This window comes from Zavarzinella formosa DSM 19928, assembly GCF_000255705.1.
Classification (GTDB): domain Bacteria; phylum Planctomycetota; class Planctomycetia; order Gemmatales; family Gemmataceae; genus Zavarzinella; species Zavarzinella formosa.
Genome location: NZ_JH636441.1, coordinates 1,014,049 through 1,071,719, shown reverse-complemented (window position 1 = coordinate 1,071,719; position 57,671 = coordinate 1,014,049). Strand labels below are relative to the sequence as shown.

Annotated in this window: 43 protein-coding genes (2 of these 43 only partly in view); 17 read left to right on the top strand and 26 right to left on the bottom strand. The window is 58.1% G+C overall.

Annotated elements, in window-relative coordinates; all coding sequences use genetic code 11:
• Positions 1-120, top strand: the end of a protein-coding gene (locus tag BGIM_RS0121135; protein WP_020471729.1) for a DNA alkylation repair protein. The gene continues 447 nt to the left of window position 1, outside the view; only the last 120 of its 567 coding nucleotides appear in the window; the start codon falls outside the window, past its left edge; it ends in the stop codon at positions 118-120.
• A gap of 6 nt (positions 121-126) precedes the next feature.
• Here the strand turns inward: BGIM_RS0121135 and BGIM_RS0121130 are convergent, their stop codons facing one another.
• The 6 genes from BGIM_RS0121130 to BGIM_RS51610 form a co-directional block, all read right to left on the bottom strand.
• Positions 127-1,626: a hypothetical protein gene (locus BGIM_RS0121130; RefSeq protein ID WP_020471728.1), complete on the bottom strand. Its 1,500-nt coding sequence runs from the start codon at positions 1,624-1,626 to the stop codon at positions 127-129.
• The gene (locus BGIM_RS0121125; RefSeq protein ID WP_157369291.1) at positions 1,623-2,993 is read right to left on the bottom strand and encodes a hypothetical protein; all 1,371 of its coding nucleotides are present in this window, start codon (positions 2,991-2,993) and stop codon (positions 1,623-1,625) included. Before BGIM_RS0121125 ends, BGIM_RS0121130 begins: the two co-directional genes overlap by 4 nt.
• Positions 2,994-3,185: 192 nt before the next feature.
• Positions 3,186-3,974: a hypothetical protein gene (locus BGIM_RS0121120; RefSeq protein ID WP_157369290.1), complete on the bottom strand. Its 789-nt coding sequence runs from the start codon at positions 3,972-3,974 to the stop codon at positions 3,186-3,188.
• 240 nt (positions 3,975-4,214) lie between these two features.
• On the bottom strand, positions 4,215-5,204 hold the full coding sequence (locus tag BGIM_RS0121115; RefSeq protein WP_020471725.1) for a hypothetical protein: 990 nt from the start codon (positions 5,202-5,204) through the stop codon (positions 4,215-4,217).
• 163 nt (positions 5,205-5,367) lie between these two features.
• Positions 5,368-6,441, bottom strand: coding sequence for a zinc-binding dehydrogenase (locus BGIM_RS0121110; RefSeq protein ID WP_020471724.1), 1,074 nt, complete (start codon positions 6,439-6,441; stop codon positions 5,368-5,370).
• Positions 6,442-6,460: 19 nt separating this feature from the next.
• Positions 6,461-7,741 (bottom strand): DUF5690 family protein, encoded by a 1,281-nt coding sequence (locus BGIM_RS51610; RefSeq protein WP_020471723.1) that lies wholly within the window; start codon positions 7,739-7,741, stop codon positions 6,461-6,463.
• 176 nt (positions 7,742-7,917) lie between these two features.
• Here BGIM_RS51610 and BGIM_RS0121100 point away from each other — a divergent pair, with 176 nt between their 5' ends.
• The 4 genes from BGIM_RS0121100 to BGIM_RS0121085 all read left to right on the top strand — a co-directional run bounded on the left by BGIM_RS0121100 (position 7,918) and on the right by BGIM_RS0121085 (position 10,690).
• Positions 7,918-8,931: a glycosyltransferase gene (locus BGIM_RS0121100; RefSeq protein ID WP_052639914.1), complete on the top strand. Its 1,014-nt coding sequence runs from the start codon at positions 7,918-7,920 to the stop codon at positions 8,929-8,931.
• The gene (locus tag BGIM_RS0121095) at positions 8,928-9,632 is read left to right on the top strand and encodes a class I SAM-dependent methyltransferase (RefSeq protein ID WP_020471721.1); all 705 of its coding nucleotides are present in this window, start codon (positions 8,928-8,930) and stop codon (positions 9,630-9,632) included. Before BGIM_RS0121100 ends, BGIM_RS0121095 begins: the two co-directional genes overlap by 4 nt.
• Positions 9,633-9,794: 162 nt before the next feature.
• Positions 9,795-9,953: a hypothetical protein gene (locus BGIM_RS0121090; RefSeq protein WP_157369289.1), complete on the top strand. Its 159-nt coding sequence runs from the start codon at positions 9,795-9,797 to the stop codon at positions 9,951-9,953.
• Positions 9,954-10,021: 68 nt separating this feature from the next.
• Positions 10,022-10,690: a dioxygenase family protein gene (locus tag BGIM_RS0121085; protein WP_020471719.1), complete on the top strand. Its 669-nt coding sequence runs from the start codon at positions 10,022-10,024 to the stop codon at positions 10,688-10,690.
• Here BGIM_RS0121085 and BGIM_RS51605 read toward each other — a convergent pair.
• Together BGIM_RS51605 and BGIM_RS0121075 are read right to left on the bottom strand one after the other, a co-directional pair.
• On the bottom strand, positions 10,671-11,603 hold the full coding sequence (locus tag BGIM_RS51605) for an ATP-grasp domain-containing protein (protein ID WP_020471718.1): 933 nt from the start codon (positions 11,601-11,603) through the stop codon (positions 10,671-10,673). The two genes, BGIM_RS0121085 and BGIM_RS51605, sit on opposite strands and share 20 nt — an antisense overlap.
• Positions 11,600-13,903: a TolC family protein gene (locus tag BGIM_RS0121075; RefSeq protein WP_020471717.1), complete on the bottom strand. Its 2,304-nt coding sequence runs from the start codon at positions 13,901-13,903 to the stop codon at positions 11,600-11,602. Before BGIM_RS0121075 ends, BGIM_RS51605 begins: the two co-directional genes overlap by 4 nt.
• Positions 13,904-14,307: 404 nt before the next feature.
• Between BGIM_RS0121075 and fhcD the strand changes: the two genes are divergently transcribed.
• Positions 14,308-15,201 (top strand): formylmethanofuran--tetrahydromethanopterin N-formyltransferase, encoded by an 894-nt coding sequence (gene fhcD / locus BGIM_RS0121070; RefSeq protein ID WP_029630237.1) that lies wholly within the window; start codon positions 14,308-14,310, stop codon positions 15,199-15,201.
• Positions 15,202-15,285: 84 nt separating this feature from the next.
• Here the strand turns inward: fhcD and BGIM_RS0121065 are convergent, their stop codons facing one another.
• The 3 genes from BGIM_RS0121065 to BGIM_RS0121055 form a co-directional block, all read right to left on the bottom strand.
• The gene (locus BGIM_RS0121065) at positions 15,286-15,987 is read right to left on the bottom strand and encodes a sugar transferase (RefSeq protein ID WP_020471715.1); all 702 of its coding nucleotides are present in this window, start codon (positions 15,985-15,987) and stop codon (positions 15,286-15,288) included.
• Between the two features lie 136 nt (positions 15,988-16,123).
• The gene (locus BGIM_RS0121060) at positions 16,124-17,362 is read right to left on the bottom strand and encodes a glycosyltransferase family 2 protein (RefSeq protein ID WP_020471714.1); all 1,239 of its coding nucleotides are present in this window, start codon (positions 17,360-17,362) and stop codon (positions 16,124-16,126) included.
• Between the two features lie 375 nt (positions 17,363-17,737).
• A complete protein-coding gene (locus tag BGIM_RS0121055; protein WP_084759962.1) occupies positions 17,738-19,000 on the bottom strand; it encodes an efflux RND transporter periplasmic adaptor subunit in 1,263 nt (420 codons plus the stop codon).
• A gap of 562 nt (positions 19,001-19,562) precedes the next feature.
• Here BGIM_RS0121055 and BGIM_RS0121045 point away from each other — a divergent pair.
• Positions 19,563-22,007, top strand: a complete 2,445-nt coding sequence (locus tag BGIM_RS0121045; protein WP_157369287.1) for a hypothetical protein — start codon at positions 19,563-19,565, stop codon at positions 22,005-22,007.
• A gap of 18 nt (positions 22,008-22,025) precedes the next feature.
• On the opposite strand, the gene BGIM_RS0121040 is transcribed toward BGIM_RS0121045, so the two are convergent.
• The 3 genes from BGIM_RS0121040 to BGIM_RS0121030 all read right to left on the bottom strand — a co-directional run bounded on the left by BGIM_RS0121040 (position 22,026) and on the right by BGIM_RS0121030 (position 28,034).
• Positions 22,026-22,895, bottom strand: coding sequence for an alpha/beta hydrolase-fold protein (locus tag BGIM_RS0121040; protein ID WP_020471710.1), 870 nt, complete (start codon positions 22,893-22,895; stop codon positions 22,026-22,028).
• 550 nt (positions 22,896-23,445) lie between these two features.
• A complete protein-coding gene (locus BGIM_RS67840) occupies positions 23,446-27,522 on the bottom strand; it encodes a DUF1559 family PulG-like putative transporter (RefSeq protein WP_052639913.1) in 4,077 nt (1,358 codons plus the stop codon).
• A 197-nt stretch (positions 27,523-27,719) separates the two neighbouring features.
• Positions 27,720-28,034 (bottom strand): ArsR/SmtB family transcription factor, encoded by a 315-nt coding sequence (locus BGIM_RS0121030; RefSeq protein ID WP_020471708.1) that lies wholly within the window; start codon positions 28,032-28,034, stop codon positions 27,720-27,722.
• 591 nt (positions 28,035-28,625) lie between these two features.
• On the opposite strand from BGIM_RS0121030, the gene BGIM_RS0121020 reads away from it, so the two are divergent.
• From BGIM_RS0121020 to BGIM_RS0121005, 4 genes are all read left to right on the top strand, one after another.
• Positions 28,626-29,078 carry a hypothetical protein gene (locus BGIM_RS0121020; RefSeq protein ID WP_020471707.1) on the top strand — a complete coding sequence of 151 codons (453 nt, stop codon included), beginning with the start codon at positions 28,626-28,628 and terminating at the stop codon, positions 29,076-29,078.
• Positions 29,079-29,153: 75 nt separating this feature from the next.
• The gene (locus BGIM_RS0121015) at positions 29,154-29,456 is read left to right on the top strand and encodes a hypothetical protein (protein WP_020471706.1); all 303 of its coding nucleotides are present in this window, start codon (positions 29,154-29,156) and stop codon (positions 29,454-29,456) included.
• A gap of 217 nt (positions 29,457-29,673) precedes the next feature.
• Entirely contained in the window at positions 29,674-30,507 is an 834-nt protein-coding gene (locus tag BGIM_RS0121010; protein ID WP_020471705.1) for a hypothetical protein, read from the top strand.
• A gap of 131 nt (positions 30,508-30,638) precedes the next feature.
• A complete protein-coding gene (locus BGIM_RS0121005; protein ID WP_020471704.1) occupies positions 30,639-32,027 on the top strand; it encodes an FHA domain-containing protein in 1,389 nt (462 codons plus the stop codon).
• Between the two features lie 6 nt (positions 32,028-32,033).
• Here BGIM_RS0121005 and BGIM_RS0121000 read toward each other — a convergent pair whose 3' ends face one another.
• The 3 genes from BGIM_RS0121000 to BGIM_RS0120990 form a co-directional block, all read right to left on the bottom strand.
• The gene (locus BGIM_RS0121000; protein ID WP_020471703.1) at positions 32,034-34,301 is read right to left on the bottom strand and encodes a ThuA domain-containing protein; all 2,268 of its coding nucleotides are present in this window, start codon (positions 34,299-34,301) and stop codon (positions 32,034-32,036) included.
• 64 nt (positions 34,302-34,365) lie between these two features.
• On the bottom strand, positions 34,366-35,892 hold the full coding sequence (amaB, locus tag BGIM_RS0120995; RefSeq protein ID WP_020471702.1) for an L-piperidine-6-carboxylate dehydrogenase: 1,527 nt from the start codon (positions 35,890-35,892) through the stop codon (positions 34,366-34,368).
• A complete protein-coding gene (locus BGIM_RS0120990) occupies positions 35,873-37,018 on the bottom strand; it encodes a saccharopine dehydrogenase family protein (RefSeq protein WP_020471701.1) in 1,146 nt (381 codons plus the stop codon). Before BGIM_RS0120990 ends, amaB begins: the two co-directional genes overlap by 20 nt.
• 123 nt (positions 37,019-37,141) lie before the next feature.
• Between BGIM_RS0120990 and BGIM_RS0120985 the strand changes: the two genes are divergently transcribed.
• Positions 37,142-38,473, top strand: coding sequence for a hypothetical protein (locus BGIM_RS0120985; protein ID WP_020471700.1), 1,332 nt, complete (start codon positions 37,142-37,144; stop codon positions 38,471-38,473).
• 57 nt (positions 38,474-38,530) lie between these two features.
• Positions 38,531-39,238 carry a DUF4058 family protein gene (locus BGIM_RS0120980; RefSeq protein ID WP_020471699.1) on the top strand — a complete coding sequence of 236 codons (708 nt, stop codon included), beginning with the start codon at positions 38,531-38,533 and terminating at the stop codon, positions 39,236-39,238.
• Between the two features lie 29 nt (positions 39,239-39,267).
• Here the strand turns inward: BGIM_RS0120980 and BGIM_RS0120975 are convergent, their stop codons facing one another.
• Positions 39,268-40,155 (bottom strand): alpha/beta hydrolase, encoded by an 888-nt coding sequence (locus BGIM_RS0120975; RefSeq protein ID WP_040889509.1) that lies wholly within the window; start codon positions 40,153-40,155, stop codon positions 39,268-39,270.
• Between the two features lie 143 nt (positions 40,156-40,298).
• Between BGIM_RS0120975 and purU the strand changes: the two genes are divergently transcribed.
• Positions 40,299-41,153, top strand: a complete 855-nt coding sequence (gene purU, locus BGIM_RS0120970) for a formyltetrahydrofolate deformylase (RefSeq protein ID WP_020471697.1) — start codon at positions 40,299-40,301, stop codon at positions 41,151-41,153.
• Between the two features lie 509 nt (positions 41,154-41,662).
• On the opposite strand, the gene BGIM_RS0120960 is transcribed toward purU, so the two are convergent.
• The 7 genes from BGIM_RS0120960 to BGIM_RS0120930 form a co-directional block, all read right to left on the bottom strand.
• Positions 41,663-42,079, bottom strand: coding sequence for a hypothetical protein (locus BGIM_RS0120960; protein WP_020471695.1), 417 nt, complete (start codon positions 42,077-42,079; stop codon positions 41,663-41,665).
• Between the two features lie 75 nt (positions 42,080-42,154).
• Positions 42,155-43,183, bottom strand: coding sequence for a DUF1559 domain-containing protein (locus BGIM_RS0120955; protein ID WP_020471694.1), 1,029 nt, complete (start codon positions 43,181-43,183; stop codon positions 42,155-42,157).
• 160 nt (positions 43,184-43,343) lie between these two features.
• Positions 43,344-44,735, bottom strand: a complete 1,392-nt coding sequence (locus tag BGIM_RS0120950; RefSeq protein ID WP_020471693.1) for a GntP family permease — start codon at positions 44,733-44,735, stop codon at positions 43,344-43,346.
• Between the two features lie 204 nt (positions 44,736-44,939).
• Entirely contained in the window at positions 44,940-46,376 is a 1,437-nt protein-coding gene (locus tag BGIM_RS51595) for a c-type cytochrome domain-containing protein (protein ID WP_020471692.1), read from the bottom strand.
• 22 nt (positions 46,377-46,398) lie between these two features.
• Positions 46,399-49,044, bottom strand: a complete 2,646-nt coding sequence (locus BGIM_RS0120940) for a DUF1549 and DUF1553 domain-containing protein (protein ID WP_040889507.1) — start codon at positions 49,042-49,044, stop codon at positions 46,399-46,401.
• Between the two features lie 56 nt (positions 49,045-49,100).
• Positions 49,101-51,578: a PPC domain-containing protein gene (locus tag BGIM_RS0120935; protein WP_157369286.1), complete on the bottom strand. Its 2,478-nt coding sequence runs from the start codon at positions 51,576-51,578 to the stop codon at positions 49,101-49,103.
• A gap of 86 nt (positions 51,579-51,664) precedes the next feature.
• Complete coding sequence (locus BGIM_RS0120930; RefSeq protein WP_020471689.1) at positions 51,665-52,984, bottom strand: DUF1501 domain-containing protein; 1,320 nt, start codon at positions 52,982-52,984, stop codon at positions 51,665-51,667.
• Between the two features lie 316 nt (positions 52,985-53,300).
• Here BGIM_RS0120930 and BGIM_RS0120920 point away from each other — a divergent pair, with 316 nt between their 5' ends.
• From BGIM_RS0120920 to BGIM_RS0120910, 3 genes are all read left to right on the top strand, one after another.
• Entirely contained in the window at positions 53,301-54,239 is a 939-nt protein-coding gene (locus tag BGIM_RS0120920; RefSeq protein ID WP_020471687.1) for an SPFH domain-containing protein, read from the top strand.
• A gap of 37 nt (positions 54,240-54,276) precedes the next feature.
• On the top strand, positions 54,277-54,468 hold the full coding sequence (locus BGIM_RS0120915; protein ID WP_020471686.1) for a hypothetical protein: 192 nt from the start codon (positions 54,277-54,279) through the stop codon (positions 54,466-54,468).
• Positions 54,469-54,544: 76 nt separating this feature from the next.
• Positions 54,545-57,577: a PSD1 and planctomycete cytochrome C domain-containing protein gene (locus BGIM_RS0120910; protein WP_020471685.1), complete on the top strand. Its 3,033-nt coding sequence runs from the start codon at positions 54,545-54,547 to the stop codon at positions 57,575-57,577.
• Positions 57,578-57,639: 62 nt separating this feature from the next.
• On the opposite strand, the gene BGIM_RS0120905 is transcribed toward BGIM_RS0120910, so the two are convergent.
• Positions 57,640-57,671, bottom strand: the final stretch of a protein-coding gene (locus BGIM_RS0120905) for a hypothetical protein (RefSeq protein WP_157369285.1). Its footprint extends 487 nt past the window's final position; the window shows 32 of its 519 coding nt (coding positions 488-519); its start codon lies beyond the right edge, outside the window; its stop codon occupies positions 57,640-57,642.

Sequence of the window (57,671 nt, the reverse complement as noted above, 5' to 3'; positions counted from 1 at the left end):
GCCGCCAAAACCCGGCCGGGCTGGGTGCGTGATCTGGTGGATGGCTGGGCCGACGGGTGCGAAGACAAGAACACCTTGCGAATCTGCCGCCGGGCGGTGCGAAGCATCCGCGAGGAGTGAGAGGCATCACTTCGCCGGAACATTCGCCGCGAAACACCAGATCCCTTTGCCCGCCAGCCTCACCGCTCGTTCCAAGTCGAGATTCAACTCATCCCACAAGTGAATCGGCACGGGAATGGCTTTGGGGCCGTAACCGATCATCCAAAGCCGACGCACCGATGCTTCAAGGCCGACGGCCTGCCGGGAGTTGTCGGCCATGAGGATCGGTGGCATGTGCCCGTCGTCGGTCGGCTGGCCGCCGATCCGGTCGAAACGGTCGCGGATTCGCCAGCGGGCGGCTTCATAAATGTTGCCCGTGTCGATCAGATCGTCCCGTTTGCGTTTGGAAGTGCTTCCCTTGGCCAGGAGGCCGCCGAGTGTTGTCAGCGCCACCCATCGGCTGCGATCCTCTTTGCGAGTGGCCTGACTCAAACGCGACCAGATCAGCCAGGCAAATAACGCCGTCATCGCGATCAGGAACCAACGCCAAAGGCTCTCCCGGCCAAACCAGCGATCAAGGGCGCTGTTGGGTCGAATGCGATTCTGAAATTCGGTCAACATCGGGTTGGCCATGCGGAGCATCATGTTGGCCAGCATGTCCGGCGGGATCGGCGGAATCGGCGGGTTCATGTCCGGCGGCAAGTGCACCTGTTTGGCGAACTGATCGATCACATTATTGTCATGCACAAACAGACATCTTGTGCGCGTGCCATCCGGGCCTTTCAGCCATTCAATCATCTGATTGGTGAATTTAATATTCGCATTGGGGAAACTCAGTTCGCCGGTTTCATTGTTCACGGTGAACTTCATCATTCCATTGACGAATACGCTGTGATCGGCGACCACCAACAGACGTCCGGGGTCGCCACCCCGGCGAACACTCACGGCGAAATTGTCCCAACTCCGATCAACGGCGAAATTGCTTTCGATTCTCTTTGCGCTTGTGGGATATCCGGCCAACGGGGTGACAATGTATCCGGGCCGGATGGCGGGGACCAACTGAATCTCGCTGGGATGATCCGTGGCGATGGCATCGGCTCCGTCGGCGGAGATCCCGTCCAACATTTTAAACGGCGAATCTTTGACCAAGATCGGCAAATGTCGTCGTGGTTTCACCAACGGGCGCCCGTCCAGACCGTCAAAACACTCATCGGCCTTTGCGGTCAGCAATTCCCCGCTGATGCGGAGACCGTAAATTTGCTCCCAGCTTCTGGGGTCACGGCTGTCGCACTTCTGATCCGTGGCGATCAACACGGCCCCGCCGGCTTCGATGAACGCGCGAATGCCACCTTGATTGGGAAAAAAATCCGGGGTGATCCAAGAGGCATCCCCGAGACACACGATAATCGTTTTCGATGGTTCCAGCCAGGCTTCTGGAAAGTTGGCAAGAGGCTTGAGTTCATGCTTGTGGAGGAAGAAGCGAAAGTATTCCGACCCGCCGTAATGCAAACGACCGTTTTCTTGGGCCGGCGCGATTGCGGCGAACGCAAACAACATTCCGATAACGGCGGCGAAAATTCGGCTCACGGGTTCACCCCCGCGACCGTCCGCAGATCTCGTTCGGCTGTCGAGAGTTCGCCTTGGGTGAGGTCATCCTGCGGCGGGGCATAACGGGCTTTTTGGTAGAGTTCGCCAAGCTCTTGGACGGGTTCGGCCACTTCGGGTTTGTTGTCGGCGAATGTTTCGGTGACGACGCGATGATTCCAGTTGCGGGATTCGTCCCCAAGTTTTTCCACAGTAAGTGTGTCGAACGCCTCCACTAATTCCTCACGGGTGCGGATGCGCGTGAGGTCTAATTTGTGCTGGGAGGCGGCAATCATTGTCTGCCGGGCTTCCTGCTCCCGCACCCACTTGTTGTAAAGGATATAAGCGAGGAAAGCCGCCCCGATTACGCCGATGATGATGGCCACCACGGACAGACCGCCCCCGGCTCCCTCGGCACTGCCGGGTCCGATACTCCCGACCGAGGGGCCGCCGCCGAAGTTTAACCCGGAACCGCCGCCGCCGAAACTCGGGCCGGAACCGCCGCCGGAAAAATTCCAATCGGGGGGGCTGAACTTCCAGTTGTCGCCGAGGGTGCCTTTGCCCCAGTCGTTGATGTCCTTCCATTCCCCGTTTTTGAACTCCGGCAGGTCGTCAAATACTCCCTTGAGATCCCCCTTGCCCATCGCCTCGATCATCTCTTTGAGGGCTTGCTGGCCGGTCGGGGAATCGCCGAGGTTCTTCTCCATCCACTTAATCCACTCTTGGGTGGAGGGGTCCAGCTTTGGCCTGTTTTGTCCGGCATTCATGTCGGGGATTTTGGAGGCATCACCATTCGCCCCGGCATCGGGAACTTTGCCATCAGGGATACCGCCGACATTCGGATCAGCTTTCTTCGCCTGATCGACGAAATTGCCGAGCTTGTTATCCAAATCGGGAATTCGATCAACGATTCTTGGATCGCCGTTATTCTCCCGGATCGGCCTTTTCAAGTTCCGGGGAAAATCGCCTTCGCCCCTCATTTTTTCAAGCGACTTCAAAAAGTCGGGGTTTTTGAATTGCGGATTGTTCTTCAGCAGATTTTCCAGCTCCCGGGGATCAAGTCCCTGATTGCCGTCCTTCAACTTGGAAAGAAGATCTTCAAGCATCTTCGGATCAACAGGCTTCGATTTGCCCCGGGGCTTCAAGGTTCCGTCAAGCCAGCCGCGAAGATCATCAACGTCTTGCTCGCCAGGTTGCGGGTCGTGCGACTGACGGCCGATTTCCACCCCCTCCGGCGGGGGAAGAAACACTCCGGGCGGCAGGGGTTTTAACTGGTCCAAGATTTTGGGGCGAGGTGGTTGAGCCGAGACCGGACCGGCCGCAAGGATTCCGAGAATCGCCATTGATAGCAATCGAACGACGTGCCGCATGGAACTGCTCCACATGCCAACCGACCTGACAACCATCAGTTTAGCGTCTTCCCGGCAGGAAAACACGAAGGTGTTACCATTCAGACGATTCAGCCGGAAGGTTGGTGTTCAAAAACCCGGTCGGGGAATTGTGGAAAGACCGTGTTGGAAATGAACCGGGCCGTGCGTCACGCCCCGGTTGGCGGATAATCATTATTTCATCGGCTGGCCGGTCGATTGTTGGACGGATGAGCGAAGTTCTTGCATCTGGCGGTTCATCTCGGCCGTCAGGCGTTGCAAGCGTTCTTGTTGTTCGGCAAGCGTCATCGGCGCCGGGGGTTCGAGAGTGAGTCGAACGGCTGGCAACGTTTGCACATCCGAAGCGGCAGGAATGTTGGGGACGGTAGCGGCGGGAATGTTGGGGACGGTGACTTGGTAGTCCACGGGCGTCACCTTCGGGGCGGGCAACGACTCGCGGGCGGCCAGTTCGGCGGATTGTCGGCGTTTCATCTCGTCAATTTTAGTCTGCGTCGCCATCACTCGTTGAATCTCTTGATCGACTGCTTGCAGCATCGCCTGTTGGTTCGACTGAATTTCCTTGATGTATGCCTCGGCGGTGGCCATCGAAACAGGCGATTGGGCGGGTGAAGGCTCACTCGTGCGGAACGCTCCCGCCCCTTCATGGACGGCTTTCGGCAGCGTCGGGGGGGCGGCCGGGTTTTTCGGCGTCGGCAATGTCTCCGAAGGAACCACGGAAGGACTGGGGCTCGCCGGAGGAATGATCGGGTCCAGCTGCGGCATTGGCGTCTGGATCGGGGAGATGGGAATCTGCGTTTCTTGCGCCGGGCTCATCGCCTGTTGTTGGGCGGGAACCATGCCTTGAACGGGATAGGTCATGCCGCGAGATTCGCCGGGATTGAGAATCACGGGCCTCGACGTTTCACAACCCGTGGCTGCCCACATTACCGGCGCCGCCAGCATCAGCAGTGCAATTCGTGACATGGTCAAACCCCGCATTCGAGAGCCAACAGGCACAATCATCCCATCCCTAACATCGGCATATCACTGTGGGGAAATGAAGAGTGTTTTGGTGGAATCGAAGGGGTTTGAGGGATTGCATGAGATGCGCCGCGTTTGCCCGCCGTGGTCGTCTGTAAAAGCAAACGCCTTGGGGCATGACGATCCGGGCAAGATCGTCATGCCCCAAGGCGTTTGCTACCGATCCGATTCGGCGACCGGGTTTCAGTTCCCCTTGCCGGAGAGTTGCCTCACGGTGCGGTTGAGTTCCAAAATCTCCCGGTTCAACTGTTCCATCTGCTGGAGCAGTTGCTCCGGCACGGGGCCGTTTTCGGACATCGGGATCTTGGTGGCATTCGGCGGCATCTGCATCGGGTTGGCCGGGCGGGATGTCGGCAGGGCCGGCACAGGAACCGGCGTCGCCGACTCGCCCCGTTCCGGCAGGCTCTTCAGGCGGGCTTGGCGCAGCGTTCCCTCAAGTTGGGTCATCGCATTCATGTCGGCTTCCTGCATCGAACGCAGGGCGGCCAGCGTGGCGAGTTTCTTTTCCAGCGTCTGTTGGAAATTCCGGGAGTCGGCCGCTTGGGCGTTTAACAGCGATTCCAAGTGGTAAAGAGTCGGATCGTTGCCGGCTTTGGAAGCGGTCGGAGCGGCGGGGATGGCGACGGCGACTTCCGGTTGGACGGCCGGCGTGGCGTTGGTGTAGACGGGAGTCGATTGAACCGGGGCCACCGTGTAGCTTTGGCCGCACTTGGTGCATTTCGGATCGCCGCACGTCGGAGCCGGAGTCTGGCAAACCGGCTTGGCGCGGAGCAGACAGCATTTCGGGCACTTCGGATCGCCGCAGGTCGGGGCCGGAGTCTGGCAGACCGGTTGCGGAGCGCAAACCGGCTGGGGAGCGCAAACCGGTTTGGGTTCGCACACGGGTTTGCATTTCAAACAGCCCGCCCCGTGGGAGCAATGGCTCTTGGTGTTCCAACCGCAATCCGGCGAAACGGTCCCGCTCACGAGAATGTACTGCTTTTCGTGAATACACAGCCGTTGCAACAGGCGGTTCCAGCAACAGTCCTTGGGTCCGCCATCAACGGGGAGGCAGATTTGGGCCGTCTTCGGAGGACACGCTTCTGTCGGACAGGGAACTGATTGTTGAGCCATTCCAATGGCGGGAATAGCCAACATTCCGCAGGCGAGCCAGGCAAGTCGAGTACTGAACATTGAACGCCTTTCCATTTGAGAGTCGTCGCTTACCTCCTAATTCGTCGTCTTGAAGTGGGGTGAGAAGGGATTTGCCAGATAACCGGGCCAACTTCATTTACCGATCCACGCAAAACCGTCAGTTTTAACCCATTTTTTCCATTTCCAACTTTGACGATGTTTCTCAACATGAAGGCCGGACACCCACCCGCAGCACGCCGGGGGAACGGGCATGAGCAAAGGCGGCATCAACATCGGACAGGGGGAACCACTTGCTGACAAGCGAGGCAAAAGGATATTCGGGGTGAGAGTCCAAAAATGAGAGGGCATCCCCCAAGTCAGTTGGAGTGTAGTTGTGGATGCCAAACAGGCGAAGATGCCGACGGATGAACTGTTCCGGATCGATTGGCAATGACGGGCCGGGGAAGACGGCCCCTGCGAGAACATACGTGCCGCCGATGCGGATGGCCGCCAAACCGGCGGGCATGGCGGCGGCGGCCCCGGAGAACTCGAAAGCCATGTCGAACCCGTAGCCGGAAGTGAGAACCTTGGCCGCCTCCGAAACTTCTTCCGGGGAGACGGCACTCTCGGCTCCGAACTGTTTCGCCAACTCCCGGCGGCTTGGAGTCGGATCCGCGCATAGCACTCTTGCCCCGGCGGTGTGGAGCATTGCGCAGGCCGTCAGGCCGAGCATTCCGGCTCCTTGGACCAAGGCTGTTTGCCCCGCCAGAGTTTCCGCGACGCGAAGGGCCGCGACAACGGTGGCCGTCGCACAATTCGCCGGGCTGGCGACTTCATCGGGAAGAGAGTCCGGAATGCGGAAAACGGCCGATCCCGCCCGGAGAACGACGACGGATGTCAAGCCGCCATCCGGTCGGCCGTCGAACTTTGCATGTCCGTATTTCAGGAGTCGTTCGCACTTTTGCGGAAGCCCGCGATTGCAGAAGAAGCAGTGGCCGCAGTTCACCGCCACGGACCATGTCACCCGGTCACCGATGGAAAGCGGCTTCCCGGTGAAATCTGTCCGGGGGGCTTCCGGCCCGAACTCGCAGACCCGGCCGATCACCTCATGGCCAAGCACCGTCGGCACCGCCACCTGTCGATGTCCCGCGCATGTGTGCAGATCGCTGCCGCAGATGGTGCAACCGGTGACATCAACAATCATCTCCCCCGGCCCGGCGACCGGCTTGGGAATCACACAGATGTCAAACGGCTGGCCGACGGCATGAAACAAGGCGACGGTGGCTTCAGGGATCAAGGAACGGCCTCGGGAAACGTCAGGTGGATTCTGCGGCTAATTCTATTTGTTGCTGCCGTCGTCCGAAGAATGTCCAGGCAACGGCGAGGAGAAGCAGCGAGGCGGTGGCCACTCCAAAACTGACCAATCGGAACAGACCCAAAACATCCCCGGTTTTCCCCCATATTTCGCGGGAGATCATCACGCCGACATATCCCAGGTAGCCGATGGCGTCGGCCAACGTGAGCAAAAAGCCAATGTTTCCCCGGTCGCGCGTCATGGCGATCAGTCGCTCAAACACAGTGGTGTGCATCGCCACATAAGGGACATACAAGCCAAGCCCGACCATCACCATGTAGGCGAACCCATCCATTCCCGATTCAACGACAAAAAACGAAGCAATCACAATTCCGCAGCCAAACATGGCGATTCCGAGAGATGTGAAAAAAGCCCGCCGGCTGTCCCGGATGGCGAACGTGATCCCGTTCACCAAGGTGACGCCGAGCAGTACCCACAATTCGGATTTGGTGTACAAACTGGGCACGGAGGCATAGCCAAGCCCCTTCCAAATCTCCGGGGCATAGTCGGCCCGCATGCTGCGGATGATGGTCACCAACAGATAGGTCACCAACAACCCGGTCAGACCGATTCCGTGCCGGCGCACAAAATCCCGACGAGCGTCCCGGTTCATGGGCGCCCGCTCCCCCCGCTGTTTCACATCGATCGCGTTTGGCGGGGGAATTTGGGTGAGCATCCAGATGAACAACATCATTGGCACGCCAAACACCAACCCGGCGGCGAACGGCATCCACATTTCGGGAACGCCGTCTTTCAGCAGATAAGTTCCCACGGATTTGGTGACGCCGTCCGCAAGGATAAAACTGGCGCACAACCCGGCGACGAGGGCTTCCGTCACGGTGCGGCCCTCCAGAAAACCAAGCACCATGCCAAAGACCATTCCGAGCGGCAGGCCGTTGAGAAACAAAAACAGAAAGTTATACGGCGGCGGGACCAATCCAAAACCAAGCAGGGCCAATTCCGCAAACACGACGCAGCCGAGAATCCCCAACGCCCGGCGCGAGGGGGAGAGTTCGGAAACGACTTTCACCCCGATGAATTTGGACAACATGTACCCGATCACCTGTGAAGTGACCAGAACCGTCTTGAAGCCGATATCCAGAAAGGAAAAATCCGTGTAAGCGCCGGCGGTGAACGGTTTGCGGAACCCGTACATGCAAAAATAGGTCCCGAAGGCTGCAACGATGCACCAACCGGACAAGTAAAGCGGTCGGCCGGACAACCATTTCGAAAACGAACTCACGCGGTTTGCTCCCGGCGGGATTGGAGAGGAGCGGTTTCTATCTTGGTATGGGAGAAGGGTTCACACAAGCGTGAAGTTACCGGGAAGACAGCCACAAGGGGCAATTTTTCAGGTCAAGGACGAATTTCTTCCTCATCTTGGCCGCCCGGTCGGACGAATGAGCAAAGGTCATTCAAGTGGAAACCGTTTACGCCGCCCGCTATATCCACCCAATGCAGAATTCGTCCGTCATTATCATCATTCCCGTCTTTAACGATTGGGAAGCGGCGAGACTTCTCCTCGGCCAAATTTCGGAGACCGCTGGCCGGGAACAGTTATCCCTCAGCGTGTTGCTGGTCAACGACGGTTCGATTGAAGGGCCGCCGCCAGGATTCGGCCGGGTGGCCACTCTTCCGAATCTTGCCGAAATCCGGGTGATGAACCTCCGGGGGAACCTCGGCCATCAACGGGCCATCGCCATCGGCGTCACCCATGTGGCGGTCAACTGGCCGTGCCGACACATCGTCGTGATGGATGGCGACGGCGAAGATTCTCCAGATGATGTGCCCCGGCTTTTAAAGCGGGCTATCGCCGAGGGGGATCGGAAGGTGGTTTTCGCGGAACGGGTCCGGCGATCCGAAAACCTCCGCTTTCGCGCCGGCTATCAGATTTATCGATTCCTGCATGGATTGCTCACGGGGCACAAAGTCCGCGTCGGGAACTTCAGTGTCGTGCCGCATGTGCTGCTCAACCGGCTCGTGATTCAGGCCGATTTGTGGAACCACTATGCGGCGACGATTTTCAAATCCCGGACGCCCCATGTGATGGAACCTTGTCCCCGCGCCAAACGGCTGGAGGGGCAATCCCGCATGAACTATATCGCCTTGGTGATCCACGGACTCAGCGCGATGGCCGTGTTCGCGGATCGTGTCGGCGTGCGGTTGTTGATCGCCAACATGATTCTCATCATGCTGGTGCTGGGCGCGATGGCGGCAGTGGTGGGCGTTCGCTTCGGCACCGATCTCGCCGTGCCGGTCTGGGCGACCACGGCCTTCGGACATCTGGCGAATTTGCTGTTCACCAGCATCGGCTTGTCCATCGCTTTTCTGTTCATTATTCTCGGGTCACGCAGCGCCGCCGGTTTTCTGCCGATCCGCGATTATCAGTATTACATCGCCGAAGTTATCACCCTCATGCCGGGAGACTCATGACGGACCAATTCTCTTATGTCGGCACGGAGTTGGAACTCTTCGGGAACGCCCGGAACTGGAAGGCGTACTGGACCTCCTGTTTGCGGCCCTTCGTGACCGGCGATGTGCTGGAGGTGGGGGCGGGCATCGGCCTGACGACCAAGGCGCTGGCGACAGGCAAGGAACGAAGCTGGACCTGTCTGGAACCCGACGCGACGATGGCCGCCGAGATCGCCACCCGCACGGACCTGCCGTTGACGCCCAACATTATTGTGGGAACCACGGACACGTTGCCGCCCGAACCGCAGTATGACGCCATCGCTTATATTGATGTTCTGGAACACATTGAGGATGACCACGGCGAGATGGCACGGGCGGCGAAACTGCTCCGGCCCGGCGGGCATGTGGTGGCCCTCAGCCCCGCCCACCAGTTTTTGTTTTCGCCGTTTGACAAGGCCATCGGACATTATCGACGTTACACCTGCCGGACATTCGCGGACACCGCGCCGCCGGAACTGATCCGACGGCGAGTCGCCTATCTGGACAGCCTTGGCATGATCCTTTCCTTCGGGAACCGGATGGTGATGGGCCAGTCGATGCCGACGCCGAAACAGATCGCCTTCTGGGATGGCCAGGTTGTCCCCAAATCTCGTTGGCTGGACAAGTTGTTCGCCGGCCGGCTTGGCAAATCGGTCATCGGCGTGTGGCAAAAAACCGGATGAGATTTGATGAGGGCGGAATAAAACGTTGAACGTGAAATGAGCGCCCCCTTGAAATCTTATCCGGAATGGGTGACACTGTAACACGACGAATGATGGGCCGGGAAAGCGAGGCGGGTCATGGTCTTCGCGGTGCAATGTCCGGAAGCGAGATGCCGAAAGTTCATGCTCGTGGAAGAACATGATCGTGGCAAGATCGTGCCCTGTCTGATTTGCAAGACCCCGATCCGGGTGGGCGATTCGGCTTCCAATTCTTCGGCTGAACGCCAAGACCGCCCGGAGTTGAGTCCCAAAATTCGGCCCGTCGGCAAATACGCCCAATAGTATCGCCTGTCTTTGACGAGTCCTGTTACCTATTCATTTCCGTCCGTCTCTTCGATGGAGTCCGAATCATGAATGACATGCGTTTTGTGCCGTCCCGGCGGCTGTTTCTCGGGAGCGCCGGGGCCACGGCCCTGAGTCTGTTCACCGTGCCGGGAGCCTTCGCGGAGGCCCTCACCCGCACGCCCAAACAAACTGAAGGCCCCTTTTACCCGGACAAGTTGCCGCTGGACACGGACAACGATCTGCTCATCATCAATGACAGCATCACCCCCGGCGTCGGCGAGATTACCCATCTGACCGGGAAGGTGCTGGACTTGGATGGCAAGCCGCTTGGCAACTCCGTCGTCGAGATCTGGCAATGCGACAACGGCGGCGCCTACCGGCATTCCAAGACGGACAACGCGAACACCAAGGACAAAAACTTTCAGGGGTTTGGCCGCTTCACCACCAACAAAGACGGCGAGTATTACTTCCGCACGATCAAGCCGGTGGCCTATCCCGGCCGTTCGCCACATATTCACTTCAAGATCAAGCGGGGCGGCAAGGAAGCGCTGACAACCCAACTTTACATCAAAGGGGAACAGCGGAACGAAAAGGATTTCATCTACATGGGCGTGAAGGATGAGAAAGGCCGGGCCGCCTTGTGCGCGGACTTTGCCCCGATCAAGGAATCCAAGACTGGTGAACTCGCGGCCAACTTCAACATTGTTCTGGGGATCACGCCGGAAAGCCGGTGACTGTGCCGTCCGGGGTGAAGGCATAACCCTCATTCCGCCAAGCCACCGTCGTTTCTTCGCCGCGAACAATTGACAGGATCGCGGCCATCAAATTCGTGTCGGCCTTCGCCCGCAGGCCGACGTAACTGGTCGTGAGACGCGGGTTGATCTCGATGGCCCAATCCCGGCCATCGTCGCCAATCACCACATCGACCCCGACATACCCAAGTAATCCCGGCACACATTCGGCCGCCCGTTGGGCGATGTCCGTGGCCCGTTTCGACAAACCTGCATCGGTGATTGTTCGACCGCCCAGATAGGCAAAATACCCATCCTTGGAAAGCATCTGCTCGCACGGCCACAGCGGCCTCATGCCGGTCGGGCCGCATAACAAGGCAACACTCGCGGAAATTCCCTCAACATATTCTTGGGCAATCAACGGCCCGGCCCACATTTCGGCGAATATTTCCCCCGGCTTCAATAAGCGGGTGGCCTGCGACCCCGCGCCGTCACGGGGTTTCACGACAATTGGTGAGTTCGCGGGTTTGGCGTCATATTCCCAAGTGGACGGGGTGGGCACTCTGTGACGTTTCCACCAATCGAAGAGTAGAAGTTTGTCGCCAGTCAACCGGATTGCTTCTGGCGATGGCCCGAGGAGCGTGCCCCCGGCTTCGACGACTCGCTTGGCGAGGCCATGCAAAATGCCATCGAATTCCGGGGCGATCAAGAGGGTGTGAGTGGCATTGGTCGTTTGGGAAAGCAGTAGCTCGCGGGATGTGGCGATTTGACAGTCAACACCGGGCAATTTGCGAAGATCGGCCGTCACGGCTTCCAGCATCGCCCGGCCTTCGCGCAACAAAGAAGCGGAGAGCGACGCATGGTCGCCCCCCGCCCAAGTTACGGTGATCTCTTCGTAAACAAGAACCGAAATCACGGCCGGAACCGGGAGACCGGCACGGAGGGAATCGCATCGGCCGGGTTCAGGCTCGGCCCGATGGTCGAAACGCCCGGCAGGCTTTGCGGTTCCAGCGTGGTCATTGGCGTTCCATTGAGCGGCCGCATCACTTCTTTGCCCGCCGGCTTCGGAGTCGGCGCGGGCGTGGGCATCGGAGACGGCATGGGCAACGGAGCCGGCGGTGTCGTGCTCATCGGAGCGGGGCTCATGTTCGGATTCAGATTCGGCACCAGCGGGGTCGACATCATTCCGTTGAGCGCCGCCGGCAACGGCTGGCCCCCTTCGACCAACCCCGGCAGCGGGGCAGGCGTTTCCATGTCTTGCGGAAGCGTTGTGTTGCTCGCCCGTTCCCGCAGCGTGATGGCGGCGGACTTGGCCCCGTAATGATCGGCCGCCCGTTCGGCGACGCCCGGAGGCAAGGCCCCGTCCATGATCTGGATGTTGTTGAACGCGAGGATTGCCCCCTTCGAGTATTGGAACCCGGCGATCGCAACGTTGTAGTTGGCGATGGCCTGATGCTCGGCACGGATGGCATCCGCAAAGCGGTTCTGGGCGTCCAACAACTGAATCAGCGGATCTTTCCCGATCTTCACCCGCTCGAACTGACCTTCCAACTGCGTGCCAAGCGCGATCCGGCGTGCCCGCTGGAGCTTGATCTGCTCATATTGGAAAACCAGTTGCTGATAAATCGAGCCCATCAGGGACTCAGCCTTCCGCTCTTGGTTCTTGAGCGTGATGTGGCTGCGGGCTAGGTTCAGCTGGGCCACCTTAAGCTGGGCATGGGCGTCCCGCGTGCCCAACGGCATATCGAACCGGAGACCGAACTGCCAGTTGTTGAACTTGTTGTCCGCAAGGGTCGCCAAGGCATTGTTCGTGTTGTTGACAAACTGGCCGTTCACCAAGGTCGTCGTGGGGCCGGGGCCGTCCAGCCGCGTGCCGTTCGCGTTGATGTTGTAGTTACCGAAGAACCGCAAATCCGGCCGGATGTTGTTCTGCTGGAGCATGACGTTGAGTTGCTGGACCTTCAACTCATCACGGGCCACCGCCAGTTCGGGCCGGTTGTTCAACGCCTCGACGAGCGATGAATTGTAATCCGGTTTGTACGGAGCCAGCGTCGGGGCGTCGGCGGGGACAATCCGCTTGCCGTCCTCCAAGGTCATTCCAATAAGACCACGAAGCTGTCGTTCGGTTTCGATGACGTTTTGCAGGGCCGTCATATAGTTGAAGCGAAACTCTTCCAACTGGGCGCGGGCCTGGGCCACGCCTTGCTTGGTTTGCAAACCGGCGGTCTGCAACTGCTGGAGTTGGTCCCAAGTGATGTAACCCTGTCTCAGGGCTTGCTCGGCGGCGTATTTGGCAAAGTAGAACGCATAAAGCTGCCAGTAGGTCGATTCCACGTTCAGGATCATCAAGTTGACGTCCCGCTCGAACGTGCTGCGGGCCTGTTCCGCACGGATGCGGGTGACCAGGATGCCTTCTGTCCGGCCGCCGCTCGCCCGCGTGGTGAAGGTGAGCGATCCCGGATGGGCGGGAAGCAATTGGTTGATGTCGATCCCGTTGTCCCGGAGCAAGGGTTGCTCAAACTGGAACAACAGCGACGGTTGGTACGACGGGTTGATGGCCGCGAACCCGGCGGGGATGGCCCCGAGTTTCTGATAGTTGGTCAAGAAGGTGATGCCGGCCACGCCCCCGGTGGGCAGCGGTTTGAACAAACCGCTGCTGAAGGCCGCCAGATCCCCGTTGTTGAAGTTGTTGAAGACGTTCGCCACCAACTGGTCGGTCTTCTGCCAGCTCATGCTGGTGGTGATCCGGGCGTCGAACTTGGACAACGCCCCTTCGATGTCCGCGGCGGCGATGGCCGGGTCAAGGGCGAAGGCCCGGATGGAATCATCCCCCCCGCCCGCCGGCCGGAAGTTTCCGGTCAGGTCATCCTGGAAGAGGTTGCCGCGGCCCGAACCGGCCCCGAGGTTGCCAAAGTTGCTCCCTTGCTGGGTGCCCACGTTCCCGCGTTCCAACGCGAGGGCGAAGGCTTCCTGGAGCGTCATATACCGGGGCTCCCGGTTCGCTTCCAGCACCGTGGACGGCGCCTTGTGATCGGCGACATCGGGCGTGGCCACAATGTTCGGATTGGTGGCAAGATCCGGCGGCAAGCCGATGGATGTTGCGAGATCTTTGGTCTCGGGGGTCATGTACAATTGCTTCGTGCAACCGGTGGCCGACACGGCCATCACCGCCCCGAAGAGCCATTTCTTCCAGCGGTTGAGCATCAAACGCTTCATGACCGTCCCCCGTCGATCAGGCTGTCCCAAACACACGCCAGGCGTGCGACCGCATTCGCCGATAATCGGCGACGTTTTGCATCAGCAAAAGTGCGGCGTTCGTGTTGCCGGAGATTTCTCGAGCGGAAACCGAGGTGAGTGAACGGCGTCCGCCCCCCCGAGAATTCCCCGTGCGAAGGGAGCCGATACCGGATGTGGGAAATCACTGCAAGCCGAATCTGAGGAACAATTCACGTTTCCGGGCGGAATTTCTGAAGAGCCTGAAAAATGCGGAATTCAGCGAGCGCAGGAGATGAGACAAAACAAGCGTGTCTGGCCATCTTTCCGCTGTTGACCAATCGGGTTGTCATTCCATATTCCGCATTTTGATAAACCAATCGTGACCAAACTTTATGGGCAGGCTCATGATCGTTGGCGGAACCGAGATCGAGGATACCTTTGCCGAGGCATTCCCCATGACGGGTGCCCGGCTCGTGCTGACGGCCATCAACGATCATTGGGCAATGATCGCCGCCCGCGAGGCAACCGGATATGCGGCCAGTGTGATCGGGTGCGATGCCGAAGCCGCTGTGGAACGGGTTTTATCGCCGGATGAAACGCCGGACGGCCGGCCGGGGGTGAGCGTGCTGATGTTCGCCTTCAGCCGGGATGCCTTGCAAAAAGCCGTCATCAACCGGGTGGGGCAATGCGTGCTGACTTGCCCGACGACGGCCTGTTACAACGGCCTGCCGGTGACGGAGAAGAGCATCCGCATCGGGGGCAACCTGCGATTCTTCGGGGACGGCTGGCAATCCAGCAAGGTGTTCGATGGCCGCCGTTACTGGCGAATCCCGGTGATGGACGGTGAATTCACCTGTGAAGACGTGTTTGGCACGGTCAAAGGAGTGGCCGGGGGGAACTTCTTAATCCTGGCCCATACGCAGGAAATCGCCTTGCGGGCCGCCGAGAACGCAACCCAAGCGATTGCGAACGTTCCCGGCGTTATTTTGCCGTTTCCCGGTGGTGTCGTGCGAAGCGGCAGCAAGGTGGGGAGCAAATACAAAACATTGAAAGCCAGCACCAATCAGGCCTATTGCCCGACCCTTCGCGGCATCGGGAAATCGGAACTTCCTGATGGCGTGAACGCCGTTTACGAACTGGTGATTGACGGGTTGGATTTGTACGCTGTTGAAGATGCCACACGAGCAGGAGTTCAAGCCGCTTGCGGGCCAGGCGTCGTGCGAATCAGCGCCGGGAATTACGGCGGGAAACTCGGCCCTCATCACATTCGGTTGCACGAAGTGATGAGGAAGATTTAATCAGGCATAGACTTGTGATGATTCGAGGAAAACCCATCCGGTGATCAATAATCAATCACGCCGCGTATGAAGATGACTCACAGATTAGTAAGCGCCCTTGCCGCTGAGAACGGCGGGAACGGTGAGGACGATCAATCGGATGTCCATCCAAAAGTCGCGTTCGCGGATGTAGCGGATATCGAGTTCGACTTGCTGTTGAAAGTCGAGATCAGCCCGGCCGCTGACTTGCCAGATGCAGGTCAAACCGGGGGTGACGCCAAGGCGTTTGCGTTCCCGCAAATTGTATCGCTCGACTTCGGAGACAACAGCCGGCCGCGGTCCCACGAGGGTCATTTCGCCCGTCAACACATTCCAAAGTTGCGGAAGTTCATCAACGCTCGTTTTGCGAAGAATGCGGCCGACCCAAGTCACCCGCGGATCGCGGCACATCTTGAAAGTGATTGAGTTAGCGTGTTTGTTTTTCCGCATCAGTTCGGCCTTCTTGGCTTCCGCATCCATCACCATGGATCGGAACTTGTAGAAGTCGAACACCCGGCCGTTGCGGCCGACTCGTTTTTGACGGAAGAAGACCGGGCCGCCATCGGTGAATTTCACGCAAAGAGACACAATCAGAAACATCGGCGCCAGCACGACCAGCATGACGGAGGCGATCACAATGTCCGCGATCCGCTTGGCAGTCAGGTAGGCCGTGGATGGCCCCGCTGTCGAGCGGAGATACACGGGCAATAATTGCACCGTTGGCAGGGTGGTGCGAAACTGCGTTGCTGTTGTTAGAACGGCTGTCATCCGTCTCTCATCGTTGCGTTTTTTAACAAATTACGCTCAATATCCCCACAAGGGACACATGCGGTTTCATCCGCTGTTCCCGGACAAGTTGAAGATAGAGAATAATTGCCAGAATCGTAAAATTCAAGTGCAACTATCATGCCTTAACTTGAACTTCTTCTGCTGCGCGATCCGTTCGCACCCATTTTCGTTGCCGGGAAACAAGCATTTTCAGGTAAATCGGTATTTTCCATGCCACATATCCCGGCAGCAAAAGCAGTGTTTTCAACGGAACGGTCGTTCGACCATGTTTGATCCATGCGGCAAAAACCGACAATCCGGCGATCAAAATAGATCCCGCAATTTCCGCGCCGGGAATCCAGCTCCCGCCGAGTTGCCACCAAACCACGCATCCGGTGAACAATCCAATCGCAACCAGAACGAGCAAGGACAACGGCGGGACACCCAATTCCAACCCCAACCCGATCAAACCGGGTCGCGCTCTGAAAACTCCGGCCGCCAGCAACCGGGGTGTTCCATAAATCAGGGTGGCCACATGCCCGTGTTCCCACCGGGTTCGTTGTTTGATCGCGGCCCCCTTGTCCGGGGCGGCCGCTCCCCGCAATCGTACCGCCGGAATCAAGCGGGGGGCATAACCAGCGAGGGCGAGATCCACCCCCAACTTCATGTCTTCAACGATGTTCCCGGACCCCAAGTTGACTTTCCGAAGAGCCTCTCTTGGGAAAGCCATGCCCGTTCCGGTCAGGAGGCAGGGCAATCCCGCCCGGTGCAACCCAAGCGGGCGAATCTTGTTCTTCAACAGCACGGCGAACGCCGATAACTGGCGTTTCGGGTCCGATTCCTTGCCCGTGCCAATCAGGTAAACACCCTGAACCGGGCGTTGCAGACAATGAGCGGCCTCGGCCAGCCGATCAACGGCCCCGGCCTCCATTTCACAATCCGCATCCACCACCAGCACGACCGGCAATTCGGGGGGAAGCTGGCCCAATCCGTGATCGAGAGCAAAACCTTTTCCCCGGCGTTCGGCGTCGTGTCGCTCAGTCACTGTTGCCCCAGCTTCACGGGCCAAGGCAGCTGTTTCGTCGGTGCAATTGTCCGCCACCACCAACAAGACATCACCGGGCCGCAATTGAGATGTCAGGTTCCGCACAGTGGCCACAATTCCGGTGGCCTCATTGTGGGCGGGAACCAAAATGCCACATGTCGGCCGGTCCGCATTTAATGATTTTTCCGATCGGACCGGCAGTAACGACAATAACGCCTCTGCGGCCAGCACAAGCCACGGCACGGCCGCGAGGGCCATCAAACCGATGAGAATCCAGTCGCCGGGCGGCATCGTTGTTGAAATCCAAGTGACCGGGACAATCGATTTCACTTCTTGGGAAAGATATACGTCCTATGTCGGCCCGGCGCCGCCAGAACGATGTTTTTCAGCCGGATCATTAGAAATTCACGCAAGAGATTACGTTCCGGGAGGGATGGCGACCCCACGCGAGAGCGGATGACGGGGAAACAATGGAAAGCCCGGAAGGATTTGCCGCTTTGGAAATTGAAGAAAAAACGATTGTTAGCCCGTGCTGACGACAGAACGCAACAACAAAGACGTGGTGAAATGATTCAAGTCATTGACAGAGAATCAGGGGCCGATCTGCCCCCCGAACGGCAAAAGCCACGAGAGCCGAAGAATTTGGCCGGTCCAACACAACCAAAACACCGGCCGTCGTCCGCTTGGGCGCACATCGCGAAGGGATCACTTATCCGCACGGTCTTTCTGGGTTGTCGCAGCCTCTTCCGGCTTGCGAAACTCGTATTCCACCTTTTCTCCCTCCCGAATCTGCCGGACTCCATCGAGAACGATCTTGTCGGTCGCATCAAGTCCCTTCTTGATGACAAAAATGTCATCCACTTCGTGCCGGATAACGATCTCACGCCGATGTGCCACGTCATCTTTGCCAATGACGTAAACGTACCGCTTGTCGGCGATCTCGAACGTCGCCTTCTGGGGGATAACGATGACGTTGTTCAACTTCTGACCGATCAACACGGCACCACTCTGACCATGACGCAACAGGCGGTCGGGGTTCGGAAAATCCGCGCGGAAGGAGATGGTTCCGGACTCGTTGTTGAATTTCGCATCAATGGTGCCGAGCTTGCCCGTCTGGGGAAACTTGCGGCCATTCGCCAGCGCCAGTTCGATTGGCAATCCCTCCTTAAACTGTTCCTTGTCGGTCATGTATTCGAGGTAGCGGGCCTCGGACACATTGAAGTAAACCCACATCGTGCTGTTATCGGACAAGGTGGTGAGGACATCCCCATCCTTGACCAAGCTGCCTTCCTGTTGTTGCATGCGATCAACAATGCCATCGAAAGGCGCCCGGACGATGGTAAAGCCCAATTCGGCCTCGGCCAGCTTCGCCTTGGCTTGGGCCTTGGCCAGTTTGGCTTGGGAAAGTTCCATCTCTTGCTGAGAAACCACTTTTTGCTTGAACAATTTTTCGGTGTTGCCGAACTCGATTTGAGCAAGTTTGACCTCGGCCATCTCGGCATCCAGCTTTGCCTGATAAAGAACGGGCAGGACTTTGAATATCACATCGCCCTTTTTCACCGCCTGACCTTCTTTGACATGGACCGCCTCCAGATATCCCATCTGCAACGAACAGACATTGATGTGGCGTTGCGAGTGGATCTTGGCGACATACTGCTGGGCAATAACGACATCTTTCGTCAGCGGGCTGGTGACCACGATCTTGTGACGCTCCTGTCGGGGTTGTTCCCCCGTCTTGCTGAGAGTCTCAATTTTCTTGCGCAAAACCTCGATTTCCTTTTTGAGAGCCTCCACTTCCACATCACGGCTATCTTTGGGAGACGTCGGCTCACCACCCTTTGGCCGGAGAGTTCCTTGCTTGACGCCCGGTTCAACTGGGGGAGATTGAGCCAGGGCGTTTTGAGACGCAACAACGCCTCCGATGACTACCCACCCGAAAGCCCACACTTGCAATCGTGACCACCACATTGTGCATTCCCCCGTACGGCGAAAGCGGAAGAGAACTTAAAGCCGCTTTTAATAGTAACACCCTTGGCGAGGCAAAGAAAGGAGCTGCTGCTCACGGCGACGAACTGCTTGGGGGAACGCGGCATTCTTTGCGCACATCAGTCCGGCACGCCGCAGTCGTTGAGGAGGATTCATGCGAGAATCATCGACTTGATGTTGCGAAGGTATTTGATTGCTTGAATGACTCCGCAATAACCAAGTAACGCCATAATGCATGATTGCCAACTGAGCTTGGGAAGCACGCACGACCTAGTGGGTCATGACGCAAGGAATGCAGAAAACGCAGGAAAAATCGCATCAATGCAGGGAAAAGAAGGGAAAAACTACGCGATCATGCCCATGAACCCGACACCCACCAACCCGATTCGCACCATCTCGATCTCTCCTGTTTTTCAAAGACGCTGGCCTCGGCGGCGGCTGTTCATCATCGTCCGGCGTCTGATCGCCCATGATTTTTCATTACGCCCGTTCACGGCCGAATGTTAGACTAATCGTATCCGGAAGACCAGCAACGGGGGCCGACGTGTTGACGAGACCAAACGGAATTTCATTTCGCGGATCATTGGGTTTTCTGGCCGTTTTTGCCTGTTGGCTGAGTCTCTCTTCCCCAAATGCGCTTGCTCAAAAGAAGAAACAAACCGGCGATTTGAAGGCCCCGGAGCCGGGATATGTCTATCCGCCGGGCGGAAAGGCCGGAACGGTCGTTGATGTCCGGCTCGGCGGCTTTGACTGGACGCCTGATGTCCAGTTCTTTGCCCTTGATCCGCGTGTAAAAATCGAAACCACCGGCGAACAAGGGCCGATCATCGTGCCCCCGCCGCCGTATTGGTTCGGGGCGAAAAGCACACTGACCTCGGCCCTGCTCCCCCGTGAACAACCGGCCAAAATCACGCTGCCCGCCGGGATGCCAAGCGGGCCGGTTCGATGGGTGGTCGCCAGCGCCAGCGGGGCGGGATTAAAGACGGGCGTTTTCTGGGTCGGCAACGAACCGGAAGTGACCGAGGAAGCACCCTCGAAAGTCATTCAAAAACTTCCCGCCCTGCCCGTCACGGTCAACGGTTACCTGTCGCGGATCGAGGAAGTGGACCGTTACCGATTCTCGGTGGCGAAGGACGGCCCGGTCACCTGCGAATTGTTTGCCCGCCGGCTCGGTGTGAACATGAATTCGGCTCTTTCCGTGCGGGACGCCAAGGGAAATTTGGTTGCCGACGCCGTGGACACCGACGGGCAAGATTTGGCAGTCACCTTCGCGGCCGTCGCCGGGATGGAATACACCGTCAACGTCAACGATCTCGACTTTCGCGGCGACCGCTCATTCGTCTATCGGCTGGCGCTCACGCCCGGCCCCCAAGTGACGGCCACCATCCCGGCGGCGGGCAAACGGGGCGAGACTCGCGATGTGGAATTCGTCGGGCTGGGGCTGGCGACTGGAAAGCCAAAGCTGGAATCGGTCACCCGCAAAATCACCTTCCCCGCCGATCTGAAGATGGATGCCCTCGCTTATCGCCTTGAAACTCCTTTTGGAACAAGCCCCGCCTTCGAGATTCCCCTGAGCAACTTACCCGAAACACTCGCCGGGCCAATGGCGGGACAACCGATCACCCTTCCATCGGCCGTGACTGGCGTGTTCGATCAAGCAGTGACGGAAGCCCGCTTCCGTTGCGAGGGAAAGAAAGGGGACGTGTGGAATTTAGCGGCCGAGGCCCGGCGGTTCGGTTCGCCGTTGGATTTGACATTGGCCGTTCTCGGGGCAGATGGCAAAGAACTCGTGCGAGTCGAGGATTTGCCCGGAACAACAGACGCGGGACTGGCCTTCACTCTTCCGGCCGACGGGGTGTTCACGCTGGTCGTTTCCGATCAGTCCGGCAAACACGGCAACCGGGCGGCAGTGTGGCGGCTCTCGGCTGAAAAAGCCCCCCGTGATTTCACGCTTTCCACGGTGGCCCGGTTGAACGTGCCGCTCGGCACGCCGACCGATCTCACCGTGAAAGTTCTGCGAACCGGCGGTTTCAAAGACCCGATCACGCTCACCATCGCGGGACTTCCCGAAGGGGTGACAGCGCCGCCAAACTTGGTGATCCCGGCGGACAAACCCGAGTTGAAAATCACGCTGACTTCCCTTGAAACCGTCCCGGCGTCGGCCAGTCTGGTGACCATTACCGGAACCGGCGGGACGGGGGCCGAGGCTCTCACGCGGCAAGCATTCGCCCCGATCATCAGTAATCTTGGGGTGCGTTATCCGGAAGAAGAACGGACCACTTCGATCCTAATGTCCACAACTCTGTTGCCCCGACTCAAACTGGTGGCTGTGGAGGCCGACGGCGGCCGCAAAGTGCATCGCGGCAGCACCCACCCGGCCGAGGTGACACTCGAACGGCTCAACGATTTCAAAGGCGAGGTCAGCCTGCAAATGTCGGCAGCCCAATCGTATCAACGCCAAGGCATCACCGGGCCAGACATGATCGTGCCGGCCGAGGCCAATAATGCGTTTTACCCCTGCTTCATGCCGGAATGGCTGGAAACAACGCGAACATCCCGCATGGAATTGATCGGCGTCGTCAAAGTGCCGGACGCCAAAGGCCGCACTCGTTATCTGGCCACGCCGATGAGCGGCCGGATCACCATGTCCATCGAAGGATCGATTTTGAAGGTTGATGCGGGAACCAAGGAAGCCAAAATCAAACCGGGGGAAACCATTGATGTTCCGGTGTCCATTCTGCGGTCGCCGAAACTATCGGTTCCGGTGAAGTTGGAACTACGGCTCCCCGAAGGGCTAACCGGCGGGTTCAAGGCCGAACCGGTGACCGTCGCCCCCGGCCAGGCAACGGCCGTCTTCCGCATCACCTGCGACCCGGCCGCGAAACTCGATGGCGAGCATGTCCTCACGATCCGGGGAACCGCCCTCCAAGACGGCAAGTACGCGGTGGTTTCCGAGGCCAAAGTGACGGTTGAAGCGCCAGCCAAGTAGACCCGCGACATTGCGTACCTACTTGGCCGGAATTTCCAACAGGGATTCGACGGCTTCAAGCGCCCAACCGCTGTGCCAGTCGTGCTTGCGGGCCGGGCCGTCGCGGTAGTCATGGGGAATCTTCAACTGATCCATCAAGGCATGGGCCTTGCGATGTTCCTCGCGGAAATTCCCATACCCAAAAAGGACCAGCCGTTTCTCTTTACGAAGTTGCTCGGCCCCGGATTCCAACAATTTGCTGATTTGGTAACCGGCGAAGTTCGCCGGGGTGCCGAAGATGTCGCCGCTGCCGTAAAGGCCGGGCTTGTCCATCATCATCGGGGCATCCCAAGCGGCCGCCTTCCCGAACATCTCCAGGTTCCGCAATAACAGGCCATAGGCTCCCCAACCCGATTTGCTGAACCCCAGCAACAACCGGCCATCTTTCCCGGCCCGCGCCGGATACGCCTTGTCGATGAACGGGACCACCACTTTGAGGAAATGCGTCTCTTGCCGAATCTCTGGTTTCGTCGGGTGATCGGCATACCACGGCAACTGCGAGAAGGTCGGGGCGACAAAGAACGCCTGCCGTTTGTTGTGCAAATCGAGCTTTTTAATCTCCTTCAGCCCGCTTCCGTATCGGCTCTCCGTCCCGGCTTCGACGGGGAGAACATACACCACCGGATACTTCCGGTCCGGTTCCCGTTTGTCCGGCATCAGCACTTTGATGAGCGTCTTCCCGGCCTGATGCGGCGAAACGACTTCATGGACGAGAAACCCGTCCTCGTCTTTCGTCGCTTCAGAGACACGAGAGACCGGCGAGCTTTTCGATGGCCCCTCCTCGGCGAATGTCTGACACTCGATCTGGAAGATCATGACCAAAACGAGAACGGCCGATGTTTTTGACATGATGGCAACGATTGTTTGAACGCAAGCAAATAATACCCTTTCGGATCAATCTAGCCGTAACCATCCGAGGCAACCATCAAAGCACCGGCGGGTGTGTTTTGCATGAGTTCGCATTTTGGGCCATTTTCAAAGGGTCAAAATCGCTGCGCATTTGCCCAAAATCATCAGGCGACCCCTCTGTTTTACCGAGGGTTTTGAAAAATAGTGTTCAGTTGGCCCGCTGTTTTTGACCACTTTTGGGGTGGGCAACTGTCCAAAAATGGTCGCCGAAGGGGTGTTTTGTGGTGGTTTCAGGTCACTTTTGGGGTGGATTTTGACCGTTTTGAAAATCGTAAAGACCGAGGGCCTGTAACGCTTTCACGGTTTTCGTCCGTTGAAAAATGCGGGCACACGACGGGGCCGAATCAGGCATGTTGTCCGATCAGAATTGCAAACAGAGTTTCCAGAACTTCATGGATCAGCGTTTCAAAACTCAACAAAAAAAGAAAACCGCGAACATCCTGGAAGGAACGTCGCGGTTTTCTTTATTCATCAACCCGGCGAATCATTTCTACGGTTTCGGCATCGGCATCGGCGTGCCGGGAGGCGGCGTGCCTTTGCCGGGGGGCGGCGTGCCACCGCCCGGAGGAACGCCGGGGCCGCCGTTGTTGTTATTGTCCTTTTCTTTCGGCAGCAATCCGAAGTGGAAACCGTTGAAGAAATCTTGCGGGTCAAGTGTGGGATCATTGATCCGCACGGACAGTATCACCACGGACTCACGGTTGTTGTGGATGACCAAGGTGCTGTACGGGATGTCTCCGCGATGAACCTTGAGCCGCACCACCGGTTTGTTATCGTGATCCTTGTCGGTTTCGGCTTTCACGACTGATCCCCGGAACAATTCGCCGAAGGTTCCCTTGCGGGCGGCTTCTTCCAAGTCAGTCTTCACCTTCGCGGGATCGTCCGGGAAGGTGAATTTGAACGGAACCAACGACAGCATCAACGACGCCCCGGCCTCAAGGTCCTTCGGCCAGTTGACGTTCAGATTATTGGCCGTTGAGAATTCGTTGAACGCGCCAGGCATCACCATGTGGAAGCCATATTTGATGTTCTGGTAGTCGATCCACTTGCGCGCCGTTTTGGCGGGAACCGGGGCCGGTCCTTCGTAAACCACCGACTTAAAGTAGTTTTCCATGTCGACGGGTTTCGGTGGTTGGTCGCCCCAGACAGACATTACCAAACGCGCGCCATTGACAAACCACATCCGGAAAACGTACTGGAACTTTGAGTCGCCCCCTTGCGGAGTCGCCTTGAATTCCCATCCCTTGGCATTGGCCAGCGGAACGGTCGGAGCGGGATCGCCAATCAATTTCAAGGCGTTTTTGTCAATAAAACGGTTAATCTCATCCCGGAGGAGTTCGTCCGTCACCTGGGCGGCTGTGTATGACTTGTAGAGGGCATACACCGAAAAGTTCATACCACTGCCGGCAGCCTTGCATGTGAAGATCTTTTCGTCAGGCCGGTCCGTCAGCGACTCGATTTTGCCCGGAGGCATGCCGATCCCGAAGATGGAACCATAAACCCGCACCGGCACGGGCTGCCAGTCTTTCGGCATCGGACTGGCCACGGGAGGCGGTCCCTTGGCAACCGGCACATTCTTCAATTTGCGGTCTTTCAAATCGACCTTGGAGGCCATCTCATCCATGCCATCGAGCTTTTCGCCCCCCTTGTAAGTCACCATCGCCTTGAACAATTCGTCATTGATCTTTGGCGTAATGAAGCGGACGGATCCGTCCGTCATCAACACATAGCTGCCGAACTCGCCATCACCGTGGCGGACATTGAAGGGATCAAAACTCTTCTTTTCGGAAACGCCGGCCACGGTCGCCCCGCCGCCGCGGATCCACGGACGGGCGATATTCGGAGCCACTTGGGCCATCAGGATCGTGTTGGAAAGACCGTCCCCTTTCTGGATGTCGGCCAGCAGGGTTTCCCGTTCATAGCCAAACACACCCAGTCGTTTGGCGTATTCAGGCGTGTCTGGCAAATCGGCGGCATCCTCGCCGATGCCGGAAAGACCGATGAAGTGCGTCAGCCCCAAGTCGCTGCTCGGCACGGAGCCCAACTTGCCCCGCCATGTGTCCGGAGCCTGCGAGGCATCCAAAAACTCGGGAATCCATGCTCGCGCCGCCGGAAGATTGACCTGACTGTTCCACCCCTGATCCTTGTCGATGGAACGGTAAAGAGTGTCGTAACCCATTGACGGAAGCAACTCGGTCATCCAGCTCACCCGTTGTTCGGGGGCGAACGGAAGCCCCATCCGCCCGGCCGTCGACCGGCGGTTGTAGGCCGCCCGAGGAGTCTTGCCGAGGGTTTGAATCCGGGAATATCCGGCGGGGAGTTTCTGCCAGGGATGACGCCCCCCCATCAGGAGGGTCTGACCCGCGACACTGTCAAAATAATTGCGAAGTTCGCCCGCGATCGTGTTCGGGTATTCCTTTTTCCAATCAAGGTCGATGGTCACCATCAGCGTGCGATCCTGACGGGAAAGCGTCACGGTCGATTTGTTTTCCTCGGGCTGGCCTGTTCCCGGCCCGCCGGGATATCCGGGTCCACCGGGCATCCCCGGTCCGCCAGGCATTCCGGGACCGCCGGGCATCATCCCCGGTCCACCAGGCATCCCCGGACCGCCGGGAAATCCAGGGCCACCCGGCCCCATTCCGGGACCGCCGGGAAATCCAGGACCGCCCGGCCCCATGGGCCGTCCCTGCAAGGGATTAATTGGCAGAGGAAGCAACTTCTCTTCGTTGTTCTTGGCGCTCGAACCAGGTTTACCGGGGAAACCCGGACGGGGACCTCCGGGACTGCCCGGCCCCATTCCCGGTGGCATCGGAATGCCACCGGGGGGGACGCCAATTCCACCCGGAGGCATTCCAGGACCGCCGGGGCCGCCATTGAATCCACCGTTATTGCCATTTTCACCGTCCACATTCCGGACAGGGAAGCCGACTTCCTTGACAATCTCGGCCACGATCATCGGCATGAAGATTCTCAGAAGACTCTGAACTTCCTTTGCTTGTTCTTCCTGATCCAGATCAGTGGCGATCTGAAGATTGAACTTCGAGGACGTGAATTCGTTCAACACCACGCCGACAATCACAGAATTGGGAATGGCTTCGTCCCCCTTGACGCCGGGAGGCAGGGTCGGCTTGAATTTGCCGCCAAACAGATTCACGCCGCCCAACAGAGCTTTCACGAGTTCCTGTGTCTTCATTCGGACGGCGAAGTTCACAACCGGTTTCTTGTCAGCCTCCATCTGGTTCAGCATGTACTTCAGGGCCGGTTCAATCGTCCGGTAATTCGGCACGACGGCAAACACCTTCGGCGCGGCGGGCGGGTTCATGCCCGGTCCCCCCGGCATCCCCGGCCCGCCGGGAGGCATGGGCATCATGGCGCCAGGAGGCGTGCCCGCCATCCCCATCGGACTTCCGGCAGGCATGCCCGCCATCCCCGCGACGGGAGGCATCATTGGAGTGCCCGGCGTCCCAACCATGCCTGCCATCCCCATCGGACCTCCGGGCGAACCCATCATGCCGCCCGGAGCCGGCGTGGCGGGTGTCTTGGCTTGCGGAGCAGGCGTGTTCGCCAGTACGGATATGAACCGGGGTTGTCCGTCGGCTTGAAGGAAGTTTTCCATCACGACCTGATCGGCGACGATGATCGTCTTGGTGTCAACGATGCAGGCGGTCAGCACCCGGGGTTCGTTGGGCAAATCAACCTTGAACTTCAGTTCCGAGAGTTTGTTCGACACGTAGTTGCCGAACGCCGAGAACAACGGGTTGTCCTTCACGATGTAGTAATCCCGCTGCTTGATCGTCTTGGTCGGCTCTTTCACTTCCAAGGCATCCTTGACGGTGTCAATCGAGAATTCGCTCCGCGTGCGGATGATTGTGAAGGACCATTTGCCATCATCCCCGCCAGCGGCGATGACCCGGTCAATCGACTCGACCGGAAACCCGATGTTATCCTTCACCAATGCCGAGGTGGGTTTCGTCGGATCAAACAAAATGGTTCCGGCGGCAGTGCCAAGGACTTCCTGGACGTTGACGCTGGCCACCCATTGAGATTCGTTGGGAAGCAAGTTGGAGATTTCACGGTTGATTCCCGGCCGGAACGCATTGGCGACAGGCGCGGTGCTTACCGGATCTTTCTGGGGCGTCGTGTCCGTTCCGGAGCTTTTATTGGCGGGTTGTGGGGTGGTATTTTGCGGTTTCGGCGTGTCGTCATCAAAAATGCCGCCAACCAGCGCGACCACCAACAGCAGAATGGCCAGGCCACCGAGGCCGAGACCTATCATTAATGTGGTGTTTTTCTTCTTTGCCGGGCCGGCGTCATCATCCTCTTCAATGTTGGCCTTGGCCCCCTTCTTGGGCTTGCCTTCCTTTTTCCCGGCCTTGCCCTTGGGTGATTCCTCGGCCGGGGTGTCTTCCGCATCCTCCTCGGGTTCAGCGTCGGCCGGCGCCTCGACCACAAAGCGGTATTTACACTTCGGACAATCGATTTTCTTGCCCACCAACGACGGATTCTTAATCGTCACGTTGGTTTCGCAACTGGGACATTGAACTTTGAAACTGGTGATGGCGGCCATCGCGGACTCCGCGGGGACAGACGAGAAGCGGTTCAGACAGGTACGCACCGATGGCGTTTATGATACTGTCCCGCACGACTTGATTGCAAAGGGAATTGAACGAGTTACGTCGATTTTCATGGAGAGAGTTCGGCCCGGAACGAACACAAGGACGCCGGGGGCGTCCTTGTTCGCGGAAAAACCGGCTGATTCGACGTTTACTTTCGGGGAATCGAAAGATTGCACCAGCCGAGATTTAGCTGACTGTTGGTCGTGGCATCGGCCGTGTTAAAATATTCCGGGGCAAGGGAATACAACACATATCGCCCCTTTTTCTCATGCTGCACCAGCCGGGCGGATTTGAGCACGCCCAAATGGTGCGAGACATTGACGATTTCAATCTTCAGGAGTTTCGCCAGTTCGGACACGTTTTTCGCCCCGTCCCACAGGCATTCGATAATGCGGATACGGTTCTTCTCCCCGATCGCCTGGAGGAGGTCCGCGCACTTTTGCGCTTCATTCGGTTCGGTCATCGTCAAGGGTTACCTCTGTCAAGAAGGGACGTGTGTTCCGTTCCGTTAGTGCGGTGAAAGGCGTCCCGACTGCTGTTCCAAAGATCTAGACACGTTTGTGGACGGCACTCACGGAAACACATTTTTATGATTAAACCCGTGACAGGGCAAGGAAGACAATAACCTAATGGGGCAATTCCGGGACATTATCGCCAATTCATGGGAGAACGGGGACTTTTTCATTCCCGGACCGCAAAAGCACTGACATGTCACCACGTCATGGCGGGTTTTCAGGAAACCGTGAGGCCTTAAACATAGACAACTATCGCACTGTGAATGTTCACCACATCTTTGCCTACCTTCCCTCTGCAAAACTCCTCATTAGAGCCATCATTATGTCTAATAATGTATATTGTTGATCGTTTAATGTTGATTTTAGATCTAAAAAATGTCGGTTAAAGCACATATTTTGATATTTTTTTGGAAAATCAGATCGTTTTTCGTTGACAACAATACTGAACACATGTACATTATTATTATCCAAACCAACTGAGGAGTTTTGAAAGCAGGACTTTCAAACAACTCAATCGATGAGAGCAGGAGGGTTCAGTCATGGAAAGTTGGAAAACCGTTTGGCGGGAAGGATTTGTGCCGGGTCTGTCCTCGGAGGGCCTCGAAGCCCTGCGGGATGCCCTGAGCCAAGACGACCCGCGGGTGACCCAAGGATCGACGACGACTCCCCCTCCCCTCATGTGTGTGCAGGAATGGCCTGTTGAGGCGGCCTGTGCCGTCGGTTTCTGTGGCTGGCAGGGCGAAAAGCTGGAGACGGTCGGACAAGTGGAAGAATATTTTGCCCGCCTTTGTTACGACGCCGACCGCCGACTCGGTGAACAAGCCGCCTGCCGTTACTTTCTCAATTGGTTTGACGATGCGAGCCGCGAGGACATGCGGCGGGAACTATGTGCCGAGGTCGAACGGGCCTTGGAAGAACGATTTGACGATGTGATGCCGGCGATTCCCCAAGGCGTGGAAGACCCCTTCGCCGGGGTGGCCCTGGTGGCGTGAACGTCTTGAACCGAATGACAAACCCTTAATTAAAAAGCACTTACCTCACAAGAACAAAAATTCGGAGAACCAAACATGATCTGCCGTCATTGCAACCAAGCCAAAGTGAATCGTCCTCGCGGTCTTTGCTGGAGCTGCTACTACCGGCCGGGCGTGCGGGATCAGTATCCCTCAACCAGCAAGTATGCCCGCCGGGGCGTTGGCAACTTCTGCGGAACCCCGCCGGTCCCGACCGCTGCCACGTCGGCCCGCCCCGGTTCGGCCGAGAAGATCGCCATCCTCGCCGAACGGGCTCGCAACAAGCAATCCCTCTGGCACCCGGACGATGTGACCATGAACCCGCCGGTGACGGCCGAATTGCTGGCACAAGCTTGCTGAAAAACAGTTGAGGAAAGGCATCCGTCACCAAGGCACAAAATTTCACAGGGCTTTGGTGACGGACGCCTTTCCTCTTTGCTTTCCAATATCTAAAAACTTCCCGTCAAAATCTCCCATCTCTTCAAATATTCCCCCCCAATCCGCGAAATTCTTCTTGTTCCCGCAGACCGTACCTTACCGGCTGCGAACGAGTCACCCCTGCCGGGAGAAGGCAACGATGTTCAAGAAATTGATGTTTGTCAGTGCGGCCGGGTTGCTCACCGCCGCCGTCCTCACCCAGACCAAACTGGGCAGCTATTGCTGGACGCTTGCGGACCGAGCCGACCAAGCCATTGAATCGAAAATCTCGCCGGATGAAGAAATTCGCCGGATCAAGTATGAAGTGAGCAAGCTCTACAAGGATATCGACAAGGCCAAGGGATCGCTGGCCGAGGAAAATGTCGAAGCCAAGCTCCTGCGACAAGAAGTGGAAGAACGCAAATCCGAATTGACGAAGGCCCGCCAAGCCCTTGAAGCCCGTCACAAGATGATGACGGATGTTTCTGACGGCAAAGCCGTGAAATGGGACGGACGGGATGTTCCGTTCGGCAAGGCCAAAGAATTGCTCCAGTTCCAAGTCCGGCAGTTCAAGAGCCAGGAACAAGAATTCAAGGCCAAGGAAACGATGCTGACCGTCCGGGAACGCACCCGCGTCTTGGCCGAGCAACACCTTCAGGAACTGGTGACCCAGAAAGCCAACTTGGATGCCGCCATCGTGGAATTGGAAGCGGACATCAAGCAGGCCAAAATTGAGCAGACCCAGAGCAAGTATCAGAACGATGGATCGCGGATGGCCGATGTGAAGGAATCGCTTGCCAAACTGAAGAAGCGGATTGAAATCCAACGGGAAAAGCTCTCCCTGAGCAAGAAGCTCGACCCGACCTCGGCCGAGAACAAGACCGTTGATGAAATCATGGCCGAACTGGATTCCGGCAAGGATGTCAAGAAGGTCGAATCGGATCACGGCAAGGACACCAAGAAGGTCATTGAAATCGAAGTTAGCCGGGATTAACCTCCAACTGGCGGCGAACCAAAATCAGTGCGGATGCCACCGTCTTGGACGGCCGGCGGATCGACCCAACGAGTCAATCCGTCCGGCCGTCTTGTGTTTCGCGCCTGATGCGATTCAATAAAGAGGGTCACATGGTGCAGGATCGTGGGGTTTCCATGCGTGAACCGGCGTGGATGACGAAATATCAAGCCCGCGAAGCCCTGAAAAATGGCCGACCGGAGGACGCGCATCGTTTGCTCGACTCGCTGGTCGCCTCCGGGGACCGCAAGGTGTGGGCGCTTCGGGGCGACGTGGTTCGCGGCTACGTTGAACGGGCCGAACGATCCCTGCGAAATGACGACATCGAAGCCGCCTGGAAAGACCTCGGGCTGGCCGCCTCTCTTTCCTCGGCAACCGATCCCGGTGTCAGCCGGTTGCGTGAAACACTTCTGAGTCATTCCATCGCCGAACTCCGGGCCATGCTGGAGGCCGGCAAACCCCTTCAAGCCTTGGAAGCCATCGCCCGTTTCCGGGAACGCGCGGCCAGCAGCCCCGCCATCCCCTCCTTGGAAGAAGCCGCCATCTCCTGGCAGGCCGCCATCGACCATTCAGACAAGGGGGAGTTTCCCCAAGCCCGGCCGATGCTCGACCGCGTCCGTCCCCGGCTGGGCAGCCGAACCTTGGGCTTGGACCGTTACGAGGAATCACTGAATCAACGTGAAGACCGCTTCCGGGTGATGTGGTCACAGCTTCAGGAAAGCATCGCCGCCGGGGACTGGCGGGAAATCCTGCGCAACGCGGACGAAGTCTTGCAGGTTGCCCCGCGTCACCGCGAAGCCCAACAGGCCCGTAATCGGGCGTGGCAGATGGTGCAGCCGGACATGGTGAAGCCGACGCCGAAATTATCCGAAACGGTCACCCTGCGAAAGCAATCACTGCCCCCGCAATTGCCGGGGTTGCCGAAACGATTCTTCCTGTGGATAGACGGCGTCGGGGCCTATCTCGTGTGCATGGGAAATCGCGTCTCCATCGGGCAAGCCACCGGAGACGCCCCCGTTGATGTGCCGATCTTCGCGGATGTTTCTCGCATTCACGCCATGCTCACCCGTGATGCGGAATGCTACATGATCGAGGCCAGCAAGGCCGTGACGCTGAACGGTCTCTCGGCCGAGAAGGCGATTCTGCAAGAAGGAGACAAGATTTCCCTTGGCGGCTCGTGTCATCTCTGCTTCGACCAACCCGTGCCCGGCGGTCTGTCCGGTCGCTTGATGCTCACCGGAGCCAGACGATTGCCGATGGCGGTGGACGGTGTGTTGCTGATGGCCGACATGTTGGTGTTGGGGCCGGGAGACAAATCTCACGTCAAAATCCCCGAACTGGAACGCCCTCTCTACATTGTGCGACAAAAGGATCAACTGCTCGTCAAATGGGATGGCGAACTCCGCATTGAAGGGGAAAAATTCCAAAGTCAGGCAGTGTTGCCGCAGGCTGGGACAGTGATCGCCGATCCAATCACGTTTGCGATCGAACCGGTCAGATAGAAACGGTCACTTCTCCAGTTCGGCGACCACCATTCCGTGAACCATCAACTTTGGCACGGTCACCGTCACGCCCGTTTCCATGCGGGTCGTCGGCAGTTCCTTCCCATCCGGCTGCCAAGTCACTTTTCCAATCTTGTCGGTGGTTCGGAAAGTGATTTCAATGTCATGGATCGGCAACGTCTCTTCCCGCAACGGCACATCGTCCGTCGGCAGTGCGTGGCCGCCGGTGGTGTTGACATCGTTGAACAAATGCACAATCAGTCGTTGCCCTTCTTTGGTTTGCCGCATGACGGTGGCATGAACGCACATCGGAGCGTTCACTGTCACCGGGGCAAGTCTCGGGCTGACATGTTCGACGGCATTCTTCAACAATCCTCGCTGATACGGATAGGGGTACAGGTAATACGCCGCGTCAAATCCGCCGGGAAGGTAGATGACTTTGCCGAGGCCGTGTTGATATTCGATGACAGCGGGGAATGAATGCCCCTCCCCTGTTTTGGACTTGAAGACACCGGAAACCTTCGCACCGGGCAATGGTTTCACACTCACCGCCGGGCCTTTGAATGTCACGGCATCCCCGGCGATCAGTGTTTTCACTTTGCCTTTGTTCAGTGGCGAATCAGCATCCAGCCGAAACTCGAAGACGTTCTTCCGCTTCTCCCAATAATCAGGCCCAATGGCCTTCTCGAAATTCACGTCCACTTCCTTCGAGGCCGGGCCGGTCGTCGGCACGCTGGCGTAATTCGCCCCCATTACTTCCGCGAGGGAGAAATTTTTCCGGGGCGTGCCAAACTCGTCGAACAACGAGGTGTCCTGCGTGGCGACTAACCCGCCACCATGAGCCACAAACTCCCTGATCGCTTTTGTCTGTTGTTCATCAAGGCAGGCCGCGTTCGGCAGCAACAACACAGCATACTTCGCCAAGTCCGCCGAATTCAGGTTCCAATCATTGATGACGGCCACCGGCAAATGTTCCTCCGTCGCCATGCGGAACATCCCAAACACGTTGGCCATGTAACGCTCTTCGACTTTCCCGGCCGAGCGTCCGTAAAAGTTCCGCGTGTTGTCGCTCATCACCAAGGCGGCCCACGGTTCGGGCTTTTTGTGCGTGAGCCAAGGTTTACGGCGTTGTAACTCATCCATCGAATCGTAAACACCCTGTTGCAACCGAGGTAATTGCCCCACCGCGATGCTTGGACAGGCCCCGTGCGTGGCGGCCAGTAACATCCGCCGCTGAATCTCGGAAACGGGGAAACTGTCGTTGCCATACGGATTGCCATGCGTCATCAGATAAGGTTCGCTGAAGGCCACACGATGGTTGGTGGTGGCCCAAGCATAGGCATTGGCAAAGGCGGGAACGATGCTGTTGCCCCGGTTGGTTTCGTCCAGCCAGAACTCCTGATCCGGGGCGTCGAGCAATAGATTCATCCGGCTCGGCATATTACGCGGGATGCTGAGAAAGTGCCCAAACCGCCCGGCGTTGGTCGTCCAAGTGACGAGGGCGACATCCGGGTTGATCTTCTTCAGGCGTTCTTGCGCCCGGCGAACGACATCCTCCATCCGCCGGTCGGCCCAATGCTGATAGCGCCGAAACTCCAGATCGTTCATGTCCGCGTTTGGGATCTCCTTGCCGGTGTCCCGGCGAAAGTTTGCCCGGCAATGTTCGCAATAACACGACCCGCCATAGTGCAAACCGTCGAAACTATACGCAGCCACATCCGGAAATTTGGTTTGAATCTCCACAAGAACATCAATGAAGAAATCTCCGTATGGTCCGAGCAAACACATCATTCCCCCGTGCGGAAATTTCTGAAGGTCGATCTCGGGAATCTTGGTTGTGTTGGTCGGAATCCGGCGCCAGTCCCGATGGTCGGCATACGCCTCCCCTTGCAGGGACGGCGGGTACACGGCGAGGATCTTCACCCCAAGTTTCTTGTATTCGGCCACGTCCTTGTCGATGCGATCCAATGGCACATGCGGGCTTCGCCGCTTGAGTAATTTGCTGTCGTAATACGGATAAAACGGATCAACGAAATTTATTTCGCTGATCGTTACCCCATGCTTGACCGCCCTCTCCCGCTGGGTGCCTGTCATGGCCGACAACGTGTAACCGCATCCGATGGTGTTTTCCACCCAACCCGGAATCCGCACGGCATGAAACGGTTTGGCGTCAAACGGCTGGAGCATGATCTCGCCAGCCCAAGGGGACACAGGCGGGGATTGGGCAAGCAACGGCGAGGCAAATAGGAGTGTGAGGGAGATGGAGAGTTTCAAGAGGCGGCTCCCACGATGTTTTGATTACGGTCATTTGACCGCGAGCCGCCAGCCCCGTCAATCTTCAAATGTCGAACTTGATCCCTTGCGCCAACGGCAACTCCTTGGAATAGTTGATGGTGTTAGTCACACGACGCATGTAGGCTTTCCACGAATCAGAACCTGATTCACGTCCACCGCCGGTCTCTTTTTCCCCGCCGAAGGCTCCGCCAATTTCGGCTCCGCTGGTGCCGATGTTCACATTGGCGATGCCACAATCCGAGCCGGCCGGGGAAAGGAACATCTCTGCTTCCCGCAGATCATTCGTCAAGATCGAAGATGACAGCCCTTGGGGCACATTGTTCTGCATCGCAATCGCTTCTGACAGTTCGCGGTAACGCATCACGTAAAGAATCGGAGCGAACGTTTCTTCGCGGATGATCGGAGCCGCCGCATCGATCTCCACGATCGCCGGATGAACATAGAACCCCTCTCCGGGAATTCGCCCGCCACCGGTGACTTGGCCTCCGGCCTGTCGGGCAGACTCAAGGGCTTCTTGCATCGACTCGAATGCCGCCTCGTCGATGAGCGGGCCGACAAGCACTCCCTTTTCCAGCGGATTGCCGATGGGAAGTTTCGAGTACACGCCCTTGAGACGAGCAATCAGATTGTCCGCAATTGATTCGTGAACGATCAAGCGTCGCAGGCTTGTGCAGCGCTGTCCGCAGGTGCCAACAGCCGCAAAGGTGATGGATCGCACCGCGAGTTCGAGGTCGGCCGTCGGGGCGACGATCATCGCGTTGTTGCCGCCAAGCTCAAGCAGGGATCGTCCGAGCCGGGCCGCGACCTTTTGCCCGACCGCACGGCCCATCGCCACCGACCCGGTCGCGGAGATCAACGGCAATTCATTAGCTCCCGCGATGGCTTCGCCCACCTCACGGTCACCGATGATGAAACTTACCACTCCTTGGGGAATCTCCGGAAATTCCCGTAACACATCGACCACAATCGCATGCGTTGCCAAAGCGCACAGAGGCGTCTTGGGCGATGGTTTCCAGACAATCGGATCGCCGCACACAAGGCCGAGCATTGCATTCCAAGCCCAGACAGCAACGGGAAAATTAAACGCCGTAATGACACCGGCCGGCCCAAGCGGATGCCATTGTTCCATTAGCCGATGCCCCGGCCGCTCGCTGGCGATGGTCAGGCCATGAAGTTGACGACTCAGACCGACAGCGAAGTCGCAGATGTCGATCATCTCCTGTACTTCACCCAAACTCTCGGCCAAGATTTTGCCCGCCTCCCAACTGACGACTTGGGCAAGTTCCGTTTTTCGCTCGCGGAGTTTGATGCCGATTCGCCGCACAAACTCGCCTCTCACCGGCGCCGGAACCATTCGCCAATCATGGAAAGCGTTGGTCGCGGCATCGAGAATCGGCTTGAGATCGTTGGCGGTCGCCAGCGGGAACGAGGCGAGCATCGAACCATCGACGGGTGATCGCACATGGAGCGTTTCACCCGTGCCGGGAATCCAGTTGTTGCCAATGGCAATAGCCGTGCGATTGGCCGGCACGCCCAACGCGGCCAGAACATCATTCAGTGGGGTCGGCATCGTTTGTCTCCGTGGCGGACACATCGCGGCTGAATCGGGTCAACGACGGGGCATCGTAATGTCGGCCGAAGCGGTTCGCCAAAAATTCACGATAATCCACGTCTTCTTGGCGCACAAAGCCGGAGGTCGGCAGTCGCCCGGCCACGTGCAGATCAACAACAGCGCACATGGCGGCGGCCGTCGTCACTTGGATGGCGCTCCAGACTTCGCCATCGATTGTCTGTTGATAGATTTTTTTCGCCTCGGACTTCTGCACGAACCGGCCTTTTCGCCAGCCTGTCACGGTGCAGAACACAATCACGACATCCTGATAAGTGATCGGCACGGCCTGTTCAAGCATATCTTTCAGCAAGTCGCGGCGTTCGCTTAATCGCAGATCGTTCACAAGGAAAGCAGCCAAATCACGATGGCCGGGGTAACGCACGGTTTTATAGTTCAATTCGCGGACCCGGCCGTCGAGGGTTTCGCAAAAAGTGCCGAGACCGCCGGAGGTGTTGAAGGCTTCGTAGCCGACGCCGTCGAGGTCGAAATGTTCGAGACCTTCGAGAGGCAATAATTCGATGCGACGGCCGTTGTGAATCGCCTCGCACGGATTGCAATATTCATTGATGAGGCCGTCGGTGGACCACGTGAGGTTGTACTTCAGGGCATTCGTCGGGAATTGCGGCAGCGCCCCGACGCGCATGTGAACTGTGTCCAGTTTGTCAAACCACTTCGCGGCATGGTTCGTCAATATCGAGACAAAGCCGGGAGCAAGGCCGCATTGCGGCATGAAGATCCGTCCGGGCTTCGCCTTCGTGGCAATTGCCCGCACCCGGCGGGTGGTTTCAACGTCTTCCGTCAGGTCAAAGTAACTCAACCCCAATTCATGCGCCACTTCGGCGACGAGGGGATTCAGTTTGAAACTCATCGCGGAAATCACAATCGAACGCCCCCGCATCACCCCGGCGAGCGAAACGGCATTCGAGGCGTCAACAGTTGTTGTCTCAATGTTCTGATGTTTGGATCGAGAAAGGGCGTTGGCGTCAACATCGGCAAGAAGCACATGGTAGTCGCCGGTGTCCGCGAGGAATCTCGCGATCATCCTCCCAATCTTGCCCGCCCCGAGGAGAACAACGTTCGTCATGGGTAACTCCCCCTTGCGGGAAATGGGTAGAATGGAATGAAGTGATACCACATTATCGCAGAGTGTGGCAACAATGCCAAACCAGCTTCTGCGATCCGGTTTGATTCCGATGGAGGAACCCCCATGACCGCCGACATGAAGTGGACCACCCAACCCGCCGGAGCCAGTTTTGTGCGCGACAAGCTGGATGGGTTCCTCGAAGCGAACAGTTTTATTCGCACATTGCGTGATCGCTTGCTCCACGAAACCGGCACGCGGCTGTTTGATTGGATCGCCCGGTTCACCTTGCCCGCCACGGACGACCTCGTGCGACAACTTCACGAAGCAGGCTACACACCGTCCGACGATAAATCTCACTGGCGGCACGGCGGCGGTCTGTTCCCGAATGTGGAGCTTTCCACCCACGGCGAACAGCGACTGTTTGTGAAGGTCGAATCCGTCGCGGACTTCGTGCTGGCCTGGCGCCTCACGGGAAAGGTCACGATTGAGGGCGTACCTCTGGCGCCAGTGCGACAGGCTATGGTGGCCGCCGAGAATCAAGCCGAATGTTGGGTGATCGAACACCACGGAGGCCCCCCGGCGGAACCTGCGAAGATTTTGCATCATCACGAAGCGTTTCGACTCCGCAAACGCGATTTCGACGACGACCGCGATGGTTTCACCCATTCCCGTGATCTCATCCGGGCTGGCATTACCGACCTTGGCATAGATCGCACCTGTGACTTGTTTTTCCAAGCCGAACGGGAATTTTGGCAATTGCGAAACCGGGCGGCTCGAATTCAAAAAGCGAGGCAAGACAAGCTGGGCATGGGCTGGGCGAATCACGATCACCACACCTATCGCAGCGGGCGCGATAACTTCGCTCCGATGATTGCGATTCTCGAAGAACTCGGTTTTTACTGCCGGGAACGCTTTTATGCCGGCCGCGAGGCCGGTTGGGGAGCGCAAGTGCTGGAGCAACCCAACACGGGCATCGTTATCTTCGCAGACGTGGACCTTTCCCCGGAAGAAGTGACCGGAGATTTCTCCCATGAGCCATTGCCGCACCGCAAAGAACTCGGCACCGTCGGCCTCTGGTGCGCGCTTCACGGGGAGGCGTTCCTCCAAGCCGGAATGCACCATCTCGAATGTCAGTTTGATTTCAACGCGGCCCGCGAACAGTTGAAGCCGCAGGGCGTGGATTCCATGAAGCCGTTCACCGATTTCGCGTATTTACGACAGGCGTTTACCAAAGGTGAAGTCTGGCCGGTGGCGGAGGATCGAATCACCAGACTGTTGAATCAAGGTCGCATTACGAACGAGCAGGCGATGAAATTCCGCACAGACGGGGCGCTCGGTTCGCACTTGGAAATCCTGCAACGCGACGACGGCTACAAAGGCTTCAACCAGACCGGCATCAACGAGATCATCCTGAAAACCGATCCGCGACACGCAGAGACCACCCGCCCGAAATAGGCGACCGGAGCAATCATTCATCCAGCACTAAACACACCCATCTGATAAAACAGACCCATGCTTCGAGACCATTTTCATTCGCCATTAAGCGAACATCGGCCTTGGGAAGCCGTCCACAGCGCTTGGGCGGCCGTCATCGCCGAGACGTTGAATGATCGGTTGTTGCCGCCGGGATATGTGGCTTTGCCACTCGTGACGCAAGGGACCGGCATCGAGATCGACGTGGCCGCCATTCGGGAGCATCAGGCTGTTCCTGTCACCGGGTCGGATTGGATGCCGGCCAAGCCCGCGTGGACTGCCGATGTGGAATTTCCGGCCCGCGAACGATTTGAGGTGCGGGTTTTCCGACAAGACTCAGGCAACCATCTTGTCGGAGCGGTGGAACTGGTCAGTCCGGCAAACAAGGACCGGCCGGCCCGGCGATTGGCTTTTGCCGGCAAATGTGCCGGATACTTGCGGCAGGGAGCCGGGCTTGTCACCGTCGATGTGGTGACAGAACGGACGCCAAATCTGCATCGTGAATTGTTGGATTTGCTGGAGTTGGCCGAGCCAAACGGGCAAGAACCATTTGACGCTCCGCTCTACGCCGTCGCCTACCGAACATTGGCCGGAGCCGACAAGAGCCGGTTGGAATTATGGCCCGAACCTCTGGCCATCGGCGGCCAATTACCAATTCTGCCGCTCTGGCTGGCCGATGATTTGGTGGTTCCCGTTGATTTGCAATCAACTTACACTACCACTTGCCAACGGTTGCGAATTGGCTGATCCGAGACGGATCAGCCAATTGCCGATGATCACTTCAGCAGATGGTCGATCAGATAATCACCGGAGTTTTTGTACTTTTCGTTCGGATGCCCCGGAAAGACGAGGATTGTATCCACGCCGGTGGCCTTTAGTTTCTCTTCCAACTTGATGCCCAAAATCGGCGAGTGGGTCGGGTCTTTCGGGGAGTCGCCGACCTTAGCGTCCTTGTCGCCGCCGTAGAACAGGCCGATGGGCGGGTCATCCTTGGACACATGCTCAATCGGCGAGTATTCCTTGATCCACTTGCTCACCTTTTCACGGTTGTCAATCAGGCTCTGAAAATTTGGCAGGCCGAAGGCATGGGCACCGTAACCGTAGTTCGGCATCCACTCCCGCAGTTCCTTCGGATCAAGCGACGTTTGCGCCCCATCCACCGCCGCGCAATACAAGCGGGTGGATTCTTGCGAAATCGGATCTTTGCTGTTCTTGTCAGCCATGTCATCATGGAAAGCAAGCCACAACGAAGAACAACCGCCGGCCGATCCGCCGGTGGCTCCGATCTTCGTCTTGTCGAGATTCCATTCCTTGGCTTTTGACCGGGTGAACTGCAACGCCCGCATTGCATCTTCCAGCGGAGCCTTCACCGGCGGTTCCACCTTTTCCTCGACAGCTTGCTTCACATAGCGATAGTTGATCGCCACGACAGAAATTCCCTTGTCATTGAACCGCTTCGGATTCGTTTTCTTGTCCCCGCCCTGCCAGCCGCCGCCGTGGATGTAGAACACCACCGGGGTCGGCTTGTCCGATTTGGCCGGGTAAAAGTCCAGCACCTGCCGGGGATGTTTGCCATAAGGCACATCCATCATCGGCTTCAACTCCTCGGCCCGGATTTCCATGCCGGCCAGCAGCACGGCAAAAATCGGAAGAACATGCCTCATCGTGAAGACTCCCTGTGAGAGATCGGTGCGGAAATTGTAGGCAGGGCGACTTTCCCCGCCGGGCCAACTTCGGAATTTTGCGGTTATCCAAGGCATCGGCGACTATCCTGTGGTCGTGAAGATCACGCCCGAGAAAACCATCCATGAAACGCTCCGCCGTTCTGCTCATCACTTGTCCGGACACCAAGGGAATCGTCGCGGCCGTCAGCGAGCTCCTGTACAAGCACGATGCGAACATCCTTCACGCAGATCAACACCAAGACGCGGAACGGTCGCTGTTTTTCATGCGAGTCGAGTGGGATTTGGAAGGCTTTGCCCTCTCGAAAAGCGACTTCGGCGAGCGTTTCCAAACCATTGCCAAACGGTTTGGCATGGCGTGGCGGCTTGAGTCTGCCGAGCAACGCCCAAAGATCGGCTTGTTTGTCTCCAAATACGATCATTGCCTGCAAGATCTGCTTTACCGGCATCAGGGCGGCGAGTTGCCGTGCGATATTCCGCTGATTATCGGCAACCACCCCGACGCGAAACGGTGGGCCGACTTCCACGGCATCCCGTTCCATCACATTCCGGTCGAACCTGGCAAAAAAGCAGAAGCCGAGAACAAACAACATGGCTTGTTGAAAGAACATGGTGTCAGCCTTGTGGTGCTGGCCCGTTACATGCAGGTGCTGTCGCCGGAATTCGTGGGGTGGTATCCCGGTCGGATCATTAATGTTCATCATTCGTTCCTGCCGGCTTTTAGCGGAGCGAAACCATATCACCGGGCGTTTGAACGGGGAGTGAAATTGATCGGGGCGACCAGTCACTATGTGACGGACGAACTCGACGAAGGACCGATCATCGAACAAGATGTGGTGCGCATCTCGCACCGCGACGGACTGGACAACCTGCTGGAAAAAGGCCGGGATTTGGAGAAAGCCGTGCTGTCACGTGCCGTGCGTTGGCACATCGACCACCGCATCTTGGTATACGACCGCAAAACGGTGGTGTTTGATTGATATGACTGACCGGATTTTCGGATGGTCGGCATGAATAAAAACAGCCGCCGGGTGGCTTTCGCACACCCGACGGCGTTTTTCCCCCACCCTTCATGAGACACAAGGGACACCGCGAGGGACCGGTGAGGGTCGCCTCGCAGTGTCCGGAGATTGGCGGCCGCCAATGGCGATCAACATTCCGGGGCGGCCGACCAAGCCGTGTCCCGAACCATTGATCCCGGCATCCGAAGAAGCCGTCCTTCCGTCCCCGCATGATGTTGAACGGTTGAACCAAACAGACCGCGTTGAACATGTGCCGAACCGCCCCCCGTGAGGGAGGATGGCGATCCGGGTTGTCATTCCATCGAGTCATCTGTCGCCGATTGGTTTCCTCAGCGACGACAAGAGGGGATATAACGGCAAAGATTAAAAAGAAAAAGGGGACTTTGCGTCGAGAAATTGCCAAATGTCATCAGAGACTCTTGCGACATTTAAAACATCGTCATTGGGAAAGCCCTTTCCCAATTTGGTCATTGCAGTTCCAACTTGACTTCTTTCATGGAGGAATTGACATCCACCGTGACAGAGCTTTTCTGGAGGTCGTATGCTCCCTTGAACTTGTCAGCCATCGGTTTGCCGGGGGCGGGTTTTTCGGGAACACTGCTGACGCCCACGCGATATTTGCCCGTCTTGATACCCTTGCCATCCGTTCCTTTGACGTGGAAACCGCCATCGGCCTCCACACGGGTCGGGAATGATTTGCCGGTCAACTTCCCATCGGCCAACTCGCCGAAGACCACCATCACTTGCTCTTCCGGAGCTGGCTTGTAAAGTTCGCCCTTGACAAACAATTTGCCAGTCACCTCGGTTTCACCGTCACCGCCACAGCCAGGCAACATCGCCAAGAACAAACCACCAAACACCACAGGCCAAAATTGGCTCTTCATTAATGACTCGAAAAGGAGAGACCCACAACCGGCGGTCATGGGCGGGAAAAGTTTCAACGCATTAGCCAGTGTCCGTCAATTGTTGCTGTTGCTTGTGATGCCATCGGCGGCGCCATGCAGATAGAACCATTGATCGGCGCCGACTGAGTTCTTAATGAACCGGACAGATCCGTCGCCCATGCCGGTGTTCACGCCGCCAACGTGACGGCTGCGGGCGACCACCTGCCAACTGTTGCAACTTGAGCAACAACCCATCCCGGCGGCCGCACTATCCGTGCAGCCTTGGATATCATCCCCGCCACTGGTGCTGAAGTTGGGGTACGGCGTGTCAATCCGGCCGGCCGCCGCATGAATGCTGGCCCCGACCTGGCCCAATGCCCAAGTGCCGCGAATATCGCTGTCAGCCGGCCCGATTCGCAATTCGTCGATCAAAACGGTGTTGCTCAGACCGTCGGTGATGGAAGCAAAGCCGTTGGTCGAGTTCACCCCCATGACCGGAGACGTGGTGAGGCCGGGAAGCGGCGGATTGTAATAACCGTCGCTGAGAACTCCCGTCCGGCTGGTCATCGGAGAAGTGCCGTTGACGGAGCCGCCGACCCAAAACATGTCCGGCCCTGCGTTGGCCCCGTAATTCCCCCGTGCCCACCCCCCGCCGAGTTGCGAGCAAGGAGTTCCCGACCCGGTGTCGGACGGACAGAGGTACATGGGGATCTTGTTGCCACGGATCGAACGCCAGCCTGTTTCGCCTGCATTGGCCATGTAGGCTTGGATGCTCGCAGTCGCCTGCAAAAACAACGGGCCTTGCTCGATGTAAGGAAGGATCAACACCGCCCAGTTGGGACCAAAGTTCTGATTAAAATCAGCCGGATTGTTGACCGAGCTGTTCATCATCACCGCCGGAGGCAACGCGCCGTTGGTGTCGTGGAAGTTATGCACCCCCAGTGCGATCTGCTTGATGTTGTTGGTGCATTTCATCCGATTCGCGGCCTCGCGAATCTTCTGCACGGCCGGCAGCAGCAAGCCAATGAGAATGGCGATGATCGCGATCACCACCAAGAGTTCGATGAGGGTAAACCCCCGCCTGTCAGCATGTGAAGAGTTCATGATAACCTCAAGTTCAAATCAAGAAAAGAAATGAAGTGATTTGGCAATCTAAGCGTCGCCTTTGAAAAAAACAATCAAATTTTGAAGACTTTGGCAAAGAAATCATGCCTTATGAGAGGGATTTCCCCAATGTTGGGAACCTCTGCCTGCCGTGGCGGCCTCAAACAAGGCCGGTCAGATGGAAGATCACAATGATCACGGCCACCGCCAACGTTTTAATGAGTGTGATGGCAAAAATATCGCCATAAGCCTGACGGTGTGTCAGGCCGGTGACGGCGAGCAGTGTGATGACGGCCCCGTTGTGCGGCAGGGTGTCCATTCCCCCGCTCGCCATGGACGCAACCCGGTGGCACACTTCCAGCGGAATGCCCGCGAGTTGCGCGTTCTCGATGAAGGTGTCCGACAGGGCGGCAAGGGCAATGCTCAAGCCGCCGGAGGCCGAACCGGTGATGCCGGCGAGTGTCGTGGTGGTGAACGCTTCGTTGACAAGCGGTCCGGGAATGGACTTCAGGGCATTGGCAATCGCCAGAAACCCCGGCAAAGCCGCGATGACCGCGCCGAAGCCGTATTCCGAAGCCGTGTTCATGGAGGCCAGCAAAGCGCCGGAGACGGCCGACTTGGAACCTTCGGCAAACCGGCGGGCAACAGATTTCCCGGCCAAGATGAAAACACTCAAAATTCCGGCCAGCAAAGCACCCTCCACGGCCCAGATGGCGGCGACCTTGGAGACGTCCTGCACCACGGACCCGGTCTGGCCTGATGGGACAAAGGAAATCGACTGGCCGTAGAACTCTGGAATGGCGAGGGTGAACAGTTTGTTCAAAATCCCGACGAGGATCAACGGCAGGATGGCAACAAAGGGATGCGGTAACTTGCCGTGATCGAATGCTTCCGGTTCGTTGAGCGGATGGGAGCCATAACCCTCGCCCGCGATACTTGCCCGGCGACGGCGCCAGTCGAGATACGCCAGCCCCGTGACCAGGATGAACACCGCCCCGATGGTCCCCAGCCACGGCGCCGCATAGGTGGTGGTTTTGAAAAATGCCGTCGGAATGATGTTCTGAATCTGCGGCGTTCCGGGCAGCGCGTCCATTGTGAACGAAAACGCCCCCAACGCGATGGCGCCCGGTATCAGCCGTTTCGGAATGCCGCCCCGCTTGAACAACTCGGCGGCGAATGGATAGACCGCGAACACCACCACAAACAGCGACACGCCGCCGTAGGTCAGAAGGCCGCAGACAATCACGATGGACGGGATCGCTCGTTCCGGTCCGACCAGTTTGATGACCGAGGAGACAATTGACTTCGAGAAGCCCGATAATTCGATCACCTTGCCGAACACCGCGCCGAGCAGAAACACCGGGAAATAAAGCTTCAAGAAACCGACCATCTTGTCCATGAACAGACCGGTGAACATCGGGGCCACCAGCCGGGGATCGGTCAGCAGCACGGCTCCCATGGCGGCGACGGGAGCGAAGAGAATGACGCTGTGGCCGCGATAGGCCACAAACATCAGGAAGATCAGAGCCGCGAGGACGATCAGGAAACTCATCGGGCCTTCCCTCTCGTCGGTGGCGAATCGTCTGTCCCGTCTTGCGACTATCGTGGAATTGTATGTGGATCACCGGCGGACTCTTCCTCGCCTTTGCCCTCGAACCACTGGCAGGAGTGATTTTGCCGATGGTTCGAGGGGAGACGGGAAGAGATCACGCGATACGAGAAATGGCCTTTGGCTGGCGTGAGACAACCGGGGCGTTCAGTCAGGATTGGTCGTCAGTTCGCCGGCGGGCTGGCTGTCTTTCACCGTCCAGACTCGCACTTTGCCGGTGAAGTCGCCGACGAAAAGGCGGCCGCCATCATGGGAGAACGCGACGCGGGAAGGCAAATCGGCGAAGCCTTCGAGGCGGGCGGCCTGGTCCCCCTTGCCGGACCAAAGGCGGGCCGAGTTATCCCGGCCGCAGGTGGCAATCTGGCCGGTTCGGGAGTATTGCACGCCAAGCACGCCGGGGAGTTTGTTGCGGGCGGCTCCGGTGGCCTTCGGGTCAACTTGGGCGTTGAACGTCCGGGTCGGGAAACCATCCTCGGCATACCACAAGATGACTTTGCCGTCCTCGCTCGCCGAGGCGAGCATCTGCGAATCGGCCCGCCAACTCAAGGCCGTGATCGCATCCTTGTGATCGCCGAGAGTGAAGCCGATGCCGCCGGTTTCCACGTCCCAGATGAAAGCGCCGCCGTTACGGTCGCCGGTGGCGAGCATGGCGCCGTCCGGGCTGAATTCCATCGCCGTCACCCAGTCGGTGTGCTTCTTGATTTTGTGCTTCAGTTCGCCGGTGGCGGTGTCGTAAATCTTGATGAGTTTGCCCGGCCCGCCGAGGGCCACCAGTTTGTGATTCGGGCTGACATCGGCCGCGAGAACAATGTCGGCTTCGTCGCCAATTTCGGTGATTCGCTTTCCGGTCGTCACATCCCAAATCACCGCCTTGCCGGCCGAGGCCCCCCGGCCCCCGGCGGCCAGCAACCATTTGCCATTGCGGCTAAATTTGAGCACATACGGGATGCGTTCGGGGAAAGCGAGCGTGCCCAAAAGTTTCAGGGTGTCCGAGTTATAAAGCAACACCCGCTCGTGTCCGGCAACGGCGATCAGCGGCGCCCACGGACTGGCGGCCAGTGCCGTCACCGGATGCGGCCTCGCCGTTTTGGCCAGCGAGACACTCGGCAGATTTCCCGGCATCGGCGGCGGGCCGTCCGGCTTGCCGAGCGTCACCGCCACTGGATCAACATCGACTTTCCGCGAAGCGGTCTTTGCCGCCCCAACGGCGGTTTCCGGTGCCCCGCCTTCGATCCATTTCTTGAGAATCGCGATCTCCCCCTCGGGGATCTTCGGCCCCTTCGGCGGCATATGCGGTTCGACTTCGTGGTTGGTCACCTTAAAGAGCAGGCTCTGTCCCGGATTGCCGGGTTTGACCGTGTCGCCGCTCGATCCACCGGCGATGATGGCCGCGTAGGTTGACACATCCAAATCGGCCTTCGGCTTGTCCGCGTTGTGGCAGTTCAGACAGTGCATGCGCAGGATGGGCAGCACATGGTCCTTGTAATTCACCGCCGCCTTCGGGTCGGCTTTCGGGGCTTGGGCCGACGCCGAACCGCAGACGGCCAAGGACGAGGCCACGATTCCGAGGATGTGTTTCAACATGAAGGCAATTCCGGTCAGGCGATTAATGGTTGAACGTGAACTCGGTGGAGTTGAGCAATCCCCACAGAATGTCGCCGTAGATGGTCAGGGTGGCCATCGCCTCGAACCGTTTTCGGGCGGCGGCGATCGTCTGGTCCAAATTGGCAATCTGCTTGTCAAGGACGGCGGCTTCTTTGCTGTCTTTGGGAGCCTTCGTACGATCATTTTTCAGCGTTTCAAGTCGTTCCACTGTCCGCTTGTAAGTCGGATCGCTGCCTGATTGAACCGTTGCCAAGGCGGCGATTCGTTTGGGGTCGGTCGTCTCGCGTTTCACGATCTCGGCCAGTCGCTTGGATTCGGTGACCGTTGGCTTGCGGCCCAACGAGCGGAGATAAAGTTCCTCGATGATTTCCTCCGGCGACTTCTTATCGGCCACCATGCCGGAGATCAGCTTGCTTTGGGCGATCTTGGAGGTGATCGTGTCCCCGTTGACGAGGTGCAAGGCTTGCGAGAGATTCGCCTCACGGTTCACTTCGCACGAACACGGCGTTTCGCGGGGCGCCCGGCCGAAGGTCGTCAGGAAGTAGTTGGTCACTTCACCCGAGTGAATCTGCACGGCCCGAGTGCCAGGGGGCGACTGGGCGAAACGGTCCTCCGTCCCGGTGATGCGGGTGATTGAATCAAGCAGCACTTCGGCCCGCAACCGGCGGACATACGAGTGGGAGAAGTAAGTCTCCTCCAGTTCGTTCGTGGCGTTGGTGCTTGCCGAGAGTTGATAAGTCCGAGAATTGCAAATATCGCGGACGAGTTTCTTCTTGTCGAAGCCATAGCCAGCGAGCTTTTTGCCAAGTTCTTCAAGGAGTTCCTTGTTGCTCGGCGGGTTGCTGATGCGGACATCATCGACCGGCTCGACGATCCCGCGGCCGAAGAAGTGCGACCAGATGATGTTCGCCATCGTCTGCGAAAACTGCGAATTTTCCGGGGCCGTCAGCCAAGTGGAAAGAGCCTTGCGGGGATCTTGGCCCTCGACATCCGGGGCATCGCCGCCGAGGAATTTCGGCTTCATTCGCCGGCCGTCCACGGGGTGGGCAACGGTGTTGGCCGCGTTGTTGTTGATGACGATCACCTCCCGGCCTTCGACACCCCGGCGCAGGTTCATCCCGGCGAAGAAGGCGGAGAAACCGTAGTAATCGTCGAGCGTCCATCGGTCAAACGGATGGTTGTGGCATTGGGAGCATTGGATGCGGATGCCGAGGAACACTTGGGCAATGTCCTCAGCCGTCTTTTCCGGCGTGAGACGTTCCGCCGCCGTGTAAAGATTCGACGGTGGCGATTTGAAGTTGCTCCCGCTCCCGACAAGCAGTTCGGCGGCGAACTCGTTTAGCGGCCGGTTCTTCGCCATTTGCTCCTTGATCCACGCGGCATAAGTGAACATCGCCTTGGCATCGCGGCCATATTGCGCCACTTGATTGGAGGCCCGCACGCGGAGCAATTCGCCCCACTTCATTGCCCACATGTCCACGAACTCGGGACGTTCAAGCAAAGTGTCGATCAACTTTTCGCGTTTCTTCGGGTCATTGTCCGCAAGGAACTTGTCGTGTTCATCGCGTGTCGGCGGCAGGCCGACAAGGTCGAAGAAGACCCGTCGCAAGAACGCCTCGTCCGTGGCCAGTTCCGAAGGGGCGAGGTGCAGTTTCTTCAATTTGTCGAAGACAAGCCCGTCGATGTAATTGCGTTCCGGCGTTTCCGGCCAAACAAACTGGTCGCCAGTCGGCAGCACGATGGCTTCCGAGCCGACGGTGAACTTTCCGAACCGGGCGAAGACAAACGCCCCGCCGCGTCCGCCGGCTTTCACCGTGCCGTCTTTGCCAATCGCGGCGATGGATTCGTTGTTCGTCATGTACAACGCCAGCCGGGTCACATCGCGAACCGAACCATCCGAATACTTGGCGAGGACGACGACCTTTTGAGTTTGATCCTTGTCCGAGAAAACGATCTTGGAGGGAAGAAGTTCGATGCTGGCGGGCACGGGCGTTCCGGCCGCGTCGTCCGGGGCGCCGGCTTTCAGCCAGCGGAGCAACGTTTTGTAATCTTCATGGGTCGTGTCAAAGAGCTTGCCGCCGGTGTGGGGCACGGCTCCGATGTTCTTTTCAAGGAGCAGGCTCTTCTCCGGCACGGCCAAGTCAACCCGGCGGCCGATGATCGCCCGTGTCAACCGGTGGTAATCACCAGCGGGATCGAAGCCGAACAAGGAGAGGTTGAAACCGTCCTTGCCGCGGGCCGCCCCATGGCAACTGCCGTTGTTGCAACCATGTTTCATGAACACCGGCATCACATCGAGCCGGAAACTGACCGGGCGGGACTTGTCCGCGTCTTTGACGCTGACGGTGATTTCCGAGGTCAGCCCGCCATGTTCAATCAGCAGTTTGGTGGCACCGTCTTTTTTCGGGGACAGCAATTGCCCGATGATCGTGGCAATCGTGTTATCGGCCAACCGGAACTTGGCGGTCGCGGTGACATCCTTTGTGATGCCCTGTTCATCAATCTGTTGGACGACGACCCCTTGGCGGTCATCCTGCCCGCGCAGTTCGATGGTGGCGGGAAATGCCTTCAGGGTGGCGGCCGCCTCCGCGCGGACTCCAAGCGAGAGCAAAACGGCGAAGGTCAGGCCCAAGGTTCCGGTACGCATTGAGAGATTCGCCTTATGAGGGGCCAACCGATGGAGGATTGAAAACATTTGGTGAACTACTTGCTCTTCGGTTGCGCGCCGCGTTCGGCGTCGATGCGAAGAACACCGCTGCCGCTCAGTTGCCGCACGGGCTGGCCTTTGTCAATCACGGTGAGATCAAGCACGATTCCTTGATAATTGCCGACCAAGGCTTCGGAGGTGGCCCGAAGTGTAAAAGTCACTTCTTTGTCTGCCGAGGTGATCTCACGGGTTGCCTCCGCCAGTTCGATACCGCGTGGCAGGCGGGCGAGCGTCGCCTTCGCCTTGCCCTCGAAGGCCTGCAGGTGATTTAACTTGCAAACGATATTGGCCGTCTTGCCACGTTCGATGGACGCACGCGGAATGCGGGCTTCAACATGCGGCTCGGCCACTGTGAGTTTGAACGGCTGCGAGGCGACATAAGCCCGGGTTTCGCCATCATTATAACCCCGCTTGCTGTTGCCAGTCATTGCGGTGAGCGTGATCTGATGCGTCCCGGCGGCGGCGTTGCGGGCCGCCCCGAGCAGATAGACCCCTTCCGTCTGGTTGGCCGGCACGGTCACCGGGGTCGCGGTGCTGATGCCGACGGGCTTCCATTCCATCTGCACGGTCACCGGGCCGTCGAAGCCCTTGTCTCGAAGGATTTTGAACTTCAACGACACCTCGCCGTTTTGCACCAAAGCCGATTTTGGCTCCTCGACTTGCACATGAAACGGAGCTGGTTCGGTGACGGCAAAAGCCAGCTTTTCAATTGTTGTGTGAAGGTAGTAATCGTTGTTGCCGTAAGCATTCATTTGAATGGTCTGGCGGTAGCCGCTGGTCACCGGCGAACCATTGGTGACGGGCCGCACGACCAAATCGATCAACCCGGATTGCGGCTTGACCCCCTCGGCCACTTCAAACACCACCGGCACTCGTGTCATGCTTGGCGTCAGCTTCGGGGCGTGGATCGAGACGCCTTTGGGAAGATTCACGCCGACAAGTTCCAGTTCGCCGTTGTAAGGCCGGTTAGTGGCGAAGATGGCGACTTGGACGGTGTAACGATTCCCGGCGGCGACCGAAACCGATTGCCGGGCTTGCGGCTGAAACTGATTCTCGGCCTCCGGGGCGATGTAGGTGTAAACAGCGTTGTCTTCCGGTTGAACCTCGACCCGGTAGACATAATCAGGTCCGCCCTCGCCACGTTCGTTTTCAACACCCAACACATATTCGCCATCGGCTGGTGCGGAGAACTCAAGAATCGGGTCATGGGTTTCGCGGTTCAGGCCGCCCGACGGAGGCTGGCCGAGTTGATTCGGCCGCGAGTCGGTTGCCCGCAGGACCGGGGCATTCGCCTTGCCGCCGACTTGCTTGATCCAGATCACCGGATCGACCGGGGAGCCAAGGGCATTCGCCATCGCATGGAACTTGAATTGTTCCCCCTTTTTGGCCCGGAACAGGAAGCAATCCACATCTCCCGGCTTGTCGATGATGCCATTGAACGCCACCGGCAAACTGGTGGTTGATGTCGAGGACACTTGTTCCGGCTTGTCGTTCGGTTCGGTTTCCAAAACGTTTGGAAAAGGCGACACGCGAAGCCGATTCGGCGACGGGGTCAACACGCCATCGACCGAGGCCGTGAACGGATAGTCTTCCGGGGCGACGGGCAGGCGAACGGTTTGCTCCCAAACACCCTTGGGATCACCGAGGACTTTGACACGGAGTTCAGAACCGATCTGGCCTCCGGCCGGATAGATTCCCGTCGGCCGGCTAAACGTGCCGACATGCAAGCGGTATGTTTCCCCGGCCCCGTTGAACATGCTGTGGCGAACTTCGACGAAATACTCTCCGTCGCGATCGGCCAGGATGGAGAGGATCGGGTCTTGCACATAGAGTGCCGAGTCATCAGCGGCAGCCAGTTTCTTGCCCTTGTTGTCGTAGAAGGCAAGGTGCAAGTCCGGGATGCCGCGATCAACCCCGAACCGGGCCGCCTCGATTTCGGCCGAGAGTCGCTGGCCGCGTTTCACTTCGATCCGGTAGAAGTCGATGTCCGTCGGGTCGTTGATTTTGCCAAGGACGGTGGAGTTGACCGGCACGGGCACCGCCGTCTCACGGGTGTCGTTGCGCTGCTTGGAGACGTTTTCGTTTTCTTCAACCGTCGGGAACGGGCCGACAAAGAACCGGACATATTCGGTCAGTCCCCCGGCGGTGTTGAGCCGAAGCCCGTGCGGTCCGAGGGGGCAATCAGGGGCCAGTTTCAGACGGGCACGAACCCGAGTTCCGGGATCGACGGACACCGGCTTGCCATTGTTGGTCGTGCTTTCCACCATCTCGATTGATTCGACGGTGATCCCCGGCTCATAGAAGAGGACTTCGCGGGGTTTCTCCAAGGCCCGGCCCGCAAACTCGACTTCCACCGTCGTGCCGCGTTGCCCGCCGGGGGGCGACAACTTGGCCAATCGAGGGATACCGGCCTCGACTTGGGCCGCGAGGAGCAGGAACCCAAGACACGCACATGGAATGCGAAGGGAATACATGATGAACAACTCCCGACGAATCGGCATGGAGTGAAAAACGTGGAGTTCCCCGCGACACCGTCGCGGGGCGTGGCTGACGGCGGGAATTAACCAATCAACCCTTTGACGACTTCGCCCCCGTCGATGATCTCGATGGGGCGGGCGCCGGGGGCCATCAGTTCCTTGTCGGCGTTGATGCCGAGTTGGTGGTAAACGGTGGTCAGCACGTCTTCAACGCGAATCGGGTTTTCTTCCGGCTCGCTGGCGGTCGAGTTCGACGAGCCATAAACGAAGCCCTTCTTAAACCCGCCTCCGGCGACGGCAACGGAGAATACGCGGGGGAAGTGGTCGCGACCGGCCGAGGCGTTGATTTTCGGGGTTCGCCCGAATTCGCTGGTCACCAGCACAATCGTCGAGGCCAGCAAGCCGCGATCATCCAAATCCCGAATTAACCCGGCCAACGCGGAATCAAGACCCGGAGCCTGTCGACGCATGGCGTTTTCGATGCCTGCGTGCATGTCCCAGCCGCCATAGCTGACGGTGACAAACCGCACTCCGGCTTCAACCAACCGGCGGGCCAGCAAGAACCGAGGCCCGGCTTCCGATGTGCCGTACTTCGCTCGGGTCGCCGCCGTTTCCTTTTCAATGTCAAACGCTTCACGGGCGGCCGGAGAGCTAATCAGGGCGTAGGCCCGTTGGTAAAACTCGTCCATCGCCCCGAGGGCTTCGGCCTTCCCGGCTTGATAGCGGAAGTGATCATCCACCACATCGCGAATTTCGCGTCGGGTCGAGAATCGCTGATCGTCCACGCCCGGCGGGAGCGACAGATCACGAACCTTGTAACCGTTACGCGCCGGGTCGCTGCCGATGCCGAAGGGGCCGAACTGCGATCCGAGGTAACCGGTGCCGCCGTATTCGGTCGCGGAAGGGACGGCCACATAAGGCGGGAGGTCTTTGCGCGGGCCGAACTCGTGCGAGACAACCGCCCCGAGGCTCGGGTGTTCAATCGCCGGGCTCTTCCGGTAGCCGGTGTACATCGTGTAGGTCGCCCGGCCGTGATCGGCCTCTTTGCCGGCGATTGACCGGATGATCGTCATTTTGTCGGCGACTTGAGCGATATTGCGGAAGTTCTCGTTGAGAACAATGCCGGGCATTTTTGTTTTGGCGACACCGAACGGCCCGCGATATTCAAGCGGGGCTTCGGGTTTCGGATCCCAGGATTCTTGATGAGCCATCCCGCCGGGAAGGACAATTTGGATGATGCTTTTGGCGACGCCTTCCTTGCTCTCGTAATTCTTGAGATCGCCCCGAGCCTTCATGGCGAAGAAATCGCCGAGCGTGAGGCCCAAGCCACCCACCACGCCAACACGAAGAAATTCGCGACGGGCAGGAGCAAAACGGTTACCGGCGGCGGGAATTGAAGGCATCGGCTGGCACCTTATGCGGTGGGATGGTTGGCGGGAGGCTAATTTCTGAGGCGGGTTGTCGGCTCAAATAGGCGAATTTTTTGGCGGGTATTTCCAACAACTCACTTATACCAGCGTTTTCTCGTCCGATCCACAGGGAATTTTGAGGATTTCCCGGCTTTCAAGTTATGACACTTCACCATCAAGGCCGCGCACCTCCGGGTGGAACATGCCAACATGCTTTTGATCTTTGTTTCTTCAAATTCTTCCATTGACGCGAACCCGGAGCAATATATGATGTCAATATGATATCACTTTGATATCTATTGAGGGTTCCATGAACGAGCGAACTTGCAAACTGCTTCCCGGTCTGTTGATGATCCCCTTGTTTGTGGTCATCATTCCGGGGGGCGTGGTTTATGCCATCATCACGGCCGTCAACCAGCATAATTTCTGGCCGTGGGGGCTGGCGGCGATTCTGCTCGTGCTGTCTTGGTGTCTCGGCATGGCGGGGTTTGTGATCGTTAACCCGAATGAAGCGCGCGTTGTTCAGTTGTTCGGCCGATATGTCGGAACCTTGAAGGATCAGGGCCTTTACTACGGGAACCCGTTCTATCGCGCCCAACGGGTTTCCATGCGGGTGCAGACATTCGAGACCGGGCAGACCAAAACACCGGAACGCAAGGACGCGCAAGGCAACGTGACCACGTCCGGCCACACGGCCCGGCGACCCAGCAAGGTAAATGACAAAGACGGCACCCCCATTGAAATCGCGGCCATTGTGGTTTGGCGAATCGTCAACACGGCCGAGGCAGTCTTCGTCGTGAATGACGCGGAAGAGTTCGTCCACATGCAATCCGAGGCTGCCCTCCGAGGCTTGGCGAGCCAGTACAGTTACGACGCGGAAGAAGGCCAATATGCTCTGCGGGGCCACATCGACGAAGTGTGCAGCCGATTGAAGAGCGAAGTTCAAGAACGTGTTCGACAAGCCGGGGTGGTGATCGAGGAAGCCCGCATCAGCCATCTCGCCTATTCACCGGAAATCGCCTCCGCGATGCTCCAGCGACAACAAGCCGGAGCGGTGATCGCCGCGCGGGCCAAGATTGTCGAGGGAGCGGTCGGCATGGTCGAACACGCCTTGGAAATGTTGAGCGCCAAGAAGATCGTGGACTTCGATGGCGACCGAAAAGCGGCGATGGTTAGCAATTTGCTCATCGTCCTTTGCGGCCACTCCGTCCCGCAACCGATCATGAACACGGGAACCATTTACCAGTGAGTTTTTGTGTTACTTCCCAAAATCAGGTGCCCACGTAATGGCGGAACGGAAAGCCTTTCTTCTGCGAATCGACCCGGCGGTGTTGGCGGCCGTGCAACGCTGGGCCGATGACGACCTGCGCAGCTTGAACGGCCAGATCGAGTTTTTGCTTCGCAGGGCCCTGCGGGACTCCGGGCGGGACCGCTCGGATGCGAACTCAGCGAAACCCGAATCCGAGGCCGGGGAATAATCCGGTTCATTTCCGGCCGCCGAGAGTGTAATCTAATCAGACCGACCTACCTCTTCGTTCATTGGGGACACACCCGATGGTTCTGCGTTCGCTGTTCACGTTGCTGGCCCTCCCGAGTATGATGGTTGCCGCCCCGAAAATTGAGTTTGACCGGGATGTTCGGCCAATCTTGGCGGACAAATGTTTCGCCTGTCATGGGCCGGATGAAAAGCAACGCAAGGCAAAACTGCGACTCGACACCCGCGAGGGAGCGTTGGCCTCTTTGGATCTGAAGAAGCCGGGCGAAAGCGAACTCATCAAGCGGCTGACGACTACGGACAAGATGGAACACATGCCCCCGGCCACCACGGGGAAGACGGTCAGCCCGGCCCAAGTTGAAACTTTGCGGCAATGGATCGCCGAGGGAGCCGAGTATCGGGGCCACTGGGCATTCATCGCCCCGAAACGCCCCGATGTGCCGAAGACCGGGGATGGCTGGGCCGCCAGCCCGATTGACCGCTTCACGATGGCGAAACTGCAAACCGAAAACTTGAAGCCAGCTTCGGAAGCCGAGAAGACCATCCTGATTCGCCGAGTCACCCTTGATCTGACAGGGTTGCCGCCAACGCTAAAAGAAATCGACGACTATCTCGCGGACAATTCGCCGAACGCCTACGAGAAAGTCGTTGACCGGCTTCTCGGAAGCGTCCGTTACGGCGAGCGCATGGCGCTCGACTGGCTCGACGCCGCCCGTTATGCGGACACCAACGGCTACCACATCGACAACGGCCGCGACATGACCCGATGGCGGGAATGGGTGATCGAGGCGTTTCATCAAAACAAGCCTTACGGCCAGTTCACCATCGAGCAACTCGCCGGTGATTTGCTGCCGAAGGCCACGCTTGAGCAAAAGATCGCCAGCGGTTTTAACCGCAACCACATGACCAACTTTGAAGGCGGGGCCATCCCGGAGGAATATCGTACCGCCTACATTGTGGACCGGGTGAACACCACCTCCACCGTGTGGATGGGCCTCACCTATGCCTGCTGCCAGTGCCACGACCACAAGTACGACCCGCTAACGCAGAAGGAGTATTACCAGCTTTACGCCTACTTCAACAGCGTGCCGGAAAACGGCCTTGATGGCGGCCGGGGTAATTCCGTGCCCATGATTAAGGTCCCCTCAAAGACCCAAGAAGCCAAGATTGCCGCATGGAAGAAAGAAATCGCCGATTTGGAGGCGAAATTGGCCCAGCCGAACCCGGAGGTGGTCGCCGCCCAGGCCGCTTGGGAAAAATCTCCCGACGCGGCCAAGACCACTTGGAAGCAGTTGGTTCTTGACAAACTCAAGAGCAAAAACGGGACGACGTTCACCACCACGGACGGCATCACCGTTGCCGCCGGGCCGAACCCGGCCCAAGAGGTTTACACGATGACCTTCAAACCAGACGTGCCCAATCTTACGGCCTTGCGGTTGGAAGTACTTCCGGACGACAAGCAAAGCGGCAATGGGCCGGGCCGGTCGTCCAACGGCAACTTCGTGATGACTGGCTTCAAAGTCAATCTTGGCGAGGGCAAAGGATCAACCGCATTGAAACTCCGTTCGGCCTCGGCCGACTACAGCCAAGTAGACGGAAATTTTGATGTAAAGAACCTCCTTCAACCGAACGGCAAAGGCTGGGCGATTCACCCGCAGACGGGCAAGCCGCACCATGCGATTTTCGAGTTGGCCGAACCCGTGGCCGCCGGAAAGGAAGTCACGGTTCAATTGCAATTCAACTCGACATTCGGAAACCATCAGTTTTCACGGTTTCGGTTACTGGCCACCGATTCGGCCACCCCGCATGAAGGGAATCCGATCCCGGCCAACATTGATGCGATTCTGAAAGCCGATTCGGCCAAACGCACTCCGGCCCAACAACAAGAGTTGGCCACTTATTACAAGACACAAGTTTCCCCGGCGCTGCGAGCCATCAACGACAAGATTGCGGAATTGCGAAAGTCGATTGCCACCGAAGAAGGAAGCACGACGACCGCAATGGTGATGGAGGAAATGCCCAAGCCTCGCGACACGTTCGTGCTGACTCGCGGCGAGTACGACAAGAAGGGGGAAAAGGTCACGCCCGGCACTCCGGCTGTCCTGCCGCCGCTGCCGAAGGATGCCCCGGCCAACCGGCTGGCTTTGGCCAAATGGCTTGTCTCGCCGGAAAACCCGTTGATGGCGCGCGTGACGGTGAACCGTTACTGGCAGCTCTTCTTTGGCACCGGGTTGGTGAAGACGGCCGAGGACTTCGGCACGCAAGGAGATTACCCCTCGCACCCGGAATTGCTTGACTGGCTGGCGGTTGAATTCCGCGAATCGGGCTGGAACCTTCGACAACTGGTGAAACTGATTGTGATGTCTGCGACCTATCGGCAATCATCGGCCGTGTCGAAAGAACTGGTCGCCAAAGACCCGGAAAACAGGTTGTTGGCCCGTGGCCCCCGCTTCCGGTTGCAGGCCGAGTTCATCCGCGATCAAGCCTTGGCCGTCAGCGGGTTGATGAACGGCGAAATCGGCGGCAAGAGCGTTTCGCCGTATCAACCGGCCGGACTGTGGGAAGAACTGATGTCCCGCGCGGACGGTGCTAATTGGACCGCCCAAACCTACACGCAAAGCACCGGCAAAGACCTATATCGGCGGACCATGTATACCTTTTGGAAGCGGACCTGCCCGCCGCCGTCGCTGGCGACGCTGGACGCCCCCGACCGGGAAACGTGCGTCGTCCGTCGTTCCCGAACCAACACGCCGTTGCAAGCCTTGGTGTTAATGAACGATCCGACTTACGTGGAAGCCGCCCGCAAGTTCGCCGAGCGAATGATTGCCGAAGGCAAAACGACCGAAGAACGTCTGAACATCGGCTTTCGCATGGTCACCGGCCGACCGATGCAAGAACGCGAGTCCGTTGTGTTGACGAAAGTTCTTGACCGCCAGCGGGCACGGTTCCAAAACGACGAGAAGGCCGCCATCAAACTGCTCTCCGTGGGTGAATCGCCGCGAGACGCCAAGTTGCCCGTCGGCGAATTGGCGGCGTGGACAATCCTGGCCAATTCTTTGTTGAATCTGGATGAAGCGTTGACACGGAATTGACGGACGAGGGTTCGCCAAAGCCAAGCGTCGTTGGTTATTGGTTTGGCTTTCTTATCGGGAGCCTACATCATCGCCAGCGATACCTTGGCCTTGG

Excerpts from the sequence above, each read along its gene's own strand:
- BGIM_RS0121065 (WP_020471715.1), bottom strand. The coding sequence starts at position 15,987 with ATGACAGCCGTTCTAACAACAGCAACGCAGTTTCGCACCACCCTGCCA.
- BGIM_RS0120920 (WP_020471687.1), top strand. The coding sequence starts at position 53,301 with ATGAACGAGCGAACTTGCAAACTGCTTCCCGGTCTGTTGATGATCCCC.
- BGIM_RS0121115 (WP_020471725.1), bottom strand. The coding sequence starts at position 5,204 with ATGTTCAGTACTCGACTTGCCTGGCTCGCCTGCGGAATGTTGGCTATT.
- BGIM_RS67840 (WP_052639913.1), bottom strand. The coding sequence starts at position 27,522 with ATGGCCGCCATCACCAGTTTCAAAGTTCAATGTCCCAGTTGCGAAACC.
- BGIM_RS0120910 (WP_020471685.1), top strand. The coding sequence starts at position 54,545 with ATGGTTCTGCGTTCGCTGTTCACGTTGCTGGCCCTCCCGAGTATGATG.
- BGIM_RS0121125 (WP_157369291.1), bottom strand. The coding sequence starts at position 2,993 with ATGCGGCACGTCGTTCGATTGCTATCAATGGCGATTCTCGGAATCCTT.
- fhcD (WP_029630237.1), top strand. The coding sequence starts at position 14,308 with ATGATCGTTGGCGGAACCGAGATCGAGGATACCTTTGCCGAGGCATTC.
- BGIM_RS0121090 (WP_157369289.1), top strand. The coding sequence starts at position 9,795 with ATGCTCGTGGAAGAACATGATCGTGGCAAGATCGTGCCCTGTCTGATT.
- BGIM_RS0121005 (WP_020471704.1), top strand. The coding sequence starts at position 30,639 with ATGGTGCAGGATCGTGGGGTTTCCATGCGTGAACCGGCGTGGATGACG.
- BGIM_RS0121020 (WP_020471707.1), top strand. The coding sequence starts at position 28,626 with ATGGAAAGTTGGAAAACCGTTTGGCGGGAAGGATTTGTGCCGGGTCTG.
- BGIM_RS0120975 (WP_040889509.1), bottom strand. The coding sequence starts at position 40,155 with ATGAGGCATGTTCTTCCGATTTTTGCCGTGCTGCTGGCCGGCATGGAA.
- BGIM_RS0121120 (WP_157369290.1), bottom strand. The coding sequence starts at position 3,974 with ATGTCACGAATTGCACTGCTGATGCTGGCGGCGCCGGTAATGTGGGCA.
- BGIM_RS0120935 (WP_157369286.1), bottom strand. The coding sequence starts at position 51,578 with ATGTATTCCCTTCGCATTCCATGTGCGTGTCTTGGGTTCCTGCTCCTC.
- BGIM_RS0121030 (WP_020471708.1), bottom strand. The coding sequence starts at position 28,034 with ATGACCGAACCGAATGAAGCGCAAAAGTGCGCGGACCTCCTCCAGGCG.
- BGIM_RS0120940 (WP_040889507.1), bottom strand. The coding sequence starts at position 49,044 with ATGCGTACCGGAACCTTGGGCCTGACCTTCGCCGTTTTGCTCTCGCTT.
- BGIM_RS0120960 (WP_020471695.1), bottom strand. The coding sequence starts at position 42,079 with ATGAAGAGCCAATTTTGGCCTGTGGTGTTTGGTGGTTTGTTCTTGGCG.
- BGIM_RS0120930 (WP_020471689.1), bottom strand. The coding sequence starts at position 52,984 with ATGCCTTCAATTCCCGCCGCCGGTAACCGTTTTGCTCCTGCCCGTCGC.
- purU (WP_020471697.1), top strand. The coding sequence starts at position 40,299 with ATGAAACGCTCCGCCGTTCTGCTCATCACTTGTCCGGACACCAAGGGA.
- BGIM_RS0121010 (WP_020471705.1), top strand. The coding sequence starts at position 29,674 with ATGTTCAAGAAATTGATGTTTGTCAGTGCGGCCGGGTTGCTCACCGCC.
- BGIM_RS0121040 (WP_020471710.1), bottom strand. The coding sequence starts at position 22,895 with ATGTCAAAAACATCGGCCGTTCTCGTTTTGGTCATGATCTTCCAGATC.
- BGIM_RS0121095 (WP_020471721.1), top strand. The coding sequence starts at position 8,928 with ATGACGGACCAATTCTCTTATGTCGGCACGGAGTTGGAACTCTTCGGG.
- BGIM_RS0121085 (WP_020471719.1), top strand. The coding sequence starts at position 10,022 with ATGAATGACATGCGTTTTGTGCCGTCCCGGCGGCTGTTTCTCGGGAGC.
- BGIM_RS0120950 (WP_020471693.1), bottom strand. The coding sequence starts at position 44,735 with ATGAGTTTCCTGATCGTCCTCGCGGCTCTGATCTTCCTGATGTTTGTG.
- BGIM_RS0121055 (WP_084759962.1), bottom strand. The coding sequence starts at position 19,000 with ATGTGGTGGTCACGATTGCAAGTGTGGGCTTTCGGGTGGGTAGTCATC.
- BGIM_RS0121015 (WP_020471706.1), top strand. The coding sequence starts at position 29,154 with ATGATCTGCCGTCATTGCAACCAAGCCAAAGTGAATCGTCCTCGCGGT.
- BGIM_RS0120980 (WP_020471699.1), top strand. The coding sequence starts at position 38,531 with ATGCTTCGAGACCATTTTCATTCGCCATTAAGCGAACATCGGCCTTGG.
- BGIM_RS0120985 (WP_020471700.1), top strand. The coding sequence starts at position 37,142 with ATGACCGCCGACATGAAGTGGACCACCCAACCCGCCGGAGCCAGTTTT.
- amaB (WP_020471702.1), bottom strand. The coding sequence starts at position 35,892 with ATGCCGACCCCACTGAATGATGTTCTGGCCGCGTTGGGCGTGCCGGCC.
- BGIM_RS0120955 (WP_020471694.1), bottom strand. The coding sequence starts at position 43,183 with ATGAACTCTTCACATGCTGACAGGCGGGGGTTTACCCTCATCGAACTC.
- BGIM_RS0120990 (WP_020471701.1), bottom strand. The coding sequence starts at position 37,018 with ATGACGAACGTTGTTCTCCTCGGGGCGGGCAAGATTGGGAGGATGATC.
- BGIM_RS51595 (WP_020471692.1), bottom strand. The coding sequence starts at position 46,376 with ATGTTGAAACACATCCTCGGAATCGTGGCCTCGTCCTTGGCCGTCTGC.
- BGIM_RS0121075 (WP_020471717.1), bottom strand. The coding sequence starts at position 13,903 with ATGAAGCGTTTGATGCTCAACCGCTGGAAGAAATGGCTCTTCGGGGCG.
- BGIM_RS0120915 (WP_020471686.1), top strand. The coding sequence starts at position 54,277 with ATGGCGGAACGGAAAGCCTTTCTTCTGCGAATCGACCCGGCGGTGTTG.